This is a genomic window from Acinetobacter sp. UBA801 (assembly GCA_002296655.1).
GTDB lineage: Bacteria > Pseudomonadota > Gammaproteobacteria > Pseudomonadales > Moraxellaceae > Acinetobacter.
Genome location: DBIN01000060.1, coordinates 1 through 54494, shown reverse-complemented (window position 1 = coordinate 54494; position 54494 = coordinate 1). Strand labels below are relative to the sequence as shown.

The 54494-nt window shown below is 39.5% G+C and carries 58 protein-coding genes, 1 rRNA gene and 3 pseudogenes; 25 read left to right on the top strand and 37 right to left on the bottom strand.

What is annotated here, in order from left to right; translation table 11 throughout:
• Positions 1 to 44 precede the first annotated feature (44 nt).
• The 5 genes from B2W49_RS12130 to ftsY all read right to left on the bottom strand — a co-directional run bounded on the left by B2W49_RS12130 (position 45) and on the right by ftsY (position 5718).
• Positions 45 to 1581 (bottom strand): 16S ribosomal RNA (locus tag B2W49_RS12130).
• Positions 1582 to 2014: 433 nt separating this feature from the next.
• The gene (locus B2W49_RS12125) at positions 2015 to 2680 is read right to left on the bottom strand and encodes a DUF2057 domain-containing protein (protein WP_291341611.1); all 666 of its coding nucleotides are present in this window, start codon (positions 2678 to 2680) and stop codon (positions 2015 to 2017) included.
• A gap of 196 nt (positions 2681 to 2876) precedes the next feature.
• Positions 2877 to 3470: a nitroreductase family protein gene (locus tag B2W49_RS12120; protein WP_291341609.1), complete on the bottom strand. Its 594-nt coding sequence runs from the start codon at positions 3468 to 3470 to the stop codon at positions 2877 to 2879.
• A 261-nt stretch (positions 3471 to 3731) separates the two neighbouring features.
• The gene (locus tag B2W49_RS12115) at positions 3732 to 4418 is read right to left on the bottom strand and encodes a nitroreductase family protein (protein WP_291341607.1); all 687 of its coding nucleotides are present in this window, start codon (positions 4416 to 4418) and stop codon (positions 3732 to 3734) included.
• Positions 4419 to 4611: 193 nt separating this feature from the next.
• Positions 4612 to 5718, bottom strand: coding sequence for a signal recognition particle-docking protein FtsY (gene ftsY, locus B2W49_RS12110; protein ID WP_291341605.1), 1107 nt, complete (start codon positions 5716 to 5718; stop codon positions 4612 to 4614).
• Positions 5719 to 5889: 171 nt separating this feature from the next.
• On the opposite strand from ftsY, the gene B2W49_RS12105 reads away from it, so the two are divergent.
• The gene (locus tag B2W49_RS12105) at positions 5890 to 7239 is read left to right on the top strand and encodes a pitrilysin family protein (protein WP_349677186.1); all 1350 of its coding nucleotides are present in this window, start codon (positions 5890 to 5892) and stop codon (positions 7237 to 7239) included.
• A 12-nt stretch (positions 7240 to 7251) separates the two neighbouring features.
• Complete coding sequence (locus B2W49_RS12100; RefSeq protein WP_414630605.1) at positions 7252 to 8892, top strand: M16 family metallopeptidase; 1641 nt, start codon at positions 7252 to 7254, stop codon at positions 8890 to 8892.
• Here the strand turns inward: B2W49_RS12100 and B2W49_RS12095 are convergent.
• Together B2W49_RS12095 and B2W49_RS12090 are read right to left on the bottom strand one after the other, a co-directional pair.
• Entirely contained in the window at positions 8789 to 9106 is a 318-nt protein-coding gene (locus tag B2W49_RS12095; RefSeq protein WP_291341600.1) for a hypothetical protein, read from the bottom strand. The two genes, B2W49_RS12100 and B2W49_RS12095, sit on opposite strands and share 104 nt — an antisense overlap.
• Positions 9107 to 9233: 127 nt before the next feature.
• Complete coding sequence (locus B2W49_RS12090; RefSeq protein WP_291341598.1) at positions 9234 to 9593, bottom strand: hypothetical protein; 360 nt, start codon at positions 9591 to 9593, stop codon at positions 9234 to 9236.
• A 219-nt stretch (positions 9594 to 9812) separates the two neighbouring features.
• On the opposite strand from B2W49_RS12090, the gene B2W49_RS12085 reads away from it, so the two are divergent.
• The 3 genes from B2W49_RS12085 to B2W49_RS12075 all read left to right on the top strand — a co-directional run bounded on the left by B2W49_RS12085 (position 9813) and on the right by B2W49_RS12075 (position 11123).
• The gene (locus B2W49_RS12085) at positions 9813 to 10046 is read left to right on the top strand and encodes a hypothetical protein (protein WP_004976599.1); all 234 of its coding nucleotides are present in this window, start codon (positions 9813 to 9815) and stop codon (positions 10044 to 10046) included.
• 151 nt (positions 10047 to 10197) lie between these two features.
• Positions 10198 to 10572, top strand: a complete 375-nt coding sequence (locus tag B2W49_RS12080) for a DUF2750 domain-containing protein (RefSeq protein WP_070154476.1) — start codon at positions 10198 to 10200, stop codon at positions 10570 to 10572.
• A 116-nt stretch (positions 10573 to 10688) separates the two neighbouring features.
• On the top strand, positions 10689 to 11123 hold the full coding sequence (locus B2W49_RS12075; RefSeq protein ID WP_291341595.1) for a CBS domain-containing protein: 435 nt from the start codon (positions 10689 to 10691) through the stop codon (positions 11121 to 11123).
• A 92-nt stretch (positions 11124 to 11215) separates the two neighbouring features.
• Here B2W49_RS12075 and trpB read toward each other — a convergent pair whose 3' ends face one another.
• From trpB to B2W49_RS12030, 9 genes are all read right to left on the bottom strand, one after another.
• Positions 11216 to 12424, bottom strand: a complete 1209-nt coding sequence (gene trpB / locus B2W49_RS12070; RefSeq protein WP_291341592.1) for a tryptophan synthase subunit beta — start codon at positions 12422 to 12424, stop codon at positions 11216 to 11218.
• A 109-nt stretch (positions 12425 to 12533) separates the two neighbouring features.
• Positions 12534 to 13721 (bottom strand): vWA domain-containing protein, encoded by a 1188-nt coding sequence (locus tag B2W49_RS12065; protein WP_291341590.1) that lies wholly within the window; start codon positions 13719 to 13721, stop codon positions 12534 to 12536.
• Positions 13722 to 13735: 14 nt separating this feature from the next.
• Complete coding sequence (locus tag B2W49_RS12060) at positions 13736 to 14587, bottom strand: AAA family ATPase (protein WP_291341588.1); 852 nt, start codon at positions 14585 to 14587, stop codon at positions 13736 to 13738.
• A gap of 22 nt (positions 14588 to 14609) precedes the next feature.
• Positions 14610 to 14993: a hypothetical protein gene (locus tag B2W49_RS12055; protein ID WP_236162931.1), complete on the bottom strand. Its 384-nt coding sequence runs from the start codon at positions 14991 to 14993 to the stop codon at positions 14610 to 14612.
• Positions 14994 to 15014: 21 nt separating this feature from the next.
• Positions 15015 to 15323, bottom strand: a complete 309-nt coding sequence (locus tag B2W49_RS12050) for a YcgL domain-containing protein (RefSeq protein WP_291341585.1) — start codon at positions 15321 to 15323, stop codon at positions 15015 to 15017.
• 167 nt (positions 15324 to 15490) lie between these two features.
• Entirely contained in the window at positions 15491 to 16633 is a 1143-nt protein-coding gene (locus B2W49_RS12045) for a ribonuclease D (RefSeq protein ID WP_291341584.1), read from the bottom strand.
• 258 nt (positions 16634 to 16891) lie between these two features.
• A complete protein-coding gene (recR, locus tag B2W49_RS12040; RefSeq protein WP_291341582.1) occupies positions 16892 to 17488 on the bottom strand; it encodes a recombination mediator RecR in 597 nt (198 codons plus the stop codon).
• Between the two features lie 10 nt (positions 17489 to 17498).
• Positions 17499 to 17828: a YbaB/EbfC family nucleoid-associated protein gene (locus B2W49_RS12035; RefSeq protein ID WP_004976621.1), complete on the bottom strand. Its 330-nt coding sequence runs from the start codon at positions 17826 to 17828 to the stop codon at positions 17499 to 17501.
• Between the two features lie 31 nt (positions 17829 to 17859).
• Positions 17860 to 19047 carry an O-succinylhomoserine sulfhydrylase gene (locus B2W49_RS12030; RefSeq protein ID WP_291341579.1) on the bottom strand — a complete coding sequence of 396 codons (1188 nt, stop codon included), beginning with the start codon at positions 19045 to 19047 and terminating at the stop codon, positions 17860 to 17862.
• Positions 19048 to 19197: 150 nt separating this feature from the next.
• On the opposite strand from B2W49_RS12030, the gene B2W49_RS12025 reads away from it, so the two are divergent.
• From B2W49_RS12025 to B2W49_RS12005, 5 genes are all read left to right on the top strand, one after another.
• Positions 19198 to 20292: an alpha/beta fold hydrolase gene (locus B2W49_RS12025; protein ID WP_291341577.1), complete on the top strand. Its 1095-nt coding sequence runs from the start codon at positions 19198 to 19200 to the stop codon at positions 20290 to 20292.
• Between the two features lie 13 nt (positions 20293 to 20305).
• Positions 20306 to 21178 (top strand): NAD(P)-dependent oxidoreductase, encoded by an 873-nt coding sequence (locus tag B2W49_RS12020; RefSeq protein ID WP_291341575.1) that lies wholly within the window; start codon positions 20306 to 20308, stop codon positions 21176 to 21178.
• A gap of 85 nt (positions 21179 to 21263) precedes the next feature.
• Complete coding sequence (locus B2W49_RS12015) at positions 21264 to 21533, top strand: YARHG domain-containing protein (RefSeq protein WP_291341573.1); 270 nt, start codon at positions 21264 to 21266, stop codon at positions 21531 to 21533.
• A gap of 39 nt (positions 21534 to 21572) precedes the next feature.
• A complete protein-coding gene (locus tag B2W49_RS12010) occupies positions 21573 to 21986 on the top strand; it encodes an HIT family protein (protein WP_291341571.1) in 414 nt (137 codons plus the stop codon).
• A gap of 372 nt (positions 21987 to 22358) precedes the next feature.
• Positions 22359 to 23477, top strand: coding sequence for a porin (locus B2W49_RS12005; protein ID WP_291341569.1), 1119 nt, complete (start codon positions 22359 to 22361; stop codon positions 23475 to 23477).
• 62 nt (positions 23478 to 23539) lie between these two features.
• Here B2W49_RS12005 and B2W49_RS12000 read toward each other — a convergent pair whose 3' ends face one another.
• Positions 23540 to 24142 carry a YidB family protein gene (locus B2W49_RS12000; RefSeq protein ID WP_291341567.1) on the bottom strand — a complete coding sequence of 201 codons (603 nt, stop codon included), beginning with the start codon at positions 24140 to 24142 and terminating at the stop codon, positions 23540 to 23542.
• 139 nt (positions 24143 to 24281) lie between these two features.
• Positions 24282 to 24773 (bottom strand): DUF6231 family protein, encoded by a 492-nt coding sequence (locus tag B2W49_RS11995; protein ID WP_291341565.1) that lies wholly within the window; start codon positions 24771 to 24773, stop codon positions 24282 to 24284.
• 36 nt (positions 24774 to 24809) lie between these two features.
• On the opposite strand from B2W49_RS11995, the gene B2W49_RS11990 reads away from it, so the two are divergent.
• On the top strand, positions 24810 to 25682 hold the full coding sequence (locus B2W49_RS11990) for a DUF2797 domain-containing protein (protein WP_291341563.1): 873 nt from the start codon (positions 24810 to 24812) through the stop codon (positions 25680 to 25682).
• A gap of 83 nt (positions 25683 to 25765) precedes the next feature.
• Here the strand turns inward: B2W49_RS11990 and B2W49_RS11985 are convergent, their stop codons facing one another.
• The 3 genes from B2W49_RS11985 to B2W49_RS11975 all read right to left on the bottom strand — a co-directional run bounded on the left by B2W49_RS11985 (position 25766) and on the right by B2W49_RS11975 (position 28733).
• Complete coding sequence (locus tag B2W49_RS11985) at positions 25766 to 27637, bottom strand: SurA N-terminal domain-containing protein (RefSeq protein WP_291341561.1); 1872 nt, start codon at positions 27635 to 27637, stop codon at positions 25766 to 25768.
• A gap of 131 nt (positions 27638 to 27768) precedes the next feature.
• Positions 27769 to 28041, bottom strand: a complete 273-nt coding sequence (locus B2W49_RS11980) for an HU family DNA-binding protein (RefSeq protein WP_291341559.1) — start codon at positions 28039 to 28041, stop codon at positions 27769 to 27771.
• Between the two features lie 224 nt (positions 28042 to 28265).
• The gene (locus tag B2W49_RS11975) at positions 28266 to 28733 is read right to left on the bottom strand and encodes a phasin family protein (protein WP_414630604.1); all 468 of its coding nucleotides are present in this window, start codon (positions 28731 to 28733) and stop codon (positions 28266 to 28268) included.
• 194 nt (positions 28734 to 28927) lie between these two features.
• On the opposite strand from B2W49_RS11975, the gene B2W49_RS11970 reads away from it, so the two are divergent.
• The 8 genes from B2W49_RS11970 (at position 28928) to fdx (ending at position 35115) form a co-directional block, all read left to right on the top strand.
• Complete coding sequence (locus B2W49_RS11970) at positions 28928 to 29575, top strand: hypothetical protein (RefSeq protein WP_291341557.1); 648 nt, start codon at positions 28928 to 28930, stop codon at positions 29573 to 29575.
• A 124-nt stretch (positions 29576 to 29699) separates the two neighbouring features.
• A complete protein-coding gene (locus B2W49_RS11965) occupies positions 29700 to 30173 on the top strand; it encodes an Rrf2 family transcriptional regulator (protein ID WP_004976645.1) in 474 nt (157 codons plus the stop codon).
• 1 nt (position 30174) lies between these two features.
• A complete protein-coding gene (locus tag B2W49_RS11960; protein ID WP_291341555.1) occupies positions 30175 to 31392 on the top strand; it encodes an IscS subfamily cysteine desulfurase in 1218 nt (405 codons plus the stop codon).
• Positions 31393 to 31496: 104 nt separating this feature from the next.
• On the top strand, positions 31497 to 31883 hold the full coding sequence (iscU, locus tag B2W49_RS11955; RefSeq protein WP_004976649.1) for a Fe-S cluster assembly scaffold IscU: 387 nt from the start codon (positions 31497 to 31499) through the stop codon (positions 31881 to 31883).
• 36 nt (positions 31884 to 31919) lie between these two features.
• On the top strand, positions 31920 to 32240 hold the full coding sequence (gene iscA, locus B2W49_RS11950) for an iron-sulfur cluster assembly protein IscA (protein WP_004976650.1): 321 nt from the start codon (positions 31920 to 31922) through the stop codon (positions 32238 to 32240).
• Positions 32241 to 32340: 100 nt separating this feature from the next.
• Complete coding sequence (hscB, locus tag B2W49_RS11945; protein ID WP_291341552.1) at positions 32341 to 32856, top strand: Fe-S protein assembly co-chaperone HscB; 516 nt, start codon at positions 32341 to 32343, stop codon at positions 32854 to 32856.
• Between the two features lie 45 nt (positions 32857 to 32901).
• Positions 32902 to 34761, top strand: coding sequence for a Fe-S protein assembly chaperone HscA (gene hscA, locus B2W49_RS11940; RefSeq protein ID WP_291341550.1), 1860 nt, complete (start codon positions 32902 to 32904; stop codon positions 34759 to 34761).
• Positions 34762 to 34776: 15 nt separating this feature from the next.
• Positions 34777 to 35115, top strand: coding sequence for an ISC system 2Fe-2S type ferredoxin (gene fdx / locus B2W49_RS11935; protein ID WP_004976656.1), 339 nt, complete (start codon positions 34777 to 34779; stop codon positions 35113 to 35115).
• A 114-nt stretch (positions 35116 to 35229) separates the two neighbouring features.
• On the opposite strand, the gene B2W49_RS11930 is transcribed toward fdx, so the two are convergent.
• From B2W49_RS11930 to B2W49_RS11900, 7 genes and pseudogenes are all read right to left on the bottom strand, one after another.
• Positions 35230 to 36711, bottom strand: coding sequence for an adenylate/guanylate cyclase domain-containing protein (locus B2W49_RS11930; protein ID WP_291341548.1), 1482 nt, complete (start codon positions 36709 to 36711; stop codon positions 35230 to 35232).
• A gap of 66 nt (positions 36712 to 36777) precedes the next feature.
• The gene (locus B2W49_RS11925) at positions 36778 to 37212 is read right to left on the bottom strand and encodes an HIT domain-containing protein (protein ID WP_004680968.1); all 435 of its coding nucleotides are present in this window, start codon (positions 37210 to 37212) and stop codon (positions 36778 to 36780) included.
• A 207-nt stretch (positions 37213 to 37419) separates the two neighbouring features.
• Positions 37420 to 40881 (bottom strand): transcription-repair coupling factor, encoded by a 3462-nt coding sequence (gene mfd, locus B2W49_RS11920; RefSeq protein WP_291341546.1) that lies wholly within the window; start codon positions 40879 to 40881, stop codon positions 37420 to 37422.
• A 283-nt stretch (positions 40882 to 41164) separates the two neighbouring features.
• Positions 41165 to 41494, bottom strand: coding sequence for a hypothetical protein (locus B2W49_RS11915; protein WP_291341544.1), 330 nt, complete (start codon positions 41492 to 41494; stop codon positions 41165 to 41167).
• 143 nt (positions 41495 to 41637) lie between these two features.
• Positions 41638 to 41922, bottom strand: a pseudogene (locus B2W49_RS11910) (integrase core domain-containing protein); the annotation flags it as partial.
• Positions 41923 to 41988: 66 nt separating this feature from the next.
• Positions 41989 to 42119, bottom strand: a pseudogene (locus tag B2W49_RS11905) (IS3 family transposase); the annotation flags it as partial.
• 379 nt (positions 42120 to 42498) lie between these two features.
• On the bottom strand, positions 42499 to 42981 hold the full coding sequence (locus tag B2W49_RS11900) for a hypothetical protein (protein ID WP_291341542.1): 483 nt from the start codon (positions 42979 to 42981) through the stop codon (positions 42499 to 42501).
• A 230-nt stretch (positions 42982 to 43211) separates the two neighbouring features.
• On the opposite strand from B2W49_RS11900, the gene B2W49_RS11895 reads away from it, so the two are divergent.
• Together B2W49_RS11895 and B2W49_RS11890 are read left to right on the top strand one after the other, a co-directional pair.
• Positions 43212 to 44645, top strand: coding sequence for a GGDEF domain-containing protein (locus B2W49_RS11895; protein WP_291341540.1), 1434 nt, complete (start codon positions 43212 to 43214; stop codon positions 44643 to 44645).
• Between the two features lie 51 nt (positions 44646 to 44696).
• Positions 44697 to 46187: an amidase gene (locus B2W49_RS11890; RefSeq protein ID WP_291341538.1), complete on the top strand. Its 1491-nt coding sequence runs from the start codon at positions 44697 to 44699 to the stop codon at positions 46185 to 46187.
• Positions 46188 to 46299: 112 nt separating this feature from the next.
• On the opposite strand, the gene B2W49_RS11885 is transcribed toward B2W49_RS11890, so the two are convergent.
• Positions 46300 to 47454, bottom strand: a complete 1155-nt coding sequence (locus B2W49_RS11885) for an MFS transporter (RefSeq protein WP_291341536.1) — start codon at positions 47452 to 47454, stop codon at positions 46300 to 46302.
• Positions 47455 to 47681: 227 nt separating this feature from the next.
• Between B2W49_RS11885 and B2W49_RS11880 the strand changes: the two genes are divergently transcribed.
• A complete protein-coding gene (locus tag B2W49_RS11880; RefSeq protein WP_291341534.1) occupies positions 47682 to 47900 on the top strand; it encodes an excalibur calcium-binding domain-containing protein in 219 nt (72 codons plus the stop codon).
• 82 nt (positions 47901 to 47982) lie between these two features.
• Here the strand turns inward: B2W49_RS11880 and B2W49_RS11875 are convergent, their stop codons facing one another.
• The 3 genes from B2W49_RS11875 to B2W49_RS11865 form a co-directional block, all read right to left on the bottom strand.
• Positions 47983 to 48780 (bottom strand): hypothetical protein, encoded by a 798-nt coding sequence (locus tag B2W49_RS11875; RefSeq protein WP_291341532.1) that lies wholly within the window; start codon positions 48778 to 48780, stop codon positions 47983 to 47985.
• Positions 48780 to 49304, bottom strand: coding sequence for a Panacea domain-containing protein (locus B2W49_RS11870; protein WP_291341530.1), 525 nt, complete (start codon positions 49302 to 49304; stop codon positions 48780 to 48782). The genes B2W49_RS11875 and B2W49_RS11870 overlap by 1 nt, the downstream gene beginning before the upstream one ends.
• Before the next feature lie 307 nt (positions 49305 to 49611).
• On the bottom strand, positions 49612 to 49884 hold the full coding sequence (locus tag B2W49_RS11865; RefSeq protein ID WP_291341528.1) for a hypothetical protein: 273 nt from the start codon (positions 49882 to 49884) through the stop codon (positions 49612 to 49614).
• Positions 49885 to 50043: 159 nt separating this feature from the next.
• Here B2W49_RS11865 and B2W49_RS11860 point away from each other — a divergent pair, with 159 nt between their 5' ends.
• From B2W49_RS11860 to B2W49_RS11850, 3 genes are all read left to right on the top strand, one after another.
• Positions 50044 to 50658, top strand: coding sequence for a LexA family protein (locus tag B2W49_RS11860; protein WP_180158869.1), 615 nt, complete (start codon positions 50044 to 50046; stop codon positions 50656 to 50658).
• A 20-nt stretch (positions 50659 to 50678) separates the two neighbouring features.
• Positions 50679 to 51977, top strand: coding sequence for a Y-family DNA polymerase (locus B2W49_RS11855; RefSeq protein WP_291341524.1), 1299 nt, complete (start codon positions 50679 to 50681; stop codon positions 51975 to 51977).
• Between the two features lie 93 nt (positions 51978 to 52070).
• Complete coding sequence (locus B2W49_RS11850; protein ID WP_291341522.1) at positions 52071 to 52451, top strand: hypothetical protein; 381 nt, start codon at positions 52071 to 52073, stop codon at positions 52449 to 52451.
• Positions 52452 to 52474: 23 nt separating this feature from the next.
• Here the strand turns inward: B2W49_RS11850 and B2W49_RS11845 are convergent, their stop codons facing one another.
• The 5 genes and pseudogenes from B2W49_RS11845 to B2W49_RS11825 form a co-directional block, all read right to left on the bottom strand.
• Positions 52475 to 53056, bottom strand: a complete 582-nt coding sequence (locus tag B2W49_RS11845) for an N-acetylmuramidase family protein (protein ID WP_291341520.1) — start codon at positions 53054 to 53056, stop codon at positions 52475 to 52477.
• The gene (locus B2W49_RS11840; RefSeq protein ID WP_291341518.1) at positions 53037 to 53324 is read right to left on the bottom strand and encodes a hypothetical protein; all 288 of its coding nucleotides are present in this window, start codon (positions 53322 to 53324) and stop codon (positions 53037 to 53039) included. Before B2W49_RS11840 ends, B2W49_RS11845 begins: the two co-directional genes overlap by 20 nt.
• The gene (locus B2W49_RS11835) at positions 53321 to 53692 is read right to left on the bottom strand and encodes a hypothetical protein (protein WP_291341516.1); all 372 of its coding nucleotides are present in this window, start codon (positions 53690 to 53692) and stop codon (positions 53321 to 53323) included. The genes B2W49_RS11840 and B2W49_RS11835 overlap by 4 nt, the downstream gene beginning before the upstream one ends.
• Before the next feature lie 58 nt (positions 53693 to 53750).
• Positions 53751 to 53981 (bottom strand): hypothetical protein, encoded by a 231-nt coding sequence (locus B2W49_RS11830; protein WP_291341514.1) that lies wholly within the window; start codon positions 53979 to 53981, stop codon positions 53751 to 53753.
• Positions 53974 to 54494: pseudogene (locus B2W49_RS11825) on the bottom strand (hypothetical protein); the annotation flags it as partial. The gene B2W49_RS11830 and the pseudogene B2W49_RS11825, both read right to left, overlap by 8 nt.

Here is a 54494-nt window from a genome sequence, read left to right as displayed (position 1 = left end):
AAGAACAACTTGTTGTGGATTCTTACCAATCGTCAATCTTTCGTTAAGGAGGTGATCCAGCCGCAGGTTCCCCTACGGCTACCTTGTTACGACTTCACCCCAGTCATCGGCCACACCGTGGTAAGCGTCCTCCTTGCGGTTAGACTACCTACTTCTGGTGCAACAAACTCCCATGGTGTGACGGGCGGTGTGTACAAGGCCCGGGAACGTATTCACCGCGGCATTCTGATCCGCGATTACTAGCGATTCCGACTTCACGCAGTCGAGTTGCAGACTGCGATCCGGACTACGATCGGCTTTTTGAGATTAGCATCACATCGCTGTGTAGCAACCCTTTGTACCGACCATTGTAGCACGTGTGTAGCCCTGGCCGTAAGGGCCATGATGACTTGACGTCGTCCCCGCCTTCCTCCAGTTTGTCACTGGCAGTATCCTTAAAGTTCCCATCCGAAATGCTGGCAAGTAAGGAAAAGGGTTGCGCTCGTTGCGGGACTTAACCCAACATCTCACGACACGAGCTGACGACAGCCATGCAGCACCTGTATGTAGATTCCCGAAGGCACCAATCCATCTCTGGAAAGTCTCTACTATGTCAAGGCCAGGTAAGGTTCTTCGCGTTGCATCGAATTAAACCACATGCTCCACCGCTTGTGCGGGCCCCCGTCAATTCATTTGAGTTTTAGTCTTGCGACCGTACTCCCCAGGCGGTCTACTTATCGCGTTAGCTGCGCCACTAAAGGATCAAATCCCCCAACGGCTAGTAGACATCGTTTACGGCATGGACTACCAGGGTATCTAATCCTGTTTGCTCCCCATGCTTTCGCACCTCAGTGTCAGTATTAGGCCAGATGGCTGCCTTCGCCATCGGTATTCCTCCAGATCTCTACGCATTTCACCGCTACACCTGGAATTCTACCATCCTCTCCCATACTCTAGCTAACCAGTATCGAATGCAATTCCCAAGTTAAGCTCGGGGATTTCACATTTGACTTAATTAACCACCTACGCGCGCTTTACGCCCAGTAAATCCGATTAACGCTCGCACCCTCTGTATTACCGCGGCTGCTGGCACAGAGTTAGCCGGTGCTTATTCTGTGGGTAACGTCCACTCTTCTTAGGTATTAACCAAGAGAGCCTCCTCCCCACTTAAAGTGCTTTACAACCAAAAGGCCTTCTTCACACACGCGGCATGGCTGGATCAGGGTTCCCCCCATTGTCCAATATTCCCCACTGCTGCCTCCCGTAGGAGTCTGGGCCGTGTCTCAGTCCCAGTGTGGCGGATCATCCTCTCAGACCCGCTACAGATCGTCGCCTTGGTAGGCCTTTACCCCACCAACTAGCTAATCCGACTTAGGCTCATCTATTAGCGCAAGGCCCGAAGGTCCCCTGCTTTCTCCCGTAGGACGTATGCGGTATTAGCATCCCTTTCGAAATGTTGTCCCCCACTAATAGGCAGATTCCTAAGCTTTACTCACCCGTCCGCCGCTAGCTCAGTTACCGAAGCAACCTCGCCCGCTCGACTTGCATGTGTTAAGCCTGCCGCCAGCGTTCAATCTGAGCCATGATCAAACTCTTCAGTTAAAATCATTTTGTCACTTTATTCGAAGTGACCAAATCTGGCTCATCAATTTTCTGACTTAAATTTCGCTCAAATAAACTTCGAGTAATTTAAACCAATCAATTAATGAAAATAATTTCGATCAATCAACCAGTAAAAATCCACACAAGTTGTTCTTCATAATCTCTTAATGATTTTCTGTTATTTCATCAATAACAGCACCAACTCAATCAACACTGCGTTGGTGTGTTGGGTATTCTATACAGTTTTTGAATAGACGCAATATGTATTTTTAGTTTTTTTTCAAAAAAAGTATCATCCGCCTAAGTTTTAAGCGTATTTCATATTTTTCTTATAATTCGTCTTTTTTTACACTTTATCAGATTGGTTTTTTGAATAAATCCTTTTTAAACAAAAAAAAACAACCAGCTCAATTGAGCAGGTTGCAAATCTAGATTAGTTGACTTGTTCTGCAAGCCAAGACATAAATTTTTGTCGTTCTGCTTTACTGGCTTGTTGCCACAATTGAATCAATTGTTGCTCTTTGCCCTGTGTTTGCTTTTGAGTATGCAATGTTACTGAAGTAGTTTTCTCAGATGGCAACACTGCCGCCGCCGTATAAACTGCCGCTGGCTGATTTACTGTTGCACTGTTTTGAGTTGTATCTACTGTTTTATTGCGTAAGCTACCGATTAACCAACCAGTTGAACTTGCTTTGGCACCTGTTTGTTGTACTAGCAATTGATTCTTTTGATTATATAAGCCAATGCTAGGTTGATCTTTAAATTCTTTTGCAGCATCGAAATCTTTAGGTGGATTTACCAAAGCGAGTCGATAGTTTTCGCCATCTTGAAGAATCGGGGTTTTGAGTGTAATTACGCCCGATTTTAAAATATCGTGAGCACCATTATGATGTTCAAAATATTGTTGATAGCGCAAGTTAATGACATTTTCACCCGCATTAACTTTCACTTGCTGTGCAGAACTGAATAAACCAGAACGAATTTCTTGATCATTTACAGCGAGCAATTTAATTTCTTCTGGCACTGAAATGGTTACTGCTGAAAATGCTGAACTGCTAGCCATTAATGCAATAGCTGCTACGCCTAATTTAAATGCCATATTTCACTCTGTATCATTTATTAAAGTTTGATTGCACTATGCAATGTATAAATGACAGTTTTATGACAGTTTATAGGTTTAAGAATTTTCACATAAATAAGAAAGCCGTAAGACACATCATTACCCCCCTAACAACAAAAAAGTAGGATGAATCATCATCCTACTTTTTTGTCTGTACAGCATGTATTGCTGAAGCTTAGTTAAAGCTTTTGAAACGTTCTGCATCATCCATAAATGTTTTTTCACCAGCAGGTGCTTCAATTGAACCAAACACCAATTGCGCACGTAGTTTCCAGTTTGCTGGAATGTCATAAGTTTGAGCAACTTCTTCATCTACGATTGGGTTATAGTGCTGTAATGATGCTCCTACATTGATTTCAGATAACGCTGTCCACGCTGCGAATTGTGCAATCCCTGTTGAATGCTCTGACCATACTGGGAAGTTGTCTGCATAGAGCGGGAATTGTTCTTGTAAACCTTTTACAACATCCTGATCTTCAAAAAATAATGCTGTACCAAAACCTGCACTAAAGCTGTTAATTTTTGCTTCTGTGTTTGCGAATGCGTCTGCAGGAACCATTTTACGTAAAGTTTCTAAAACGATGTTCCAGAATTGTGTATGCGATGCACCGTATAAAGTCACAACACGCGAAGTTTGCGAGTTAAATGAAGATGGGCTTAAACGAACTGCTTGTTTGATCGTGCTTTCAATAGTTGCCTGATCTACAGGAACATTTTTACCAAGCGCATAGATTGAACGGCGTTTTTCTAATTGATTCAAAAATGACATTTTTTAATTCCTCTGCAGAATTTTTAGAAATCGATTTATACAGCGATTTTACGCCTTTTATTCAGCATAAACATTACAAAAAACACGACAGTGTGTTTTATGTATAGAACGATTATAGTTTCATAAGGTGACAAATGTATGTGACTGCATCTATATACTTTTATTCTACGGATAAAGTCTTTTGCAATACAAACATACCGCGATTCACTTTTTGTAGCGCGTAATTAGAAACCTGTTTGTCTAATCTTTTAACGCTTTTATTTAGCCATAAACTTTAAATTGATTTTGATAGTGTGTATGACTCCGTTCGGTTACTTCTTCTTCAATTGATCCAAAAACAAGTTGTGAGCGTAATAGCCATGTATCTGGAATATCAAAATGCTCCGCCACAGCACGATCTATGCTTGGATTATAATGTTGTAAAGATGCACCCACGCCTGAATCTGCCAATGCTGTCCACACCGCAAATTGCGCCATGCCTGAAGTTTGCTCCGACCAAATTGGAAATTCTGCAGCATTAAATGGAATTTTCTTTTGCAATTGACGAATCACTTGTTGATCTTCATAGAACAATACCGTGCCAAAAGCTGCTGCACATTGTTCAATTTTTATTTTCGTACCTGCAAAAACCTGATCTGGTACAAACTGGCGTTGTACTTCCAGTACTAAATTCCAAAATTTTTTATGTGGTTCAGAAAATAAAATAACCACGCGCGTACTTTCTGAATGATGTGCTGATGGACAGCTACGCACAGCTTCCTGAATAAGCTCTGTCTTATACGTTTGGCTAAAATGAGTGCGTTTTCCTAAAGCATAAACACTACGGCGCTTTTTTAATTGATCGATGAAAGTCAGTTCATTTGCATCATGGTTAGACTTTTTCTTAAGCTTAAAGTCTTTCGTGATATCTGCTGTAAGCATATGATTAATTTTATTTAAAATTGACATTTTGACTTGCCCTAAAAATCAATCGAAATCAATTTAATATTTTTCTTATTCTATATAAACAGATATGGTTTTATTCGCATTTGTATTTTTAGCTGTTGCTTTTTACAACACTCAAACCCACTAAAAACAACAAACTCCGCATTTTGCGGAGTTTGTGTGAAACTTACAGCATTTTATATTCTTAGTTAAAAAATCATTTTTCAGTTTCAAACAGTGCTGCAACAAAAGCCTTTGCCGAGAATGGACGTAAATCATCAATTTTTTCACCCACACCAATAAAGCGAATTGGCACGTGGGTACGACTTGCAATGTTAAATAAGACGCCACCTTTTGCAGTACCGTCTAATTTAGTGATAGTGATTCCTGTCAAACCAACAGCCTCATCAAACATTTCAACTTGGTTAATCGCATTTTGACCTGTGCCTGCATCCACCACTAACATCACTTCATGCGGTGCGGTTGCATCAATTTTTTGCATTACACGCTTAACTTTAGTCAACTCTTGCATTAGGTTGCTTTTGTTATGCAAACGTCCTGCTGTATCTGCAATTAGCACATCAATGCCTTTGGCACGCGCACTTTCAAACGCATCAAAAATAACAGAAGCACTGTCTGCACCGTGACCTTGTGCTACAACAGCAACATCGTTACGCTCGCCCCAGATTTGCAATTGTTCTGTCGCTGCAGCACGGAAAGTATCTCCTGCTGCCAGCATGACTTTTTTACCTTCACCCTGTAAGCGTTTTGCTAACTTGCCAATGGTTGTGGTTTTACCTACACCATTCACACCCACGACTAAAATCACATAAGGAGTTTTATTGGCATCAATATGTAAAGGTTTTACGCGTGGCACAAGCAAAGCCACTAATTCTTCTTGCAAAGCCTTATATAAAGAATGCGAATAAATTAAGTCACCACGCGCAGTACGCTCAGTCAAATTGGCAATAATAGTTTTCGTTGCATCTACACCAATATCTGCAACCAAAAGTTGTTCTTCGACTTCTTCTAATAATTCATCATCAATTTCTTTACCGCCAATCAGAATATTCACCATGCCATCGGCAAAGTTTTTACGGGTTTTGGTTAACCCTTCTTTCATGCGACTAAAGAAACCACCTTTCGCAGCTGCGTCTGTGTTTGATGATGTTTCAGCAGCAGGTTCAGACATTTCTGCTTGTTGTAAAGGTGTTGTTTCAACAATCGGAACATTTACCGCTGGTAAATTCGGTAATGTGACATCATCATCTCCGATATCAGCATCAATCAAAAATTTATTTTGCCCATTAGATTGCTGTTGCATGCCGAATCCTTGAAAAGCATTGCGTTAAAAAATCGGATTCTAACATAAACCAATTACTTTTACCTCGTCTTCCAACTACATAGCCGCATACAAAAAATACCCACAGCAATCCTTGCCTTTCCGTTTTAATTTCTAAAAGATAAGCCGATAACGATTGATATCCACTTGCTTATGTTCCAAATTTCAATGAATTCTGTTTATGCGTTGTGTTTAAGTTTAACGGCTTCGATTAGCTATGCAGAAGTTATAGCTATGAATAACACCTATGAAACCACGCTCAGCAATGGTTTAAAAGTCATTATTCGTGAAGACCATCGTTCTCCAATGGTGATGACACAAATTTGGTACAAAGTAGGCAGTAGCGATGAGTCGGGAAATACTCTTGGCATTTCACACGTACTTGAACACATGATGTTCAAAGGCACAGCCAAAGTGCCGAATGATGAGTTTACCCGTTTAAGTCGTATTTATGGTGGCAGTATCAATGCAGCGACCTTTACCAATTACACCAATTATTATCAGCTTTACCCCAAAACTTATTTGCCGCTGGCTTTAGAATTAGAAGCAGACAGAATGAGTAATTTGTTGCTTCGTCAACAAGACTTTGAGCCTGAAATTAAGGTGGTGATGGAAGAACGGCGGCAACGTACCGATGATAATCCGCGGGCTTTGGCTTTTGAACGCTTTAAATGGATTGCCTACCCAAGCAGCCATTATCGACAACCCATTATTGGGCACATGAAAAACCTGCAAAGTATTCAGCTGCAAGATGTACAGACATGGTACAAAAAATGGTATCGACCGAATAATGCTATTTTAGTGATTGTGGGTAATGTAGATCATCAAGGCGCATTGTTGCAAATCCAAAAGTATTTTGGAGATATTCCTAAAGCACCCACACCACCGCGTAATGATGTGTTGGAATTTGAACACTTAGGCTATCGGCACATGGAATTGTCTGCTGCTGTGCAAGTTCCTAATTTATATATGGCTTGGAATGTCGGTTCATTGGCAACAGCTAAAAATCCTCAAGATGCCTTTGCACTCACCATCATCAAACATCTGTTAGACAGTGGAATTACTTCACGTTTAGAACAACGTCTGGTCAGAAACAATAAGATTCTTAGCTCAGTCAGTGTCAGTTATGATCCCTATCAACGTGGGGACAGTTTGTTTAGTATTTCGGCATTGCCTGCAGCTGGTGTAGCATTAAGCGAAGCACAGGCCGCAATTCAAAACGAAGTGGATATGCTGAAACAGGATTTGATCAATGCAAGTGATATTGAACGCGTGGTGACTCAATTTGTTGCCAATTGGATTTATAGTCAGGATGATTTGGCAGAACAAGCCCGAACCATTGGCAATTTGGAAGTCAATGGATTCAGTCACCGTTTAATCGATGTTTTACCACAACACCTGCAAGCCATTACCTCCCAAGACCTTCAACGTGTTGCGCAAAGTTACTTTAACAAAGACAGACTTAGCACCTTGTATTTATTACCTCAAAGCACAACACCTTAAACTGTGATTTCCATGAAAAAACATCTATTCAGCACGCTTATTTTAAGCACGAGTTTTGGCCTATCTTCTCCTGGCTTCACAATGGAAACTGTCACCACAGCAGCCCATAATTTTGCTGAAACAGATGTAAGTACGCCTTTGCAATCTTTGAGCTTGCTACAAAGTTTAAATACTGTAAATGAATTGGTCGATGTTCGCGCTCCACAAGTGCATGAATTAAAAAACCATCAACACGTACGCACTTTATTTGTCGAAAATCCTGCTTTACCAATGGTTGATATTCAACTGACTTTTAATGCAGGTTCTGCCCGCGATGCAGAAATTGAAAAAGGTTTATTTGGCGTTGCTAATATGGCAGCTCAACTCATGGATGAAGGTACTAAACGTTATAAGGCTGAAGAAATTGCCGCAGCTTTTGAAACCACAGGCGCACGTTTTAGTGCCACTGCGTACCGCGATATGTTTGTGGTACGGCTAAGAACACTGTCTGAGCCGCAGAAAATGCAATCTGCAGTCAAAATGATGCTGGAAATATTGAAAAACTCGACTTTTGAGCGTTCCAATATCCAGCGTGTGCAAAGCAATACACAAATCGGACAAAAGCAGCTGCAAGAAAACCCAAGTCGCTTAATGAATATTCGCTTATATCGTGCAATTTACGGACAACATGTCTATGCGGAACCTATTACGGGAACCAATGCCAGCATCAAACGGATTCAACCAGCGCACTTACAACAATTTAGAGATCAGTTTTTGGTCGCGCAAAATATGAATATTGCCATTACAGGAAAATTGACCTTAAAAGAAGCAGAAAAACTTGCCAATACCATCAGCGCACATATTGCCCAAGGTGTTGCAGCAACAGCTTTGCAACAGCCTACACCTGCAACACATTTCAACATCCAGCATATTCCCTATCGCTCACACCAAGCGCATGTCAGTATTGCGCAACTTGCGACCACACGCGATGATCCTGATTATTTGGCTTTGGAAATTGCCAATAAAATGCTGGGTGGCAGCAGTTTCAATTCTATTTTGATGAAAGAATTACGAGTAAAACGTGGCTACACTTACGGTGTAAGCAGTTCGTTTCGTTTTACCCAAGCAGCGGGTTTATTTAGCTTAGGCTATTCTACGCGCCAAGATCAGTTACTCGATAGTATTCAGGTCGCTCACCAAAGCTTAATTCAATTTGTGCAACAGCCCATCAATTTGGAGCAATTAAAAGAAACCAAAGCAGGTTTAATTCGTGCTTTTCCGAATCAATACAGCAGCAATGCCAGTATTAATGCCCAGCTTGGACACATCGGTTTTTATCTGCTTCCTGCAAATTATTTAAGTGATTATGCAGAACGCGTGGAGAAAATTACCGCTAAGGATGTGCAACGTGCGATTCGCAAACATTTACACCCAGATCGTTTAACTTTGGTGATTGTGAGCGAACATTTAGATAAAGCGGCATTGGAAAAAATGCTACAGGACAATTTACTTGCGCCAATATCTTTAACTCCGACACCGCGCAATATGAAAACGACGCCAATAGATAAAATTATTCTTGCACCAAGGCAGGAAGTTGTTGAGCCCGATCTTGCTCCATCTGATGTGCCTGCATCAATTTTAAATAATGCACATAACGAATTGGACGTTGATTGAGTAAACGCACTGCCATGTCTTGGGTATTGGCATACATAGATTGTTGCGACAAACGCTCAACATTTTGAAATTGTTGCACCCCAACTGGGCGATAAAGCGCAACACTTGATAAAGTTAAAATAATAAAAATGATACTCAGCACAACAATATTATAAATTTGCTCGAGTTTCAGTTGAGAAATAAATTGAATCGTTTTTTGAATTGCGTTGTGCATGACCTACCTCTAATCGCCTTAGTGTAGGATGCCCGTGTGAGTTGTACAAGTTAAACAGCTCAATTTTTACTGTATCGTCACGGTAAAAATTGAGCCTTTTTCTACAAATTCTACAAAGCATTCAGCTTTAGCCAATGGTGCCACGAATGACAGCAAAGTATAAAACCAATGCAATGACTGCAAGCACCAAGAAAATAGCAAATATACTGACACCGCCCTCTGCTTCGGCAGGATGCAGTTCATCTTCATCTGCGATACGGAGTAATTCACCATCATAATTACGATAAAATTCTATACGATCGCTTCGCTCTAAAGTCTTTGCAAAATCAGCCACACGTTTACGTTGCGCCAAGCAGTATTCACCTAAATGAATATCACGACGGAAAATTGCCTCATCTAGTTTTTTTCGGTGATGATGTGCCAACTCAATAATTTGAGAAGTCAATGGAGGTACATCAAAAGCACATCCGTCTACGGATCTTGTCATGTTATTCTCCTTTTTTATCATGCTTAGAGCTTTAGTTTAATCAAAATTAAACTTGTTCAATGTTTAATCATGTAAACTTGAAATATGCTAATCAACCCCGATAATTATTTGACAATTCAATCAAATTGTAATATTAGTTTAACAATAAAGCGTTAAATTGATATGAAGCCTAAAAGGTAGGCTTAAATTAGTAATCATAATTACAATAAGGAGTTTAATATGATTCAAACGATCTCTCACCATGACTTAGAGCATGTTTATGCAAATGCGGTAAACACAATTCATTCACAAATGAACTTCCAAGATGCGGTAAAACAACTCGAAGAAGCTGCACGTGCAGGACATGGTAAAGCAGCAATGTTCTTGGCAGAACTGTATTATCAAGGTTTCCGTGTTGAACGTGATTCATTGAAAGCGCAATACTGGCAAAACATGGCCACCATGCAAGCATAATAAAACGTCACTTAGGTGGCGTTTTTTTTGACCCTTAATTTAGATATTTAAACCATAAATACATATTTACTTACGATTTTAAGCAAAGCTTAAACGGTATATTCATCTATTCTTTTTACAATATAGCCAAATTTTACAACCTTGCTTGATTATGAATCAGATTAACCAACTCCACCCTTTACCAAGGGATTTCCTGCTTAAAGTTACACTATTAAAATCAATGATGTACTGCGGTGTACTTTGGGGTTTATATCATCAAGGGTGGGCAATGAGTTCAGATCACGATGATTATATTTTCCCTTTTTGGTTAAATGCTGTACAAGCGCATAAATATGCGGCAAAACACTGGCCACAATACAGTCCTCGTAAAATTTCCGCGCAGGATTTCGAGACTTCTTTATTACCAACGCTCACTCGTTTAAATGTCATACCAACCTTGTATGGTTCGTCAAGTCAAAAAATTAAACTGACCACTTCACAAATGAAGCATTTCTTTTTTAATGAACCTGCGTTAAATATTGCATAAATAGAACCGGAATAGAATTGACGTAAAAATACAATCGTGACGCTAAAGTATTTGCAATTTTTACAATTCACGTTACTTTAAAAGTCAAACAATAAACAACAATCAGGACACAGAATATGACCAAGGTAATTCATGTTTTACAAGATAAAGCACATCACGAAATTTACACAATTCGCCCAGAAGCAACGGTTTTAGAAGCTATTAGTTTAATGGCTGACAAAGGCATTGGTGCGTTGGTGGTTACCGATCAAAACAATCATGTGGTTGGTATTCTGTCTGAGCGTGACTACACCCGTAAAGTTATTTTGATGGAACGAACCTCTAAAAGCACGACAGTCAGTGAAATTATGACTGCTAAAGTACTGACCGTGACCAAAAACACCAGTGTTAAAGAATGCTTGAACTTAATTACTGACCATCATTTACGTCACTTGCCTGTACTTGAAGATGAACAGTTGGTAGGTTTGGTGTCGATTGGTGACTTAGTGAAAGCGACTATGGATGATCAACGCAAACTGATCGAACAATTACAACAATATATTGCAAGCTAAGTAACTGTATTTTCAACCTGAAAAATATAAATAAAGATAAATAAAAACCGCCTAAACTTACACATTTAGGCGTTTTTTCATATTCAGTAAAATTAGTTCAAACCTAATTTTTCTGCTACATAGTCTGAGTCTTTATCACCACGACCTGAAAGATTAACTACAATTTTCACGTCTCTTGCCATTTTTGGTGCTTCACGCAAGGCCCACGCTACCGCATGTGAACTTTCCAAAGCAGGTACAATCCCCTCTACACGTGACAAGGTCATAAAGGCATCTAAACATTCTTGGTCTGTTGCTGTTGAATATTCCACGCGACCAATATCTTTTAAAAAGCTATGTTGTGGCCCTACACCAGGATAATCCAAACCCGAAGCAATTGAATGGACTGGCAATGGCTCACCCTGTTCATCTTCAAGCACATAACACGCCATGCCGTGTAACTGACCAGGTTTACCCAAAGTTAAGGTTGCTGAATGCTGATCTGTATCTAAACCATGCCCTGCAGGTTCTACACCCACAAGCTTAACTTCAGGATCATTTAAGAAAGCAGTAAATGCACCCACTGCGTTTGAACCACCGCCCACACATGCCACGATGTAATCTGGACTTACCCCAAAACGTTCTTGGCTTTGCATTTTAATTTCATCACCAATAATTGCCTGGAAATCACGTACCATTTTTGGAAATGGATGTGGGCCAACCACTGAACCAATTGCATAAATATAGTTTTTCGGGTCTTTTAAGTATTCTTCAAAAGCACTGTCTACAGCATCTTTTAAAGTCGCTGTACCACGTGTGACTGATATCAGGTTGGCACCTAAAATTTTCATTTTCACGACGTTTGGATGTTCTTTTTCAATATCGACCTGTCCCATGTTAATTTCACACGGAATACCCACAAGGGCACATGCTGTTGCCAATGCTACACCATGTTGTCCCGCACCTGTTTCTGCAATAACTTTGGTTTTACCCATATATTTGGCTAGCAATGCTTCACCTAAACAGTGATTGATTTTATGTGCACCCGTATGATTTAAATCTTCACGTTTTAAATAAATTTGCGCACCACCCAACTGCTCAGATAAACGCTTTGCATGAAACAAAGGACTTGGGCGACCTACATAATTGGCAAATAAATCTTTTAATTCATTTTGAAATTCTGCCGTTTTACGAATTTCCTCATAAGCAAGCTTAATTTCATCCATGGCTACTTTTAAATGCGGTGGAATAAACTGCCCGCCATATTGCCCGAAAAAAACTTCTTCGTTCGGTAATGCGATGCCATTGATTTGATGTTCCATCTCAATCCCCCTTAAATTGAAATTCACGTTGCTTATCGTATTGGTATTTCATCAATACACACGCAATATTTTGACTGAAATTGATAATAGTTAATGAAAAAATTGGCGCTTATCGCGCCAAATATTTCGTCATATCTTCAATGCCTTTTAAAGTCATTGGGTACATATGATTTTCAAAAATTTGTCGAATTAAACCGATGGTATGTGTGTAATGCCAATAACCTTCCTGTTCAGGATTCAGCCATGCGGTTTTTTCAAAATGCTGACGCAGACGTTGTAGCCACACTTGTCCTGCTTCATCATTCATATATTCCACCGAACCCCCAATCGAATTCAGCTCATAAGGAGCCATACTCGCATCACCGACCACAATTACCCGATAGTCGCGTCCATAGGTATTAAATAAATCCCATGTATTCATACGGGTACTGCTACGGCGTACATTGTCTTTCCAAACATAGTCGTATAAACAGTTGTGGAAATAAAAATATTCGAGGGTTTTAAATTCAGTTTTAGCCGCACTAAACAGTTTTTCACATTGGGCGATGTGCGCATCCATCGAGCCCCCCACATCAAACAACATCAACACTTTGACGCGATTACGACGTTCTGGCATCAATTGCACATCTAAAATGCCCTGTTTGGCAGTTTCGCGGATAGTGCCATCAACATCTAGTTCTTCAGCTGCGCCTTGACGGGCAAATTTACGCAAACGGCGCAGTGCCAATTGCATTTGTCGCGTACCTAAAATCTGTTCATCGTCTAAATTTCGATACTGACGCTGCTCCCAGACTTTAACAGCAGAACGCTTACGTCCAGGCCCACCAATGCGTACCCCTTCGGGATGATCTCCAAAAGCACCAAAGGGTGATGTGCCACCCGTACCTATCATACGGTTGCCGCCCTGATGTTTTTTATGCTGTTCGCGTAAACGCTCTTCCAGCATTTTCATCAATTCTTCTAAAGAACCTGCTTTTTTCAGCTCTTCGCGTTGTTCTGGCGTTAGATTTTTTTCTAGCAGTTCTAAGTCAAACCAATCTTTGGGCAATTGATGAACTTGCTGGAGTAAATCATCTAAATCGAAATTGGAAATGCCATCAAAATAGTCTTTCATGGCACGGTCAAACTTGTCAAAAAAACGCTCATCTTTAACCATGACAGTTTTAACAAGTTGATAGAATTCATCTTGGTCTGCAAAAACCAAACCCGATGCCACTGCCTGATTTAAGTCGATCAATTCACGTGTGGTGACAGGTACACCGTAGCGTCGCAAGGTATAAAACAAGCGCACAAACATGGCGTTGTCCTCCCTTAACGGCGCGACATAAAGGCTAAACGCTCAAGCAATTGCACATCTTGTTCATTTTTGATTAATGCGCCGTATAAAGGCGGAATGGCTTTGCTTTTATCACTATGACGCAAAATATCTTCAGGCATGTCATCTGCCATCAATAGGCTTAACCAATCAATGAGTTCAGACGTAGATGGTGGTTTTTTTAAGCCGGGAACTTGGCGTAATTTAAAGAAAACTTGTAAAGCTTCTGAAACCAAGCTGCTTGAAATATTAGGGAAATGCACATCGATAATATCGCGCATGGTCGCTTCATCTGGGAAATCAATATAATGGAAGAAACAGCGACGTAAAAAAGCGTCTGGCAGTTCTTTTTCATTATTAGAAGTGATGATCACGATTGGACGTTGTGTTGCGGTAATGGTTTCGCCTGTTTCATAAACATAAAACGACATTTTATCAAGTTCATGCAGCAGGTCATTTGGGAATTCAATATCTGCCTTGTCAATCTCATCAATCAACAACACACAGCGCTCTGAGCTAGTAAATGCTTCCCACAATTTTCCAGGTTTAATATAGTTTTTAATGTCATATACACGGTCATCGCCCAATTGGCTGTCACGCAAACGCGACACTGCATCATATTCGTATAAACCTTGCTGCGCTTTAGTGGTCGATTTAATGTGCCATGTAATCAGTTTCAAACCTAAACTTTGAGCCACCTGCTCAGCCAATAAGGTTTTACCTGTACCCGGCTCACCTTTCACCAAAAGTGGTTTTTGCAAAGCACGTGCGGCTTTAACAGCAAGTTTTAAACTATCAGTCGCAATGTACTGATCTGTACCTGAAAATTGTTGCGTATCAACAGACATGATTTTACCTTAATTGTTTTAGTTACAGTGGTGAGGTGTTTTTGTTGGCTGTATAAGTCGTTTGTTTAAGACGGTATCTTGACCAGAAATAGCCGACCAACAAACCAAGACCGATCACAAATAAAATGGCAGATAAATTAGACCAAACCAATGGCATTTCTTTGGTTAAAACACCAAAAAGAAGTCCAAAGATGGCTGGGGCAAGTGCTGCATTGCTGCCTTCAGATACTGTGGGGGTAAGTAAAATTGCAAACAGCACAATCCAAGTGATACCACCTAATGGGTTTGGCAAGCGTTTGGCAATTTCATACCAACACCACAAAATAATGGCACTTCCCAATAAGTAAATAGAAACAGCAATTGCAGTTTCAGGAATTGAATCCAATCCAGTCATCACGCTATTCATTTCTCAACTCCTGAACAAAGGTTATGCACCGCGTAAGCCTTCTGGTTCCACAGCGTTTGGATTAATTAAACCTTCTGGCGGTACTTGAATAAAGAAACCACGTGTTTGAATAGAATCCATAACGTGCAAAACATTCACACGTGCCAACTTGCGGCTTTCAGATAATTCCAAATCCATTACAAATGTCGCACGACCAAATGCAACTCGCATTGGCTCAGGTAATACTTCAAGCGGGTCAAACGCTTCTGCTTGATCTTCAGTTTGCTCAGGACGGGCGATGTATAAATACATCTCATCTTTTTTGCTCGACTTATAAATTGAACAGTGCATAAACAACAAAACTCTAAAAACTCAGGCAAAGGATACAACAAAAAAAACCGAGATACATTAACCATTATTAACGCATTGGTCTATGTTTATTCTCAAACAAAGAATGACGTGAAAATTCATCCATTTTGATGTAAAAACTGCTGTATTTAAACGAAGATCAGTCTGGGTTATTCAGCAACTCTCATCTGACCTGACAAATAAGACTGATCAGCATGCAAAACTTCAATTAAAGGACGGGTTAATAATTCATAACGCCAACCTAACAAATAGTTGGGTAAATCTTGCTCATCGTTATGAAAAACCACATGTTGATAAAGTGCATTCAGCCATTTTTTTCGCAATAAAACTTCTTTTGGAATTTGAGTTTCCTGTACTGCGCGCTGAATGACCTGTTCTACATTTTCACCCACTTCTTTTGAAGAATGGCGAATTGGGCGCGCCATACGCAATGGCCATTGTGATTGATCAGGCAGATATTTAATTAAATCTAAAATGGTTTTGCCATGTTCACGCACAATATGCGGGCGTAAATCTTTAATGTTGCTGAGCTGGAACTGATTTTTAGGATTTTTTTCGACTAAATCCAACATGGTAGAGTTGCGCAAAATAAAACTGCGTGGTTGGTTTAAGGCTTTCACCATTTGCTCACGCCAAACAGCTAACTGTTGTAATTGCATGAGTTGACGGCGTGAATGACGATAATTGCCCACATCCTGATACAACAACTCTAACGGTGTTTCTTCACCAATTTCCTGAGTTAAATTGCGGCAATCTTCATGTGCAAAATCCAGTAAATAATGTTGTTTTAAGTCTGTTTGTACCTTATCTGCCAATTGCATTAAATACAGCACGTCATTGGCAGCATAATTTAACTGTTCATCGGACAACGGACGTGCAAGCCAGTCTGAGCGGGTTTGCCCTTTATCAATATCGACATTGAGCATGGTTTTTAAAGCATTTTGATAGCTGACTTGTAAACCATGCCCTAAAAATGACATCCCTACTTGGGTATCAAACACGTTATTCAAGTTTTTTTTCTGCGCATAATGATAAATTAAATCAATATCTTCGCCGCAGGCATGAAAAATATTTTGCTGCGCTTTAAACAATTTTTCCCAAAATGCACTTAAATTTAACGAAGTCCCATCTAACAAATAAATCTGATCATTGACATTAATCTGGAATACGCCCAATTTTGGCCATAAAGTATCAACTTTAATAAATTCGGTGTCTAAACCATAAGTGCTGTTTTGGCTCATTAATGCCAAGACATTTTCAAAGTCTTTTTGTTGATGAATAAATTGGAACATAGCGAGCAGGTAAAACAGGATTCTCTAGGGCTTCATTTTAAACATTAAATAGTATTTAGCTATAAAAATATGTCCAGTATTTTCAATGTTTATCTAATTTCCAAGTCAATACCGTGAAATATTAAATTTTTTATCGTTTTTTATCTTAATTTGATTTTTTATTGCCTTTGAATGCAAGTAATCCTTTTAGTGAATGATTGATCAGATGACCATTCAAATAAAGCTCACATAAATCATATGAAATAAGCATCTAAATGCTTATTTCATTCGCATCCGATTATGCACCGCCTGACTTAACGTATGACTATCGACATATTCAAGCTCGCCACCTTGCGGCACACCTTGCGCAATACGAGTCATCTGCACAGGCAAATGTTTAGTCGCTTCGACTAAATAGTGTGCTGTCGCCTGACCTTCTACAGTTGCATTGGTCGCCAAAATGACTTCGCTAATGTTGCCATTGCTTAAACGCTGAACCAAGTACGGAATACCAATTTCGTCAGGCCCAATTCCATCTAAAGGTGATAAGTGCCCACCTAAAACATGGTATTTGCCACGGAAACTTCCACTTTGCTCAATCGCCATGACATCGGCTGGAGATTCCACCACGCAAAGTAAGTGTGCGTCACGATCATGTGAGGCGCAAATATCGCAGACCTCATCTTCCGTTAATGAGTGACAAATTGAACATTCATGAATATAGCTTGTGGCTTCGTTCAAAGCATGAGCCAAACCGACTGCACCTTCTCTATTTTTCATAATCAGGTGCAATGCCATGCGTTGAGCCGACTTTGGCCCAACACTTGGCAAAATGCGTAGCGCTTGTACCAGTTGATCAAAACGATCACTAAACATACGCCGTTCCTTAGAATAAACCTGCCAAACCTGGTGGCAAACCCATGCCTGAATTTGCAGACTTCATTTTTTCTTCAGAAATTGCTTCGGCTTGACGGGCTGCATCATTCATTGCAGCGGCAATCAAATCTTCAATCATGTCTGCATCGTCTTGCAATAATTCAGGATTAATTTCAATGCGTTTTACCACATTACGGCAAGTCATGGTCACTTTCACTAAACCACCACCCGCTTCTGCATGCACTTCAGTTTGTGCAAGTTCTTCTTTGGCTTTTTTAATGTTGTTTTCCACTTCTTTTTGCATGCGCTGCGCTTGCTGCATCAACATATTAATGTTCATAAAAATCTCCGAACAAATGATCTATTTAGTTTTAAATGAGGTCTAAACCGCGCTCGATGTCGCGAATAATATCATCAATATCTTCCAAGCCAACAGAAACACGAATTAAACCTTCGCTGATACCTGCTGCTTGTTTGGCTTCTGCGGTCATTCTGCCATGCGATGTTGTTGCAGGATGGGTAATGGTTGATTTTACATCGCCCAAATTACTGGTGATAGATAGGAAGCGTGTGTTGTCAATCACAGTCCACGCGCCTTCACGCTCGCCTTTCACCACAAAAGATACAACACCACCAAAGCCAGACTGTTGTTTTTTCGCCAACTCATGCCCCGCATGATGCGGCAGACCTGCATAATACACTTTTTCAACTTTTGGATGTGCATCTAGCCACTCGGCAAGTTTTTGTGCACTGGCGCAATGTGCTTTCATCCGCAGGCTTAAAGTTTCTAAACCTTTTAAGAAAATCCATGCGTTAAATGGACTTAATGAGTTACCCAAAGTACGAATCACACCGTTGATTTCTTCAACCAGTTTATCTTTGCCCACCACAGCGCCGCCTAAAGCACGTCCCTGCCCATCAATATATTTGGTCGATGAGTAGATAATTAGGTCAGCACCAAATTTAATTGGTTGTTGTAAAACTGGGGTACAGAAGGTGTTATCAACTGCAAATAAAGCATTATTTGCATGTGCAATATCGGCAATGGCTTGTAAATCGCCTACTTGTGCCAATGGATTCGATGGCGTTTCAATAAATAAAAGACGCGTATTTGGACGAATAGCTTGTTTCCAGCTGTCTAAATCTTCTAAATCAACAAAAGTGACATCAATACCAAACTTCATCACGTATTTTTCAAACAGTGAAATGATCGAGCCAAATACCGCACGTGAACAGACCACATGATCACCCGCTTTAAGATAAGCCAAAGTAATCGCATGAACAGCCGCCATACCCGAACTGGTCGCAACCGCACGTTCCGCACCATCTAATACTGCCAAGCGTTTTTCAAAAGCCTGTACGGTTGGGTTGGTATAACGTGAGTAGGTGTTGCCTTCAATTTCACCTGAGAATTTTGCAGCTGCATCGGCAGCATTTTCACAAACAAATGATGAAGTCAGAAAAATCGGCTCACTGTGTTCGCCTTCAATTGTACGGTTGTGTCCGGTACGAATTGCCAAAGTATCTAATTGATATTCAATGTCGTCGTGTTGACTCATCTTTACTGCTCAGCCCTAAACTTAGTCCTAAGACCTGTTTGTTAATAATTGCCAACATTTTGAGCGCCAAGCGCATTTAAGGTCAAGGTAAAATATATAAATATCGTTTAGACTTCATTCAAATCGGCGCCGTGTGTGATAGAACACTTTATGAATCAGCTACAACGCAAATTTAATCCATACAGAAAAAAGCTAAAAAACCTGAGTATTCGTCTGTTTAAAAGTCGTGATTTGGTGCTCTCACAAACCACGCCATACGACATCGTGGGACGTTATAAATTTGCGCAGATTCGCTATTACGCTTCGCCAGATAAGCAATATAAAGAACCGCTGGTTTTTGTTGCACCTTTAGCAATTACTATGTCGATTTATGACCTATATCCCTATCGCTCTTTGGTGAAACATTTTCAGCATAGCGGTTTTGATGTGTATTTGGTTGATTGGGGACAATTGACCTATCAACATTGTCATTTAAATTTTATGGCTTTTATTCAAGATGCAATCCCCAATTGCATTCAGCTCATTTTACAACACGCCAAAGTCGAACAAATTTCACTGCATGGTTGGAGTATGGCGGGGGTATTTGCCATGTTGTATGTGGCAGATCAACAACCCGCACATATTAAAAACCTTATGGTTTTAGGCAGCCCTGTAGATAGTTATGCTTCGGGGCGACTTGGTAAACTCTTTCAACTGACCAATCAGCTGATTTCTAAATACCCTAAATTACAACATGCCTTTTATTCAGGAAAAATTCCCAAGCATTTAATTCATACACCAGGTTTAATCAATGCGATTGGTTTTAAAATTTTAGATCCTAGAGCATGGCTAGAAAGCAATAAACAGATGCTATCGAATCTGCACGACTTACAAACCTTGCATGAAAACGCGACCTTAGCCAATTTTTTAAATAATATGATTGATTATCCAGGTGGGATTAATCAGGACATGGTATTGAATGTATGGCTGCAAAACCCACTCAAACAAGGCGCTATTCAACTGAATCAACATACCATTGAACTTAAAAATATTGATTGTTCACTTTTGGTCGGTGCGGGTGATAGCGATCAAATTGTCACAGCCGAAGCTGCTCACCCTTTATGTGAATTGACAAGTAGTAGCGATGTCACGTTTACTCTTATTCCAGGTGGACATTTAGGTTTAATGTCCAGTCAAAAAAGTGCCAATGCGTTTTGGCCTAAACTGACCACATGGTTAGAACAACGATCCAGCAAAATCGGATAAAGAGAGCAAGAACATGATTCAATCTGTTGCATTTATTGGCTTAGGCGCAATGGGCTACCGCATGGCAGCACATTTACCTAAACATTTTGACACGGTCTATGTTTGGAATCGTAACTTTGCCAAAGCCGAGCAACATGCTGCTGAATATGGCACACAAGCGGTTGAATTGGCTCAAGCGGTTCAAGCAGATATTATTTTTTCTTGCTTACCCACCAGTACTGAAGTTGAAAACCTAATTGCACAAATTCAGCTGAAAGCAGGCTCAGTATGGGTCGATTGCACCAGTGGCGTACCTGAGAGTGCTAAAAAATTAGTACAACGACTTGAAGTACATCAGGTCGACTTTTTAGATGCACCTGTAAGTGGGCAAACGATTGGTGCAGAAAATGCGACATTAACAGTCATGATTGGTGGTAAAGCTGCTGCTTTTGAAAAAGCCCTACCTGCAATTCAGGCTTTTGGTAAAGTAATTCAACATGTAGGTGAACCTGGCGCAGGCTTTGCAGTAAAAGCAGTCAATAATATGCTAATGGCTGTGAGTTTATGTGCAGCAGCTGAAGGTTTTACCGCCTTAAAAGCACATGGCGTAAACTTAAATCAGGCCTTGCAATGTATTAATGCTTCGAGCGGTAAAAGTGCAGTAACGGAAATAATTTTGCCGCAGCGAGTACTGAACCGTGCTTTTCCAAATACTTTTGCTTTACCTTTACTGGCTAAAGATACAGGCATCGCATTAGATTTAGTCCGTGAAGCAGCGTTGCCTGCACCTGTACTAGCTTTAACCCAAAGCCTGATTCAAGCAGCAAATTTAAGTGCAGAAAAAAACAGTGATTTTTCCACTGCAGTGAAAATGTATGAATTATGGAGTAATATTACCCTAGAGTAAGAACTCGCCATTGAATATACATCTATAAACCCAATAATGTGTATTAAGTGGCTAGTCACACCATCATTAAATAGAGGAAACTCTTATGAACAAGTTTAGCATTGCGATATTTGCAAGCCTTGCAACTTTAATCGGGGCAAGTTCAACTGCTTTTGCATCTGAACAAGAATGTCAAAAACTTAAAAATGACCACGATGTGATTTATGCATCAAAAGGCTTCTGCTTTAAAGATCCTGAAGCTAAAGCACGTTTTGGCAATGACAACTGTTATACAACCAAGCCAAAGTTCTCTGAAAAAGAACAACAACGTCTTGACGCAATCAAAGCACGTCAAAAAGAACTGAACTGTAAATAACCGTTCTAAAATAGCATAGGCTGAATTTAAGGAATCATAATGGCTTACGATGATCAAAATATTTTTGCAAGAATTCTACGTGACGAGCTTCCTGCAATTAAAGTGTATGAAGATGACCAAGTTCTTGCGTTTATGGACATCATGCCACAAGCCGATGGTCACACTCTCGTGATTCCTAAGACACCTGCAGTAACCTTATTGGATTTACCTGCAGATGCAGCAGCTTATACTATTCAAATTGTTCAAAAAATTGCGAAAGCTATGCAGCAAGCTTTGGGTGTAGATGGTATTGTATTAATGCAATTGTCAGGTACAAGTGCAGGTCAAACTGTCCCCCACGTACATTTTCACTTAATTCCAACCTCGGTTCATCAACTTGGAAAACATGCTGCACAAATGGGCAATCAAGAAAAAATTAAAGCCCAAGCAGAAAAAATTAAAGCAGCGCTTTAAAAATTTCAAAAGTGTCATACAAAATGAATGGAGCAGCTGCTCCATTTTTTATTTAAATACAATTCAAATACTTAAAAATAAGTCACAATTATTAGACCTCTCGCGAAAGTATGGTTTTATCTAATTTTTTGAATTGGCTAAAAGCTCATAAAATATAGCTTTCGGGTGATTAAAATGTCACTAACGCAAGAAGTCTATTTATTACATTTTATTACCCGTCATCAAATTGTAATTTTTTCTTCACTTCAATGTCACAAAGTTTACAGATACTGCTTAGCAAGTTGATGAGCTTGTGTAACTTTTTGTACACAAGCTAACTAAATAAGAAAGCAAGGCGAATGCCATTTTTAAAAGTGTTTTGGAGAAATCTTGATGAAAAAATTGCTTCTAGCAGCTACTGTTGCAGCAATGGGTGTAAGCGCAGCACAAGCAGCACCAACTTTGTACGGCAAACTGAATGTATCTTTAGATCAAGTAGATAACCATGACTTTAAAGGTAATGATGTTACCGAGTTAAGCTCTCATTCTTCACGCATTGGCGTTAAAGGCGAAGAAAAATTAACTGACAACTTATCTGCGGTGTATCAAGTTGAATGGGCTGTTTCTACAGATGGTGCTGGTTCAGATACGGACTGGAGCCTACGTAACCGCTTCTTAGGTCTTAAATGGGCTGGTATTGGTACTTTGAAAGCTGGTCAATATGACTCTTACTTCAAAACTTCTGCAGGTAATGCACAAGACATTTTCAACGACCATACTCGTCTTGACATGACTAAAGTATTGCACGGTGAAGAACGTCCTAAAAACGTGATTGGTTTTGAAACTGACAAGAAATTACTTGGTGGTGTTCAATTCAGCATTATGGCACAACAAGGTGAAAACACTGCTTCTCAATATACAACAGAAGTGCGTGATGGATTTGGTGATGCAGTTTCAACTTCTTTAAGCTATGACAATAAAGACCTTGGTCTTGCTCTAGCAGTTGCAGCTAACATGGGTGTACAAGGTGATTATGCTGCTTACGGCCTAAAAGATGTAGAATCAGATGCGGTGCGTGTAACTGGTTCTTATAACTTTAAAGCAGCTGGTCTATCAGGTTTAACTTTAGGTGCTTTATGGCAACAAGCTGAACTTTCTGACTCTCCGTCAGCTACAGTTCTAGCAGCTACAGTAGAAAAAGGCTCAAATCCAACTAAGAACTTAAAACGTGAAGCAGCTTCTCTAGAAGAACAAGCAATGGGTATTACTGCAGCTTACAAATTTGCAGACACTCCATGGACTGTTAAAGCTGAATATATCACTGCTGAAACAACAGCGACTGGTGTAAAAGACCGTACAATCGACCAGTATGGTCTTGGTGTAGACTATCACTTCAACAAACAAGCGCGTATGTATGGCGTAGTAGCATCACAAGAACGTGACTGGGAAACAGGCGTTGGTAAAGATGACACAATGACTGTATTCGGTCTTGGTATGGAATATAACTTCTAATCTTAAGATTAAAGTGAATTCTACAAATAAAAGGGCTTATGCCCTTTTATTTTTTCTTAAATTTAACGCTTTAAAAACCCTGACACTAAATTCATCACTTGCTGAATATCATCATTGGCTTCTTGTTTACTGGTTTGCTCACCTTGTGGTGTCAATGAATCAATAATTTGTGGTAAGACTGTAGAAATCGCACTATAAATATCTTGCTTCGGCACTTGAGTTTGCTGCGCAACCTGCTCTACATCAGCATCATCAAATAAACTTTGTACTTGTTCAGCACCTACATGTGCATTTTCACCTGGCCCTGTAGACACCCAATCATCCACCTGACTGGTTAAGCCCTGTCCTTTAAGTTTATCTAAAGCACCTTGCAAGCCCCCCTGTTTTTGGATCCATGCCAACACCAAAGGCAAAACTGCAATCAATAAACTTTGTGTACCTGAAGCACCCGCAGCAGTACGCTGTTGTTGCCCACCCAACTGACCAAGTACCGAACTAAGAATTCCGCCCAAACCGCCTTGTGCAGATTGTTGGTTATTGCCACCAAGTTGCCCTAAAACTGAACCTAAAATACCGCCCAAACCACCTTGAGATTGATTAGATTGCTGATTGGCACCCAATGCTTGCTTTGCCAATATTTCAACAATATTGCTTAAATTGGTCATTTTATTTGCCTCCTCATGCCCTAAGACAGCATACGAAGTTTTGACTGAATTACGCGATTGAAATTGTTAAATTTTGCAATATTCTAAATTTTTGTTAAGTATTCATCATGATTAGGTTTTTGTTAGTTTAATGCAGCACTTACCAACGGAATTTATCCCAATTTTCAGGGTTTGCCCAAAACTTAGAATTAAACCAATCTGGCACGTGCTTATAAGTCAAAATATTAAATTGCCATAAGCATAAATGATGCTGCTCAAAGCGATGTTCAATCAATTGTGTAAAACCAAGCGCTCTAAGTAATTGCTCATCTTCACGCGCAGCAATCACCACAATACGCTTTGCCAATAAATCACGTAGCTTCACCAAAATTTGTGAGGTGTGTTGTTGCGTCTGTGAGGCAAAATCAGCAGCATCTAAAAATACAACAGCTAAATCAAAACGTTGGGTAAAAGGCAGATTTAAAAATGCCAATGCGCTAAAATACTGCCATTGGATGCTGGGCTGATCAGGCGCTTGATTGTTATGCTTCGGACTTGCTTCAATATTTTGCCCTATACACAATGCAGTAGAAATTGGCTGTTGTAGAGATAAGTCATCAATTAATGCTTGAATTAAACGCATTTCAGCCATCACTGCATTCCTTCATTTTTGAGAGAGTATTTTCTTATGGAACTACAAGGCATTTGCCATAAAATGCACGCAGGTCTTAAGGACCATAGTGTAACTGATGAACAGGTACACAAGGCAAATGTTGAATATAAATTTATTCTAGACCGTTCAGAAATTGATCTACCTTTTCAGCTTGGGCAAGAGCTTGAAATGGAGTGGGCGGGCAATATTTATTGTGTTTCTTGTGGCGTAAAAACCCCAAAATCCTATTCGCAAGGACATTGCTTTAAGTGTTTTAAAACCAAAGCATCTTGTGATATGTGCATTATGAAGCCTGAAACTTGTCACTATCATTTAGGTACCTGTCGTGAAGATAGTTTTGCTCAAGAAGTTTGCTTTCAACCGCACATCGTATATTTAGCCAATTCAAGTGCCTTAAAAGTGGGAATCACCCGTTTAGGTCAAATGCCAACACGTTGGTTAGATCAGGGTGCAACTCAAGCCTTGCCAATTATGAAAGTTGGCTCACGCCGTTTATCTGGGCAATTAGAAGTCATGTTTGGTTCACAAGTGGCAGATAAAACGGACTGGCGTAAACTACTCAAAGGCAAAGCAGAACATCTAAACCTGATTGAAGTTCGGGAGCAGCTAATTGAAGAGTTTGCACCTAAAATTCAGACCATTCGCGATGAATTTAGTCAAAACTTAGAATTCAATGAATCCGTTGAATTGTTAGATAAAGAGCCACCACGTGAGTTTGTTTACCCTGTAGAGCGGTATCCTGAGAAAATTAAATCACATAATTTAGATAAAACCCCAATTATTCGCGGTAAGTTACAAGGTATTAAAGGACAATATCTCATATTGGATACAGGCGTGATTAACATCCGCAAATACACAGGTTATGAGCTAAAAATTCGCGCAGAATAAATCTTAAATCTTCTTGCCTAATCTTTTATATGCACCAAAAAAAACCAGCAAATTTGCTGGTTTTTTTGTAGATACACAATCAATTATTTGATTTTCGCTTTGGATTTCAAATATTGCGTATAGTCATCCAACTCTTGTTGAGCACGCAATTGTTGATACAACTGCGCCAACTCTTTCAGTTGCTCAGGCGTTAAAGCATTCGATGTAGTATCGTTTACATTTGAGACAGCCACAACAACCAATTCATTTGGTAAAGATGCTGTTGTCACTGACCACATGCCTTGCTTAGGTGCAGGTACACTAAATGCAGCACGTTCAATTTCACGCTTTAACAAACCATCTGCACGGGTGAATGTGCCTGCATTTTCAAAACGAATTTGGTTTTTCGCCAAAACGGTCGCTGCAGGTTGAGTTTTAAATGCATCCAATGCGGCTTGTATATCTTTTTTCGCTGCATCAAAGGCTTTTTTCTCAATCAGTTTAGCTTTTACGCGTGGTGTTGCTTCTTCTAAAGTTTGCACACCTGCAGCATGGTAATTACGCACTTTAACCCATACCACATCGCCATTGGCTAAAGTAATGTTACTCGATGCGTTGCGATCGCCATTTTTCACATCATCATTAAACAATTTAACTTTGACAGGAGGCTGGCTTAAAACAGGATGCTGCGCCGCTAAAGTTAAACCATTAACAGATTCAACTTTGGCCGTTTTCACTTCTTCTGCCACCACATCTAAAGTATCACTGCTCACCACCAATTCATTTAAGCTGTTGATAGTATCGGTATAGGCATTTTCAATTTTGGCTTTTTGCAATTCTGCCGTTAAACGTGCTTTTTGAGTTTCAAACGTAGGAATTTGAACCGTAGCACCTTCTGTTTGAATCACATGATAACCATATTGAGTTTTAATAGGCTGTGATACTTCACCAGATTTTAAGCTACCCACGGCTTTGTCAAAAGTATCGCCAAATACGCCTGCTTCATAACCTGCAACCTCACCGCCTTTGGCTTTAGACTCAGGATCATCCGAATACTTTTGCGCAACTGCAGCAAAACTTTTACCTTGCTTAATTTCAGCAGCGGCTTGCTCTGCAAGTTTTTTAGCTGCGGCATCATCACGCGCATCGGTAGTGATTAAAATATGTTTCACTGTCGGTACAGCAGCACCTTTTTGAGTTTCGACAAACTTTTGATACGCTTGTTGTAACTCTGCTTCAGTGACAGCCGTATTTGCAGGTGCAATATTGGCTGGAGTTACCACAATGTAATCAACATCAACGCTGGCAACCCGTTTAAAGGCATTAGCGTGCTGTTCATAATACGCCGCAATTTCTTGCGCATTTGTGGTGATATTTTTCTTGTAATCATCTAACTTAATACTAGATAAATGCAAAGTACGTTGCTGGGTTTGCAAGTTGGCAATTTGCTGAATATCAGATGGACTAACTAAAGCATAATCGGTAAAGATAGCACTCAACATTTTTAATGCATGGTCTTGACGTAAGTTTGCTACAAGCGCCTGATTGGTCATGCCTACAGATTGCAAATAGTTTGCATACAAGCTTTCAGAAAACTTGCCATCCTGTTGGAAGTTTGGTTGCTGCGCAATCATTTGTTCGATTTGTGCATCGCTCAAAGAAATCCCTAATTTCTCAGCTTGTTGTAATAACAAGGTGCGTGCAACCAAAGTATCTTTGGCTTTGTTTTGAATATAATTTTGATTCAATAGTGTTTCATCACCATTGGTATAGGCCAAGTATTGTTCTTTCAAGGAATTGGTCAGATTATCTAGTTCTCGTTTTGAAATTTGCTGACCATTGACCGTTTGTACAGTGTCCTCAGACTGACCTCCACTAAAATATCCTTCAATACCTACAAGTGCTAAAGGGGTCAAAAACAAGACGAGCAAAACTTTGCCCAACCAACCCTTAATAACTTTACGAAAAGATTCCATAAGTATTCCAATATTTTATTTGTGCGAGATTTTAACTGAAAACCCTCAACGAATGAATGCGTTGAAGCCGTTTATTGACATTATTAATAAAAAACGCGCCAATTGGCGCGCTTTCTTGGCATTTTAAAAGATTATGCTACTGAATCTTTTAAACCTTTACCCGCTTTAAAGCTTGGTACTTTGCTTGCTTTAATTTCAAGCGCAGCACCTGTTTGTGGATTACGACCCGTGCGAGCAGCGCGCTCTTTCACATTAAATGTACCAAAACCAACGAGGGTTACAGTATCACCCGCTTTAAGCGCTTCAGTAATAGAAGCAATTGTAGCGTCTAAAGCCTTACCAGCATCAGTCTTAGACAATCCCCCTTTCTCTGCAATTGCATCGATTAATTCTGATTTATTCATGAAAATTACGTCCTCTTAATATCGTTTAATTAGGGTCCAGAGATTTAATTTAAATTACCGTAACGCCTTTATAGCAATGCTTTGAGGGTAAAAGCAATACTCCATACATGCTTTTATGCAAAATAAATGGTAAAAACGATGGAACCATTAGAAAGTGTTGCGTTTTGCCCTAAAATACCTGATGTATAATAAAGCAGCATCTTTTAAGTACGCTTTGTGGGGAATTAATTTTTCGCAACAGCTTCTTTTAATTGTTTATTTTCTTCAATCAAAGCATCAACTTTGGCATGCAATTGGAGTACCAATTGCTCCAAATGTTGCAGGTCTTTTGCTGTCACTAAGCCAATTCTATTTAAAGAATGATTCACGCTATGGTCAATTAAACGCTCAACTTTATCTTTAGTGTCAATAACCGACTCTTTGGCTTTTTCAGACACCTTTTCAACTGTTTGATCGGCAATTTCTGTGGTTTTAAATTCTAATTCCTCTCCCACCTTGACCAGAGAGTCAAACAATTTATTGCCTTCTTCTTCTGCACGTGAAAATGCACCTAAACCCGCCAACCAAATTTGCTTGGTATATTTACGAAAGTCGAGTGATGATTTACGTCCTGAACGTAATTTATCTTTATTTTTCAATGTGGTTTCTTGCTCAACCAAATGCTCTTCTACGCTATCCGTCATTTTTTCCATGAACCTCTCCTGCATATTTTATGCGCACATAAATGTAATAAACCTACAAAATGCTTTCATAATAGCAAATTAAATACTTGATCGTTTTGCTAAACTGTTCTACAAAGCATGATTATTCGCTGTGCTTCTATAAGACTTATTCGCTATGAAGTGCAAAACAAGGAATTCAACTTTAGATTTAGGGACTTGATTTTATGAGTGATTCGCAACAAAGACAAAGTAATCCGCATTTGTTGCTGACCATGCTCATGATTGTGTTAGAAACAATTTTTAGCTTTATTCTGAAACATGATCGTGTGGTCGCTTTGCAGGCTAAAAAATTTGTTAACCAGAAAGTCACTATTAAAATTAATAGCTATATTCCTTATTTCGATATTTACGTGGAATTCAATCCAAATGGCATCCTCTTTGACACCAAAGCACCCGAACAAGCTGTCGATTTAGATGTACGTACCAGCCTCATAGATTTATTCAAAATCTTTATTTTAGGTAATCGCCGCAGTATTAAACACATGCGTATAGATGGTGACATTACCCTGAAAGATGAATTTCGTGATCTGATTTTGCATTTTAGTGCCCCCAAAGTTTTAGCCGACTGGAAAGAATGGCTGAAAGAAGCACCTCAAGAACAAGAAGTGATCGCTTCTAAAAAGCGCATTGCCCCACTTTTAGACAAAATTGATGAACAACGCTCTAAAATCAACACCTTACAAGTTGAGCTGAAACAACATAAAAACCGCATACGTCGGATTGAACGCCGTCAAAAGCGCATTAACATCGCCTTTGGTGTAATAACGATATTATTAATTACGTTATTAGTGTATAATTTATGGGTCATTTAAACGCATTGAAATATCAAATAAAAACAGCGTAAATCCTCGCGCACAATATCACAATAAAATACTTGACTATTTTAGTCGGGATTCATAGAATACCCATATCTAGTCTAATCATGTGTATCGAATCATGCGCTTAACAACTCGCGGTCGCTACGCAGTGACTGCTCTACTTGATTTAGCTTTGCAGCCAACTGAACAAACGATCACGCTTGCTGAAATTGCAGCCCGTCAAACTATTTCTGTTGCTTATCTTGAGCAGTTATTCGCAAAACTTAAGCGCCACGGCTTAGTGTCTAGTGTTCGCGGTGCTAACGGTGGCTACCATTTAGCACGTAGTGCAAATGAAATCACTGTGCTAGAAATCATTGAAGCCGTAAACGAAACTGTTGATGCAACGCGTTGCGACCATAAAGGCAACTGTCAAAATGGTGCAATGTGCTTGACTCACGACTTATGGCAGGAACTCTCCCATCATATTGCCGACTATCTCGCTAAAATCTCACTTGCTGACTTAGTTGCGCGTGACAACGTACAAACTGTTGCCATCCGTCAGAACACAGCACCGTTTGATTCAGCTCTTTTATCGGTTACAGGTATTTGACATGAAACGTCCAATTTATCTTGACTACGCAGCAACCACTCCTGTAGATCCTCAAGTTGCAGAACGCATGATGGAGTGCCTGACTTTTGATGGGACTTTCGGTAATGCCGCTTCTCGTTCGCACGCTTATGGCTGGCAAGCAGAAGAAAAAGTTGAATATGCTCGTGAGCAAGTTGCAAACTTAATCAAAGCAGACCCACGTGAAATCGTATGGACTTCTGGTGCAACAGAATCGGATAACCTTGCACTGAAAGGCGTAGCACAATTCTATGCGTCTAAAGGTAAACACATTATCACCTCTAAAATTGAGCACAAAGCCATTTTAGATACGTGCCGTGAGCTTGAATCTGAAGGTTTTGAAATCACCTACTTAGACCCACAACCACAAACAGGTTTAATTACACCTGAAATGGTCGAAGCGGCAATTCGTCCAGACACCATTTTAGTGTCGTTGATGATGGTAAATAACGAAATTGGTACGATTACCGATGTTGCTGCAATTGGTGAAATCACCCGTGCTAAAAAAATCTTCTTCCATGTCGATGCTGCCCAAGCTGCTGGTAAAGTAGAAATTGATTTATCCACCTTAAAAGTAGATTTAATGAGCTTCTCTGCACACAAAATCTACGGTCCTAAAGGTATTGGTGCACTATTTGTACGTCGTAGTCCACGTGTACGTTTAAAAGCGCAAATGCATGGTGGTGGTCATGAGCGTGGCATGCGTTCAGGCACACTAGCAACCCACCAAATTGTAGGTATGGGTGAAGCATTTGAACTTGCAGGCAAAAACTTGGCTTCTGAGCAAGCCCGTTTACGTGTATTACGTGACAAACTTTGGAATGGCTTGAACAGCATGGAACAAGTATTCCTGAATGGTCATCCAACGCTAAACGTTGCTAACTACTTAAATGTCAGCTTCAACTTTGTTGAAGGTGAATCCTTAATGATGTCTCTTAAAGATGCTGCGGTATCTTCAGGTTCTGCATGTACTTCAGCAACCTTAGAGCCATCTTATGTATTACGTGCATTAGGGCTTTCAGACGAACTTGCACACAGCTCAATTCGTTTTAGTTTTGGTAAATACACCACTGAAGAAGATATTGATCATGTCCTAACTGTGACTAAAGCCGCAGTTGAAAAGTTACGTGAACTTTCACCGCTTTGGGATATGTATAAAGAAGGGATTGACCTTTCTAAAGTCGAATGGACTGAACACTAATTCATCCCAAATCTAATGGCTTTGACAGGAAGCCATTAGATTGATAAAGGTAATTTCACCCCCATATTTATATTAAGGCTGACCCCGAGGTTTGGAGAAGCGACATGGCTTATAGCGATAAAGTAATTGATCATTACGAAAACCCTCGTAATGTTGGCGTTTTAGACAAAAATGCTGAAAACGTTGGTACAGGTATGGTGGGCGCACCTGCATGTGGAGATGTAATGCGTCTGCAAATTCAAGTCAATGACGAAGGCGTGATTGAAGAAGCACGTTTCAAAACTTATGGTTGTGGTTCGGCCATTGCCTCAAGTTCTTTGGTTACTGAATGGCTTAAAGGTAAAACTTTAGATGAAGCACAAGCCATCAAAAACATTGATATTGCAACCGAACTTGCACTTCCACCTGTGAAAGTACACTGTTCTGTATTGGCAGAAGATGCTATTAAAGCTGCTGTAGAAGACTATCGCAGCAAAAAGACCAAAGCTTAATTTACTAAGTTTTGTGGAAAAATAAACGGAGTTTTCATGATCAATTTAACTGAAAATGCTGCAACTCATATCAGCAATTACTTAAAGAATCGCGGTAAGGGTCAAGGTATTCGCGTTGGTGTGAAAACTTCAGGCTGTTCTGGTTTGGCTTATGTACTCGAATTTGTAGATGAAGTCGATACGCATGATCAAATGTTTGAACAGTTTGGTGTTAAAGTTTTCGTTGATCCGAAAAGCCTGGTTTACCTTGATGGCATGGAAATGGACTATGTCAAAAATGGTTTAAACGAAGGTTTCGAGTTTAACAACCCCAATAAAAAAGGTGAATGTGGCTGCGGTGAATCGTTCACGGTATAACAGCCGCTTCCCTCTTTTTAGTTTAAAACAGTGTACAATACACTGTTTTAATTGTATTTATTCAGCCAATTTTGCACACTAATCGCGGATTCCATCTCCCATGAATCATTTTGAGTTGTTTAATCTTCCTGTTGAACTCGATATTGATTTTGCTACTTTAAAAGCTGAATTTTTAAAGCTACAGCAGCAATATCACCCCGACAAAGCCGAAGACAAAGATCAGGCATTGATTAAATCTAGTCAAATTAATCAGGCATTTAAACAACTTTCTGCGGTAGATAGTCGTGCTGCATATTTACTCTCATTGAAAAAGCAAGATTATCATCTCGATCAATCCATTCATGATTTTGAATTTTTACAAGACGCCTTGGAAATTCGTGAGCAATTGGATGATGCCAGTTGTGCCGATGACTTACAGTCTTTGAAAGTTGAAGTACAACAATGGGTTGATGGTTTAGTCCGTGAATTTAAAATTGACTATGCCGAAGAAGATTGGGCAGAAGCACGTGACACTGTGCGTAAATTGCGCTTTTTCACAAAAATCATGGCTGACATAGACAAAGCTGAAGATCGTTTCCTAGATGATGACAGTTTTGATTTAGACGATGATTTTTAATTTTAGTTTGTATTTTAATATTTAACGGGCAAAGGATTTTACATAATGGCGCTCTTGCAAATTGCAGAACCAGGTCAATCAAGTGCACCGCATGAACATCGCATTGCGATTGGCATCGACTTAGGCACCACGCATTCATTGGTTGCCACAGTTCTTTCTGGTAAAGCCAAAGTCTTGCATGATGAGCAAGGTCGCGTGCTACTGCCGTCTATCGTCCATTATGCAGCGCAAAATACACATTATGGCAATGCAGCTGCGCCATTTATCACTACAGACCCTAAAAACACGATTGTTTCAGTCAAGCGTTTTATGGGTCGCTCTAAAGCGGACATCAAGTTTCAACATCCATACACTTTGGTGGGTGAAGACAATCAAATGCCTGCGTTTGAGACAGCTCAAGGTCGCAAAACACCTGTTGAAATTTCTGCAGAATTACTTAAACAACTTAAAGACCGCGCTGAAGCCAGCCTACAAAACCCTGTAAATGGTGCAGTGATTACTGTACCTGCATATTTTGATGAGGCGCAACGTCAAGCTACACGTGATGCTGCCGAGCTTGCAGGTTTAAACGTATTGCGTTTATTAAACGAACCGACTGCGGCAGCTGTAGCTTACGGTTTAGATCAAGACACCAACTTAGCACAAGACCGTAACTATGTGATTTACGACTTGGGCGGTGGTACTTTTGACGTTTCTATTTTACGTTTCTCTCAAGGTGTTTTTGAAGTTTTAGCTACAGGCGGTCACACTGCTTTAGGTGGTGATGACTTAGATCGCCTGATTGTAAAATGGGCAAAAAAACAGCTGAATATTAAAAGCTTGGATGATGCAGAATATGCACACTTTATCGTGTCTGCACGTAAAGCCAAAGAAGCGCTCAGCAATGCAGAAAGTGTTGAATTAAAACTTTTAGAACATACGCTGCATTTAGACCGCACAAATTTTGAAAGTATTATTCAGGTTGCATTAGATAAAACTATTAGTGTGTGCAAACGTGTATTACGTGATGCCAAACTTGACCTAGATGATATCCAAAATGTGGTTTTAGTCGGTGGTTCAACACGCTCTTATGCTGTACAAAAAGCTGTCCGTGAAGTATTTCATCAAGAACCATTATGCACAATTAACCCAGACGAAGTGGTTGCAATTGGTGCGTCAATTACCGCTAATCAACTGATTGGTAATAGTAAAGATGGCTCATTGCTCTTAGATGTTACCCCACTGTCTTTAGGTTTAGAAACCATGGGCGGTTTGGTGGAACGTTTAATTTCACGCAATACTGCAATTCCTGTGGCACGTCGCCAAGAATTTACCACTTATCAAGATGGTCAAACTGCCATGCTCATTCATGTGGTACAAGGTGAACGTGATTTGGTAGAACATTGCCGTAGCCTAGGTCGTTTTGTACTGTATGGTATTCCACCAATGACTGCGGGTCAGGCGCGTATCGAAGTAACCTTCCAAGTCGATGCCGATGGCCTACTTAGTGTTTCAGCCAAAGAAACCACTTCTGGTGTGACTGCAAATATCGACATCAAACCATCTTATGGTTTATCTGAAGCAGATACCGAGCGTTTGCTGCTAGATGGTTTTAAATATGCAGAAGAAGACAAGCAATTGCGTCATTTGCATGAAACAAAAGTTGAAGCGCAACGTGAACTTGAAGCTTTACAACAAGCTTTAAAGGTAGATGCTCAACTTTTAAGCTCAGAACAGTTGCAAGCTTTGAATACTGCCAAAGCGCAGTTAGAAGCCGAATTGACTGGGCAAGACATTAAAGCCATTGAACAGGCTGTTGAACAGCTTAAAATACACAGTGATGCTTTTGCTGCGCTTCGTATGAATCAACATATTGATGCAGCACTTAAAGGCACTAAACTCGATGACTGGTCGAACTCAAACTAATTTAAGGTAAAGATTATGCCACGTATTAAAGTACTTCCACATGCGCAATTCTGCCCAGAAGGTGCTGAGTTTGAAGTCGAACAAAATGCCAACTTATGCGAAAGCTTACTTGAAAATGGCATTAAAATTGAACATGCTTGCGATATGTCTTGTGCATGTACGACCTGTCACGTTGTGGTTCGTAAAGGCTTTGACAGCCTAGAAGAAATGGATGACGTGGAAGCCGACTTATTAGACCGTGCTTGGGGCTTAGAGCCCGATTCACGCTTATCTTGTCAGGTTAAAGTGGTCAATGAAGACTTAGAAGTTGAAATTCCAAAGTACACCATTAACCATGCTTCAGAAAATCATTAATCAGAAAATGATACTAAATCTAAAATACTGCGCTACGGCGCAGTTTTTTCATAACTTCGGATTTAAAAAACTTGAGGATTTAAAGGTTAAACGAGAACCGTGTGATAAGAAAGTTTAGTGACTTTCAGGAATATGAGTTTTGGCAATTTCTTCAACAGGTGGATGTTCAATCACTTCATCTTCAAGATTGAGTTTTACAATACCCTGTGAGTTGGTCAGTTTTTGCTGTGTTTGAATTCTTTTAATCATTTTTTCTAATACGGCAATCAGTTCAGGGTATTCAAAATTCTGCACTTCATCCAAATTCAGCAACAAATGGAAGCCCTTGTATTCGTAGTCAAACCAACGCTGATAATCCGACTTGCTAGCCGCATATTTTTCCATCACTTGCCAAGTTTTTACAGGGCCTTGAATCCCCTTTAAAAAGATCGGTGCTTTTGGTGCACACAAATAATCATTTTTAATCAGTTTATACGTTTCATCTGAAAGTAAAATTTCATCGACTTCTGCGGCACTTTGCAAACGCGCGGCCAAGTTAGCATCACGTCCAACAATGGTATATGCCATACGGTGTGCTGCACCGTAGTTTCCAACGTGGCAGTATCCTGTACTGATACCCATACGAATATGTAAAGGTGGATAACCCATTTTGACCCAACGCTCGCGCAACAATTTCATTTGCTGACGCATTGCGATTGCCATGTCTACACAAGTTTTAGCATCTTGCTCAACGCCTTGTGTATTTGGATCGCCAAAGAAAATTAAAATCGCATCCCCCATGAACTTATCTACCGTTGCTTCATATTGCTTGGCAATTTCGGTCATGTGACTTAAATAATCATTGAGTAAGAATGCTAAATCATCTGGAATCAGTGTTTCAGAAAGTTCGGTAAAGCCTTGAATATCTGAAAAGAAAATTGTCATTTTTTTACGTTTATATTCGATTTTCGCTTCCGACTCACCTTTCATAATAGATTGCCACAACTGCAAAGGTGCATAGCGACTCAGCTGATTGGCAAATTCCATATATCGATTCATTTGCATATAGTAATGATCTTTTTTTGCCATGGTATAGCGAATACGACGCGCTTGATACGCACTGCCCATCCCAAAATAAAAGATCATACATAAAAAAGCTAAAATCGTAAGTTCGGTACTGCTTTGTTCAAAATACTCGTTAAAACCAAAAATAAAAATATTACAAATATAAAAAACTGTGACCGCCAATAAGGATGCCAATGCAACTAAAAAAAAAGAAACTTTAATATAAATCGCGGTATATAGCAGCGCAAATAAAGCGGCAAAAGTAAGTACCAAATTCAGATGTACCGCAGACAAACATGCTGCTACTACAATAATATCAATAATAAACAGGATATTACGCTTAGCTTGATGACTATATTTATATTGCAGCCAGCGTGAAAATTTAGGAATAATCAGTAATAAAAAAGTGAGAAAAAATGGAAGATAAATTTGATAATTGGTATCGGCATAGGTGTAGTGATAGACCACCATAATCAGGGATAAACTTGCATACCCGACTAATCGATGCAGAAATTCGAATTGTTGAGGATCTCTTTCCATCCAATTGTACATGAAAACCGCGGCCTACTCCAATCTAGGATTAAAAAGCCACGCTTGCTGCGTGGCAATTCATTTCAATTAATCCATTCGCCAGTCAAATGGCATATCGCCTTGACCACGCAGAGCAAGCATCAAGGTTTGACGCATGTGAGACAAAACTTCATTACTGTATGGTACAGCTGGCGTACCCCAAACAGGTTTAGGCCAAGCTACATCATTTTGATAACGCACGACGTGATGAAAATGCAATTGTGGAACCATATTACCTAAAGCCGCCACATTCATTTTATCGGCACGGAATACACGTGCTAATTGGCTAGATAACCAACTAGATTCACGTAAAAATTGTTCTTGGTCTGCCTGACTTAATTCGTATAGTTCTGTAACCCCTGGCACACGTGGAATTAGAATTAACCAAGGAAATTGCATATCATTCATTAAACGACATGTTGACAGAGGAAAGTCGCCTACAAAAAAAGTATCTTGAGCAAGTTGTGGATGCAAACTAAACATATCTTTATAAATGACGCAAATTGTAATGATGAGTAATACTATCACATCCCCAGTACACTGAGTATCATTCCCATCATGTTTCGATGTAAATAAAGTGCAATTTTAACCAAATTCATCATAAATAATTTTCACCATAGAATCAGAGGTTTCTTAGAAAATATTCATAAATTTACCGATGTGATATTTAGGTCAATTTGCATTTTAATCTCAGCTGTGCAAAGTTTTTAGCAGGCTGTTTAATAGTTCGGCAATAAATTGAATCCGCTTTTCAGCATCTTGCAACATCACCATAACTTTCAAACGCTGCCCACCATCCATACGAAAATAGGTCGGATGTTTTTGCATCATTTGAATGATGCTCATGGCTTGCACAGGCGTATCTGGAGAAAATTCGATATGACCGCCATTTGTACCAATATCAATTTTAGTGATGCCCAACTGCTCTGCTTTTAATCGCAATTGATGCACAGCAAACAGTTGTTTCACCGCTTGTGGCGGAATACCAAAGCGGTCAATCAATTCCATGCGGATATGATCAAGCTTTTCTTGAGTATCGGTATTACTGATGCGTTTGTAGAACAATAAACGCTGATGCACATCTCCTAAATAATCATCTGGAATTAAAGCAGGCATGTGTAGGTTGATTTCTGCAGTTAAAGACAACGGTGCATCAAAGTTAGGGGTTTTACCCTTTTGTATGGCTTTGGTGGCTTTTTCTAGCATTTCCATATACAAGCTATAACCAATGGCTTGCATAGACCCACTTTGTTGCTCACCCAGTAATTCTCCCGCACCACGAATTTCCAAGTCTTCGGTTGCTAGCATAAAACCTGCGCCTAAAGTTGAGGCACGCTGAATGGCATCTAGGCGTTTTTCAGCATCACCTTTTAAGCCTTTAATAGATGGTACAAGTAAATACGCATAAGCTTGGTGATGCGAGCGTCCGACACGACCACGTAGTTGGTGCAACTGCGCCAATCCGAGTTTATCTGCACGTTCAATTAAAATGGTATTGGCATTAGGTACATCAATCCCTGTTTCAATAATGGTCGAGCAAACCAAGACATTGTATTCCTTATGATAAAACTGCTGCATAACTTGCTCTAATTCGCGCTCTCGCATTTGCCCATGTGCGACTGCAACACGTGCTTCTGGCACCAATTCACGAATGGTTTCAGCACTGCGCTCAATGGTTTCCACTTCATTGTGCAGGAAATACACCTGACCACCACGTAACAATTCACGTAAAATGGCTTCTTTTACAGTATCACCGGTATGTTCCTGCACAAAGGTTTTCACCGCTAAACGGCGTGCAGGCGGTGTGGCAATAATGGATAAATCACGCATACCGCTAAATGCCATATTTAAGGTACGTGGAATTGGTGTTGCGGTTAAAGTCAGCATATCAACATCGGCACGTAACGCTTTAATACGTTCTTTGTCACGTACGCCAAAACGATGTTCTTCATCGACAATCATCAAGCCTAATTGCTTGAACTGAATATTTTCTTGTAGAATTTTGTGCGTTCCAATCACAATATCGACTTTGCCTTCTGCTAAATCTTCAATGGTTTTCTGATGAGATTTGCTTGAACCAAAACGCGACAAGACTTCAATACGCACAGGCCAATCGGCAAAACGGTCTTTAAAAGATTCATAATGCTGTTGTGCCAACAATGTTGTCGGAACCAATACCGCGACTTGTTTATTGTTCTGTACCGCGACAAATGCCGCCCGCATGGCGACTTCAGTTTTACCAAAACCGACATCACCACAGACCAAACGATCCATTGGTTTTGCCAATTGCATGTCATGTAAGGTCGCTTCAATTGCATTGGCTTGGTCTAAGGTTTCTTCATAAGCAAAGCCACTGGCAAATTGCATATAAAGGCTATGATCCAATTCAAAAGCAAAACCTGGTTTAGATTGACGGCGTGCTTGAATATGCAGTAATTCTGCTGCGACATCGTGAATTTGTTCCAAAGCTTTGCGTTTGGCTTTATTCCACGCATCTGTGCCTAATTTATGCAAAGGCGCAAGGTCTGGGTCACCACCGCTATAACGGCTAATTAAATGCAAATTGGTAACAGGCACAAACACTTTTGCAGCATCGGCGTAATCGAGTTGTAAAAACTCATGTTCTTGCTCATCAATGTTTAAAGTAATTAAACCTGCATAACGACCTACACCATAATCAATATGTACCACAGGTGCGCCAATGCTTAACTCGGTCAAACTACGAATTAAAAACTCTTCTGAAACTTCCTGCTGACGTTTACGACGGCGCTGCACCACGCGATGTTCATACAGCTGATTTTCTGAGATCACACTCAATTGATGCTGAATGACCAAGCCGCGGTCTAAAGGCGCATTGGTAATCGCAATGGCTTGTAAAGACTGCTGAAAGGCCTCAAAACTCTCAACTTGTGGAATTTCACCTAAAACTGCACGTAACGCATCTTTTAACGTTTCACGGCGGCCTGCACTTTCTGCCACCAATAAAACAGGATGATTGGCGGCATCAATATATTGCTTAACGGCATGAAAGGGTTGTTCTTGTTTTGGATCAACCGCTAAACGTGGTGGAGCTAAGGTGCTTAAATTCACCACACCTGCTTTTTGATCAAAAGCTTCAGTCGATGCAATCATCCGTCCAAATTGATTGAGTTGTTCTAATAATTGATTCGGTTGTAGGAATAATTGTTCAGGCGGTAAAATTGGTTGGTCGATATTATGACGTCGGTCTTCATAACGATATAGTACATCTTTCCAAAATAGTGTTAAATCGTCATCGACCGCCTTATCTGTAATGACAATGCAATGCTTAGGTAAGTATGAAAGTAGTGTATTTTGGCCTTCAAGCTGTGCTTGAGTGAAAAATAACGGAAAATAAAACTCTAAACCTGGCGATGCAATGCCATCTAGCACATCCTGATACACAGGGTTCTTCTTCGGATTTGCTGTTGGGAAACTTTCTGCATAGCGGTCACGGAAAATCACACGACCTTCTTTTAATGGAAATTCTTTGGCAGGTAGAACCGTAAAATTCTGCAAGCTTTCGGTAGTGCGCTGCGTTTCTGGATCAAAAAACTTTAAGGTTTCAACTTCATCATCAAATAAATCAATACGGATGGGTGCTTCTTGTCCCGAAGCATAAATATCCATAATACTGCCACGCACAGCGAACTCACCATGATCATAGACTGTATCGACCAGATGATAGCCTGCTTGTACCAAACGCTGTTTTTGTTGTTCCAAATCAAACTTTTGCCCAACACGAATATCGAAATGTTCACCTAACACCCATGAGGTTGGTGCAACACGTTGTGCCAAAGTGGTTGCCGAAACCAGCAACACGCCTTGCTGCGGCATATTGGATAAAATCGCCAGACGCTCCGACACAATATCTTGATGTGGTGATAAGCGGTCATAAGGCAAAATTTCCCAATCGGGGAAAATGGTCGGTTTTAACCCGTAAAACTCTAATTCACTTTCCAACTGAGCCAAATGTTGTTGATTGCGCGCAACAATCACAAATAAATGCGGATTCTGCTGACCAATTTCTTTAAATAATAATGCTGCGGCAGAACCTTGTAGATTACCAATCCAGCGCTTTTCGCCAGCTTTCAGTTGAGCTAAATTGAGTTGGGAAATTTCGTGTTGGAACATGTATATAGCTTTAGGGTCTAAACAACATGGGGCTTATACTAGCACGATGAATTGACGGTTTTGCGTAATTTTTTTCATCCTGCATCACAGCGTTTTAATTACAAAATTATATAAAACAGCGTGCTTTAAAGTTTCATACACGCTCCTCTTTACTTTTGATCACGTAAAAACTGTCGATAATAATAGACTTCTTGCGTTAGTCAAATTTTAAGCAGTCAAAAGCTATATTTATAAGGTTTTAGCCAATTCAAAAATTAGATAAAACTATACTTTCGCAAGAGGTCTAATCATTCAATTTTTTCACAATCGATTTAAATTCCAGTAGGTTATCTTCGGTATTGCCAAGCATTGTGTTAAAACGCTGTTGCGCAATTTCCAGATCAATTTTTTCATTGATAATCATGGCAATAGAATACAATTGCGCTAAATCATCAAACTGCTGCATACGGCGATTGGATAAATAATTTAAACGCTCTGCCAAAACATTGTTAAGAACAATACCATCGACAATATAGCCTTGTTCTGCATCCCATTGAATTTTATGTGCTTCTAAATAGGCAATTTCTTCGAGATTGGCTTTATTTTTAAATAGCCCTGTGAGTTTGCTAAACATTCTGAACCTATGTATTGGCGTAAAAACGTGAATGCTGCAGAGTTTAAAGGCTTCACTAAAACGGATGCAACCGATTAGGGTAATTTATGCTCAATTGATGTTATATGAACCGTACCGGGTTTGTCGGAGACTTTTTATTTAAGTTAGGCCACCTGATCTAACGGGTTAATCTTATCATAGTACATTGCTTCAAAATCAAAAGGTGGCACATAACCTAGTGCACTATGTACACGCTCTTTATTGAACCAATCTACCCAATTTAATGTCGCAAGTTGTACATCCGCTAAACCTTGCCAATCTGCTTTTAAATATTCAATCACCTCTGTTTTGTATAAGCCATTCACCGTTTCAGCCAGAGCATTATCGTATGAATCACCAGTCATACCGACTGATGCTCGTAAATTTGCTGCTTCTAAACGATTGGTATATTAATATTAACCAAGGGGGGCAGTTTTTAAATGCCATTAGGGGTCATTTTTACATTGCCGCTAACAGTTTTGATGAACATCAAACTCAGAACTCAATTCAGCAAGTGTTTTTCTGCTTTGATCGCAGCAAGTGCTCCCTTAGCCTTAAAGTCGCTTGAATGATTTCTTCTTGGTCTACGCGCCATAAAATACTCCATATATTGATGTTTATAACATCATTGGGGGAGCAAAATATCACTTATAGGAGTTGTTCAAATTTCCTGGTCCACCTCTATACATAGAGATTGTTTCAATTTAGCGATCTCTATGAATCATACAATTTGAGTTCTTTGTTATCAGTCTACTTTAAAAACTCTTGATTTAAAAGAGTTTTTTATTTTTTTATAAAAAGTGAGTTTATTTAGCATAACAATAAACTTCTTTCATAAGTCAAAAAATAATCATAAGTAATAAGTCAAATTAATATTGGAATTCCCTTCTCTTTCGCTATATCGTTCAGGATGAACAATACATCCCGCTAGAGGGTGAGGGGTGCGAATTTATAAAAAAGAGCTGATACACGACATAGTGAAAAGTTTAAGGCAATACACGGTACAACGTCGCAAAACATTGTTCTGCTTTTTCATTACTACAGAAATTAATAGTATGCGCATTTTTCCATTTTACAAAATATTGTGAAATATCGCCTGTTTGGTCTTCCTGATAACCAGAACAATCCACTTCATTGTTGTCATATTTAACTTGCAAAATCAAAGCAGGTAAGGAATTTACAGGGTCTTGCGAAGGTTGATAATCATACGCACCCGCAGACCATTCTTGACCACTTTTAATCACTACATCGCTATTGCTTTTAAAGTTATAATATTCGATACATTTACGATTATTTGGGATTTGCATGACCCACAGTCCCACAATTTCTGGGCGGGTGGTCACACGAAATTTATTGATGGTTTCTGATGCTACTGGCGCTAACTTGGCTGAATCTATTATTTTATTTTCATTTGCAATCGCGGACACAGAACATAAGCTTAAAACTGTGGTTAGATATATTTTTTTCATACATTTATTTAAAGATATAAACCGTTTAGACAACTTAGCATATTTTTAATCCAAATCTGCAAGCAAAAACATAACACAACAATTTTATTTAACAAAAGTGTGACTCAGTTTACATTTAATCGACTTTGTAGGTAATGGTTATTTGATATGATCGCGTTTCTGTTGTGAGTGTCACACTCATTCAAGTTTTTTTCTTAATTATCAACCCATTGCAAAAGTGAGTTTAGTACTTGCAAAACTTAAGCATACCGCAAACTATATCTTCGACTCAAAAGCAAATATTTGCCTTTGGGCTGCTTGCCGTTGTGGTATTTTTTGCTTGTTTATTGGGTATTTTTACTCGCCCGCTTAGCTACTTTTCGTTTTTTTGGCCAACCAACGCCCTCTTGTTAGGTCTACTCATTCGCTTTCCATCTTTAAAAAGTTTTGGTGGAATTTTGGGTGCGTTTATCGGTTATATGGGCGCCGATTTAGTCACAAACAACACTTTGCTAATAACGCTGGGTTTAACCCTTTCAAACTTTGTTGCTGTTTTTAGTGGGTTGTTTTTCTTTAATTATACCCGCGCTAAACTTCCAGCGAGCAATAATAATGTGTCAGAGCTGTATCCACATATTATTGCTGTGACTTTAGGCTGCTTCTTCGGCGCTTTATTTGCCATTCTTCTGCTGCCGAATTTACCACATAGCTTTATGTTGGCAGAAAATCGCTGGATTGATTTTTTTACTTGGTGGTCTGGTGAAATTTTAAATGCGGTGATTGTCTTACCTTTGATTTTGGCTGCCCCACGTTGGTCTGAAGTCAAAGAACTTATAAACAATCAATATGTTAAAGAAATTCAAATTCGGGATGCCTTACCTTTTTTTGCATTGTTGATCTCAATCGCCTGCACCCATATTTTCTATGGGCCAGGCGCACTATTATATCCATTGGCTGCGTTAATTTGGGCAGCTGCCAGCTATCAACTTTTCAATTTGGCACTGATTAATAGCTTGGTCTGTTTAACTCTGTATCACAGCGTCACAGGCTTGTTTATAGATCAAGTCAATTCGAGTTATTTAACCACCATTATTTCTATTCGTGTGGGTTTAATTATTTTAGGTCTTGCCACGTTAATTTTATGTGTGATTAGCCAAAACCGTAATAAGTTGTATAGAGAAGTATTGTATCTGGCAAATCATGACAGTTTAACCGAAACACTGAACCGTCGTAGTTTTACCCAGTTCAGTGAAAAAGCTTTAAATCATAAAAACAATCATTCACTATCTTTAATTATGTTAGATATCGATGATTTTAAAAAATTGAATGATCAATATGGGCATTATGTGGGTGATCGTGCTTTGCAACATCTCTCTAATATAGTTAAAAGCAATTTACGTAATCATGATTTATTTTGTCGCAATGGCGGTGAGGAATTCATTATTTTACTAAACAATAATAACTTAAATGAAACTCAACGCATTGCGGAACGTATTCGCTTGTGTATTGAACATCAGCCTTTACATTTAGAAAACTGTGAACCTATTGGATTTACAGTAAGCATAGGTGTGTTACATATTCACTTGCCAACCACTCTCCCTTTACAAGATTTAATTATTCAGGCAGATCAGGCGCTATATCAGGCAAAAATGCAAGGCCGTAATCGAGTCATTCTTGCTTCTTAAACAAAAATAGCATACAACATCAATTTGACAATAAAGATTTTCAGGATTGAAATGAAACTTGCAGAATACCTTCAATATGATGCTTTAGGCTTGGCAGAGCTGGTTGCCAAAAAGGATGTTCAGGCTTCAGAATTATTAGATATTGCATTACAACGTGCCAAACAAACGAATCCACAATTAAATGCCATTATTATTCCGATGCATGAACATGCACGGCAGCGCACACAAACAGTATTAACAGGTCCATTTGCAGGTGTGCCCTTTTTAGTCAAAGATTTATTTCAACAATATGCAGGCTATCCGACTTCATTTGGCTGTCTGGGTTTAAAACGTGCGCATCATTTGGCAGAACAAAATGCAGAAATTGTAAATCGTTGGGAAAATAGCGGAATTGTTACTTTTGGGCGTACCAATACGCCTGAATTTGGGATTAAAGGGATTACCGAACCTGATGCTTGGGGCGCCTGTAAAAACCCTTGGAATCTGAAACATAATAGCGGTGGTTCTTCAGGTGGTTCTGCGTCTGCAGTTGCAGCAGGTATTGTGCCTATTGCAGGAGCAAGTGATGGCGGTGGTTCAATTCGGATTCCTGCATCTTACTGTGGTTTGTTTGGTTTAAAACCAAGTCGTGGACGCACCCCGTGGGGGCCACAACTCAGTGAAGCCATGCATGGTGCAGCGATGCAACATATCTTAAGTAAAAGTGTACGTGACAGCGCAGCAATGCTAGATGCAACGCATGGCGCGGATGGTCATTCACTGTTTAAAATTCAAGCTCCTGAACGCAGTTATTTAGATGCAATTCAGCAAGCGCCAAAAAAATTAAGAATCGCGTATTCTACCCAATCTCCGATTGGTACAGCTGTTTCACAAGATGCTATCAACGCCATTCAAAAAACAGTACAGCTTTTAGAGTCTTTAGGGCATGAAGTTGTTGAAGACCGACCTTCTATTGATGGCATGCAATTGGCCAAAGATTTTATTACCACATGGTTTAGCCAATTTGCTTATTTAATTAATGAAATTCAAACTCGCCTACCAAATCATTCCGATAATTTTGAGCTAGATTCTTTGGCTTTGGCTGCCTTTGGGGGAAAAACCACGTCAGTAGAGTACATTCGCAATTTGAATAATTGGGGGGTATACGTCGCGCAAATGAATCAATTCTTTGAGCGTTATGATTTATACCTCATCCCTGCAACCGCTTCAGTTGCACCGAAAAATGGCGAAGTGAAAACTCCTGCATGGCAAAAACCAATTTTAAAAACACTAATACATGCGGGTAAAGCACATTGGTTAGCGCAAGGTAAATTGGTCGATCGCATTGTTAGAGAAAACCTAAAATGGGTGCCATTTACTCAACTTGCCAATATTACAGGGCTGCCTGCAATGTCTGTTCCGTTATATTGGAATAAAGATAATTTACCATTGGGTTCACAGTTTGTCGCGCCTTTTGCACGTGAAGATCTACTTTTACAACTGGCTGCACAACTAGAAGCGGCTCAACCGTGGTGGAATCAATACGCTAAAATCCGTATTTGATTTGACAATATGCATGATGCAAGCAAACTATACCGATCCAACATTGCTTGCTTCTATTTCTGAATAAAAGAACGGTATCAACTAACTAAGGTTTGGTATCGTTCGACATTGACTACGACTCTAACTGTTTTGGCAATCCCCAAATAAAACACAGACCAATGAGTGTAGATAATCCTGCAAAAATAAAAATCCATTCACCTGAAACAATATCCCAATAATAGCCTGCCAAAATACTCCCTGCTGCGACACCTAAACCCCACATGGTACTGTAAAGTGCTTGCCCGCGACCTTGTTGCCCTGCTGAAAAGTTTTGAAAAATCACCCGCATGGCAATCATATGAAATAAGCCAAAGCTAAAGGCATGAATGCTTTGTGCAAAAAATTGAGCAAAAAATACTGAGGGAAATAAACCGACAATCACCCAACGTAAACCTGTTAAAATTAAACATACGGTAACCAGTGAACGCCAAGACCAACGCTTTAAAAACAAACTTGCGTAGGCAAACATTATAATTTCAGCAATCACCCCGACAGACCACAATAAGCCAATCTGGCTTGTGCTAAAGCCTGCCTGACTTATAAAATTACTATAGAAACTATAAAATGGTGCATGCGAAAACAGTAAAATCAATTCAATAATAAAAAATGAATAGACCACTGGGCGCTTTAAAATAGGCAATAAAGGTTCAAGTTGTTTTTGTGCAATGGGTGCCGCGCTTGGTTCTTGAATACTGAACGACCATAGAAATGCCAGTAAAGAAATGCTGAGGAGCAACATCGGTAACATGGAAATTGGTATAATTTCCAAAATAGCACCAATACCAAAAACCCCGACAATGAAGCCAATAGAACCCCATTTACGCACTTTGCCATAAAGTTCTGCACGCTGCTCGCCCAACCAAAACAAAGTCACGCCTTCAAATTGTGCCAAAATTGCGTTTTGGAAAAAGCTAAAAATCAGCATGAGTAATGCAACAGACTGAAAGCTATTCGGAATAATAAAAATCAGCAACCAAATGCTAGCTTCCATCCAAGTTGCGATACGCACCAAAAGCATCCGTTTGCCTGATTTATCAGCAATCCACCCCCAAATAAAGGGAGCAAAAAAGCGCGTTAAAATAGCAATAGAAGATAAAACACCAATTTCTTGATAATTAAAGCCTTGATCTTCTAAATACAGACTCCAAAAAGGCAAAAATGTCCCAACAATTGCATAGTAGAAAAAGTAGAATCCACTTAGTTTGTGTCGAATTGGAATAGGTTGCATTAGCTTGCATATCCTTGCATTTTCAATAACTTAAAATATTCTAAGGTTGCATAGCATTGCATTAGTTTGTCCTTAATTGCAGTTCAACTGTCTACAAATCAGTCTACAAACTTTAAAAAAATAATTTTCCTAATTTTTTGTAGACCGCAGCATAAGACACAGATGTTCTTAATTTTATGATTAAATGTAATGAAAAGCACGCCTTGCTAAATTAAGAACACTACCTAATGAAATTTATACTACTTATCGCCTTTTCTCTTATTTCAATTCAATCCTATGCAAAGAAATGCGCAAACTTCAGTACACAAAAAGAAGCTCAAGCTTGGTATGAGCAGCGTAAAAATTCAGGACAAACAGGTTGGAAAAGCTTGGATCGTGACAAGGATGGGCGAGCATGTGATTGCTTGCCAGGTGGCAATGGAAAGAACTGCCCTAAGAGAAAATAATGCGAGATTGGCGTGGCATGGTGGACCGCTGGTGAGTTATCCCGATTTAATTAAAACCTTTATCGGCAGTCCTATGATAAGGTTACTTTTCTTCTTTCTCTGATATCAGCACTTGGCTATTCCCCTCAGAAAAACCATTATTTATATAAATATACGTTCCAGATAACGCAAGTACAGAAGCAAGAAAGATTATTGCATAACTTAAAGCGGGTACGTCTTTTTCATTATGCCTAATACTATTTACCCATGATAGTAAAACGCCAAGAATAATAACAATCAATAATGCTAATAATGTTAATACCATTACCAGTGTTGGCAATTTAATAGATGTTTGTAATAGTTTGCTTGTCGCACTAATAATTTGCATGCCTCCAAAAATTGTAATAATGATGGAAGCAAATATGCCTAAGATAGTAATGTAGTTTACCATCATATCTTTTTGCATTTCTTTTGCGTGTTCAGCAGCACTAATTGCTTCGTCTGCAGCTTCTTTCGATCTCTTTGTCACTTCCACAATATAATGTTTTTGGACTTGTGCTAATGATATGTGTTGAGTGAATTTATTATAGCATTCCTCTAAATACTCAGAATAAGGTGATTCATCATACTCAGGTTGTTTTTGCATTTCTTCAAAAACTGTTGATATAAAACTAGAATAAGTTTCTGACTTAAATTCAAAATCATTAGCAAATAAATATATAAAAATATCTTTATAAGGCAATAAATAAAATGTTTCGTGTGAAGCTCTTTTAATAAAACCATCACTTAAAAACAGAAACAAGGAGGCTGCTTTTTTAACAACCTCCTCGTCATTAAACCCTTTTGGATCAATATGGCCTTTTATTAGCTCTTCTAAAATAGCTTTAGATTTATCAGTCATTAAATACCACAAACATCTTTAGCATTTAACAAGTCTTCTTTGGAATATTTTAATTCCTTAGTGCCTTTTTGAATTAATGGTTCATATTTTTTCCAAGCATATTCATCATGTGTCATTTCCACAAGATCAAACGCCCTAAAATTAATAAGAGTCTCTATTACTTTATTAGCTACTTCTTTAAATTCCTGGTCTTCATCAAAAATACTTTGTTTAAAAGGAATCTTTTTAAAACCTAAAAATGATTCATCATCTTCAATTATTTTTGGTGCAGTATCCTTTAAATGGCTTATGCCATGGTTTTTGAAGCAGTGATATACATCCGTTACAACAGGACCATATTGCCATTTTTCAAAACTGTCATTGATAATTAATTTTTCAGTCTTTTTTAAATAGCTAGTTGTCACATAATATAGAATTTTTTGAAGCTTTAACGGGGTAAGAGAGCCTAGAGGCTTTGATTCTTTATTATTGACGTACCAAATAATATAGTTAGCAACATCCATTGCTGTATATTTATTACCCATATTCACCTCCAAAATTAACACTTAAATCAACAAGACCCAGATCGAAAAATCTAAGGATTAACATTGTCGGAATTCAGTGAAGGTGTTCATAATATTTCCAAAATCAATATTTTATAGTCAAAAAAAGACAGATCGGAACTTATTGTTCACTATACTGCCCTTCACTCTATTTAATAACATATACCGCAAATATGCAATACTGTGGAACATACATATTGTTTCACAGACCACATTATGGTCAAACTTAACACTACATTATTTTTATTCGGACACCCCTTGGAATGTTTGGGTTTGCACCATGTGTCTACTACCTGACAGCCAAAAGCCTATCAAAAAAACTTAAACAGCCTTTGTGGAACTCTTCGTTAAAATTTATTTCAGGGTCGTCTTTTTCATCGTCGCACCTATCTGCTGAGGGTAAGTCGTTGTACTTGGCATACAGATACCCGTTGCATAGCTCGGTGCGGTATTCATGCCCGCATTCAGGGTCTATTCTTCGGGTCTCTTCTGCTTTAAGTGTGAGTAAAGTGCCAGCGATAAGCAAAGCAAGAATGGCTAAAACCAAGTGACTGAGACTCATTGTAATTTTCCGATTTTATTATTATTGCTTTCAAGAATTTATCACTTAACTTTCATTTGCTCAAAATAATTCAGACAAACACCACTTGAAAGCCTGATCTATTTATAGCTATTCTATGTGTGCAAACTTCAAACACGCCATGTAGCGTAGGAGCACATAATGTCAAAAAAACTGCCGATTTATTTCTCGGATGACGCCTGGTCATCACTTCAACAAATTATGGGTCCTGAGGGCAAACCTAGCCCTACAATCAATGCAATTCTTGAACAAATCACGCTGCTCGATCGCCATGGTTTTACGCAAGTGTCACCACGTACACACGTAAGCATTCCCATTGCTTCTGAATCCATTCCTGCAGGTTTCCCATCCCCCGCCCAAGACTACATTGATAAAAGCATCGACCTAAACGAGCACCTTATTTCAAATGCCAATGCTACGTTTTTAAATACGATACGTACGACATCAATGGTCAATGCTGGGCTTGAATATGGCGATGTAGTCATTGTTGACCGTAGCAAAGAAGCCAAACACCGCAGCATTGTGGTTGCATTAATCGACCAAAAAGACCTGACCATTAAACGCTTAATGATTACAGACAAAATGTCTAAAAGTGAATTGGTAGAGCATTTTGGTGAAGACTACGACCCTGCAACCTTACCCGAAGCTTGGCTTAAGGCAGAAAGCCCTGACTATGACAGTATTTATTTAAAAGATGGTCAAACATTTGAAGTTGTCGCTGTTGTGACTTGGAACTTAAAAAACCTGTCTGTCTAAAACAATAAGAAGAATAAATCATGAGAAACGCAAATCGTGTATTTGCGCTCATTGACGTGAATAACTGTTACGTCAGCTGTGAGCGTGTATTCGATCCATCACTAAACAACAAGCCTGTTATTGTTCTATCAAACAATGATGGTTGCGCGGTGGCACGTAGTCAAGAAGCCAAAGACTTAGGCATCAAAATGGGTGTGCCTGTGTTTGAGATCAAAGACATTATTCACCACAATAATGTCCAAGTATTGTCTAGCAACTATGCTTTATATGCTGAAATGTCCCGTCGCTTTCATTCGATACTGTCTGAATTTGTGGGGCCGGGTGAACAAGAAATATATTCTATAGATGAAAGCTTTCTTGAGTTGACTGCATACACTAATAAGTTTGACCTAAGTGACTATGCGCAGCAGATGCGTGAGCGCATTTGGAAATGGCTAGGATTGCCTGTCTGCGTTGGTATTGGCAGAACAAAGACCGAAGCCAAAATTGCAAACCATATTGCCAAAAAAAATGCCCAATTCAGAGGTGTATGCGATTTGGTGAGCATGGATCCAATAAATAAGGAGCAGCTTTTTGGCACAATCGATGTGTCAGAAGTTTGGGGTGTTGGGCGTAAACACGCGAAAAGACTGAATGATATGAGTATCAATACAGTGTATGACCTTGCGTCCACTGACCCGCGCAACATTAAAAAACTATTTTCAATTGTTATGGCTAGAACAGTGGCAGAGCTGCAAGGCATATCATGCATTGAAATTGAGCATACCCCACCGAGTAAGAAACAGATAGTGGCCAGCCGCTCATTCGGCACAAAAGTCACAGACATAAATGACTTAAGAGAAGCCATGTCAATGTATGCGCAAGATGCATGCTCACGGCTGAGAAGTGAAAACTTGTTGTGTGGCTCTATTACCGCTTTCGCACACTCAAATCCGTTTGATCCAAATGTACCGTTCTACAATAAATCGCTCACTTCAACCTTTGCACAGCCGACCGACTGTGTGCTTGATCTAGTTGATAGAGCCGTACAGATGATGAATCTGTTATACAGAAAAGATGTGAAGTTTAAAAAATGCGGGGTTATTTTGACGTGTCTTGAGCCAAAGTCATCACATATTTATGACTTGCTCACTGACATGGAAGAAGTGCAGAAAAAAGAAAGTTTGATGCAGGCGCTTGAAGGTGTTCAGAAGAAATTCGGCAAAAAGAAAATAGCTGCAGGTAGCTGCTTTCTACCAGATCGGAACTGGTCAATGAGCCGTGATAAATTGAGCAGGAATCCTTTTAAATGGGATGAGCTGCTTGAGATTAAACTCTAAATGTCATTTGCTTGGGGGTGCCGTATTCCATTTATTCATCAACAATGATTTAACTTTGTGTTTTAAAAATATTAATTTTAAAGGTAATAAATAATGATTCAGAATTTTAATGCAAACACTCAATATAAAGATTATGTGGGTAGTGTGGCTGCTGATGATGCAGACACATCTACGCTACGCTCGTCGTTAAAAAAATATTTTGATATCGATAAAGATGAAGTGATTATTGGTATAAAAACAACTGCTAATTATCATGGACGTTCTAATGATATTGAGAACTTTACCGTAACGATTCATGTGCTCAGCGACATGAATCAATTGGAAAAGTTAAAGAGTGGCGAGGCAGTAAGCGTTAACGAATACCAGAAGAATATATCTATCCAAGAATATTTTAAATTTTTTAAGCGTTTGGAGTTTACACTTTCAATTAAAGGTGAATTTGAAAATGCTAAATATGAAGTGATAAATAGCTAATACCTTTAGAGAATAGCCCGCATTTAGCGGGCTTTTTTATACGCATTACCTAGCTTCACATCATAAGAGTTCTTTGCATACGCAGGGCCATTATAGCCACGTGCAAATGCTCGCCAATCCTTATTTTTGAGTGCATTAATCAGCTTGTTTGTCACAATATAGCGGCACATTGCTTCAAGCTGTGATGCTTCATCACGGTACATGGCATTGATGAAATTTTGCAGAGTCGAATAGCCTAGTGATTTCCAGTGATAACCCATTACTTGACCAATTCCCCAACTTGCCGACTCTAAAGCCGATTCACGATGATATTGAGCGGCCGCATTCAATCGTCCGTGCTGTGCTGAATATAAACCATAGTTGCCCATGGTTTTATTACACAGATCAGGACGCTCACGCATAGCTTTGTCCGCTATTGCTGCTTTACCGTTAGCAATCAGTCTTTGCCGAAATACATGACGCTCAAATAGAATCACCGGTGTACCGTCAGCATTAAACCCACTGCCCTTGCACTCAACTTCGATCACAGCTTTTAATGCAGCGGCTTCGATGCCGAGTTTTGAGGCTTGTGTATGAATCTGTGCTTCAGTTAGTTTTTTGCTCATCATTATCTCCATGCAATTCAGGCTGATATTTCAAGCGGGAAAATACACTTAGCACATTGTTTAAGAAGCCAAGCCATAGCACCCATGAATGTGGCAATAGCTCTTTAACTTCCTGTGGTACTGCTGCCCAAAATTGTGGAAAGTTAGAGCCAAATAGCCACAACAATTCAAAAGCCGCGTACATCAAGACGTAAAAAAACGCCCATAAGGCGCCAACTTGTACTGACTTGAGTTTCCAAGCTTGTTTCCAGTCATTAATTAATTTCACTTGTTGCCACCCCCGATAATAGCAACGAAAGCAGCTTTCACTTCCGCAATGACTTCTGCAATTGATTTACCCTGCATCAGTGCAATTGATTGATAGACGATACCAATCGTAAGTAATCCAAATACAGCGAAAATCAACATCACAAAGCCTTGCGCCATGTGTGAATATTGGTTTAATTCGTAGTATTCAATGAATGCAGCACCGCCATATAAGCTGACTGACACACTGAATAGGAACTTGCCAATCACGCCTAACGTGACTTGTATTTTCCCTTCTTTATCAATATCCCCGCTTAGCACTAAAGCAAGGATTGCCCCCACAACTGCTGGAACTAATTTAATAAACCACGGTAATGCGTTTTCTTGCATTGTCTTTTCTCCAGACATAAAAAAACGCCCTTTCGGACGCTTGCTTTAATTTAAAAATTCACACTTCGATTTGCACTACATCACCGCTTGCCGCCAAGCGTTTTATCTCCCCATCTGATATAAAAACCGTTGCGCCGACGTTGTAGCGAGTCGTGCTGGTACACATCACTAGCCCAGACCCATCTACAACTAAAACTTTATAATTCGGATGATTTTCATGCGTGATTTCGCCCACGAATTCAGGCGCTTTGGGCATTAAATCAATCAATCTTTGCAGTGCATTACTCACGATTCACACGCTCCACTTTGACAGTTTGATTCACTTTGGCATGGCTGAATGACACGCTGACACTTTCAACAATGCCCCACCACTCTGCGTTAAATGCAAAGACTTCGCCTGGTGCACATTCGCCAACTTCTGTAGAAATTGGCATGGTCAATGTGTGTGTTTCCACCATGCCTGCTTTGGCTAGTTTGGCTTTACCGAATGCGCCCATGCTGACCACATCAAACAAAGGATTATTTTCAGGTGGTAATAGCACGTCTGCTGCCGTGCCTGTGCGTTTGACTTGCCCTTGCTTGCCTGTTCTGTCATTTGTTAGCGTGATGCCGTTGTAATCAGGATAAAGCTCATAATCTGTGGACTGACTGGTGACCAATGAATCAGGTATCAAGCGGTCATAATCATCTACTGTGAACGCATCCCAAAAGGTCTTTTTATAAAGAGGCTTGATTGAAAGTGTATTGCTACCCTTTTCGCTATACACAAAGCCACCACCACTTTCTGCAATCAGTTTAATGG

Excerpts from the sequence above, each read along its gene's own strand:
- B2W49_RS12125 (WP_291341611.1), bottom strand. The coding sequence starts at position 2,680 with ATGGCATTTAAATTAGGCGTAGCAGCTATTGCATTAATGGCTAGCAGT.
- B2W49_RS12120 (WP_291341609.1), bottom strand. The coding sequence starts at position 3,470 with ATGTCATTTTTGAATCAATTAGAAAAACGCCGTTCAATCTATGCGCTT.
- B2W49_RS12115 (WP_291341607.1), bottom strand. The coding sequence starts at position 4,418 with ATGTCAATTTTAAATAAAATTAATCATATGCTTACAGCAGATATCACG.
- ftsY (WP_291341605.1), bottom strand. The coding sequence starts at position 5,718 with ATGCAACAGCAATCTAATGGGCAAAATAAATTTTTGATTGATGCTGAT.
- B2W49_RS12105 (WP_349677186.1), top strand. The coding sequence starts at position 5,890 with ATGTTCCAAATTTCAATGAATTCTGTTTATGCGTTGTGTTTAAGTTTA.
- B2W49_RS12100 (WP_414630605.1), top strand. The coding sequence starts at position 7,252 with ATGAAAAAACATCTATTCAGCACGCTTATTTTAAGCACGAGTTTTGGC.
- B2W49_RS12095 (WP_291341600.1), bottom strand. The coding sequence starts at position 9,106 with ATGCACAACGCAATTCAAAAAACGATTCAATTTATTTCTCAACTGAAA.
- B2W49_RS12090 (WP_291341598.1), bottom strand. The coding sequence starts at position 9,593 with ATGACAAGATCCGTAGACGGATGTGCTTTTGATGTACCTCCATTGACT.
- B2W49_RS12085 (WP_004976599.1), top strand. The coding sequence starts at position 9,813 with ATGATTCAAACGATCTCTCACCATGACTTAGAGCATGTTTATGCAAAT.
- B2W49_RS12080 (WP_070154476.1), top strand. The coding sequence starts at position 10,198 with ATGAATCAGATTAACCAACTCCACCCTTTACCAAGGGATTTCCTGCTT.
- B2W49_RS12075 (WP_291341595.1), top strand. The coding sequence starts at position 10,689 with ATGACCAAGGTAATTCATGTTTTACAAGATAAAGCACATCACGAAATT.
- trpB (WP_291341592.1), bottom strand. The coding sequence starts at position 12,424 with ATGGAACATCAAATCAATGGCATCGCATTACCGAACGAAGAAGTTTTT.
- B2W49_RS12065 (WP_291341590.1), bottom strand. The coding sequence starts at position 13,721 with ATGTTTGTGCGCTTGTTTTATACCTTGCGACGCTACGGTGTACCTGTC.
- B2W49_RS12060 (WP_291341588.1), bottom strand. The coding sequence starts at position 14,587 with ATGTCTGTTGATACGCAACAATTTTCAGGTACAGATCAGTACATTGCG.
- B2W49_RS12055 (WP_236162931.1), bottom strand. The coding sequence starts at position 14,993 with ATGAATAGCGTGATGACTGGATTGGATTCAATTCCTGAAACTGCAATT.
- B2W49_RS12050 (WP_291341585.1), bottom strand. The coding sequence starts at position 15,323 with ATGCACTGTTCAATTTATAAGTCGAGCAAAAAAGATGAGATGTATTTA.
- B2W49_RS12045 (WP_291341584.1), bottom strand. The coding sequence starts at position 16,633 with ATGTTCCAATTTATTCATCAACAAAAAGACTTTGAAAATGTCTTGGCA.
- recR (WP_291341582.1), bottom strand. The coding sequence starts at position 17,488 with ATGTTTAGTGATCGTTTTGATCAACTGGTACAAGCGCTACGCATTTTG.
- B2W49_RS12035 (WP_004976621.1), bottom strand. The coding sequence starts at position 17,828 with ATGAACATTAATATGTTGATGCAGCAAGCGCAGCGCATGCAAAAAGAA.
- B2W49_RS12030 (WP_291341579.1), bottom strand. The coding sequence starts at position 19,047 with ATGAGTCAACACGACGACATTGAATATCAATTAGATACTTTGGCAATT.
- B2W49_RS12025 (WP_291341577.1), top strand. The coding sequence starts at position 19,198 with ATGAATCAGCTACAACGCAAATTTAATCCATACAGAAAAAAGCTAAAA.
- B2W49_RS12020 (WP_291341575.1), top strand. The coding sequence starts at position 20,306 with ATGATTCAATCTGTTGCATTTATTGGCTTAGGCGCAATGGGCTACCGC.
- B2W49_RS12015 (WP_291341573.1), top strand. The coding sequence starts at position 21,264 with ATGAACAAGTTTAGCATTGCGATATTTGCAAGCCTTGCAACTTTAATC.
- B2W49_RS12010 (WP_291341571.1), top strand. The coding sequence starts at position 21,573 with ATGGCTTACGATGATCAAAATATTTTTGCAAGAATTCTACGTGACGAG.
- B2W49_RS12005 (WP_291341569.1), top strand. The coding sequence starts at position 22,359 with ATGAAAAAATTGCTTCTAGCAGCTACTGTTGCAGCAATGGGTGTAAGC.
- B2W49_RS12000 (WP_291341567.1), bottom strand. The coding sequence starts at position 24,142 with ATGACCAATTTAAGCAATATTGTTGAAATATTGGCAAAGCAAGCATTG.
- B2W49_RS11995 (WP_291341565.1), bottom strand. The coding sequence starts at position 24,773 with ATGGCTGAAATGCGTTTAATTCAAGCATTAATTGATGACTTATCTCTA.
- B2W49_RS11990 (WP_291341563.1), top strand. The coding sequence starts at position 24,810 with ATGGAACTACAAGGCATTTGCCATAAAATGCACGCAGGTCTTAAGGAC.
- B2W49_RS11985 (WP_291341561.1), bottom strand. The coding sequence starts at position 27,637 with ATGGAATCTTTTCGTAAAGTTATTAAGGGTTGGTTGGGCAAAGTTTTG.
- B2W49_RS11980 (WP_291341559.1), bottom strand. The coding sequence starts at position 28,041 with ATGAATAAATCAGAATTAATCGATGCAATTGCAGAGAAAGGGGGATTG.
- B2W49_RS11975 (WP_414630604.1), bottom strand. The coding sequence starts at position 28,733 with ATGGAAAAAATGACGGATAGCGTAGAAGAGCATTTGGTTGAGCAAGAA.
- B2W49_RS11970 (WP_291341557.1), top strand. The coding sequence starts at position 28,928 with ATGAGTGATTCGCAACAAAGACAAAGTAATCCGCATTTGTTGCTGACC.
- B2W49_RS11965 (WP_004976645.1), top strand. The coding sequence starts at position 29,700 with ATGCGCTTAACAACTCGCGGTCGCTACGCAGTGACTGCTCTACTTGAT.
- B2W49_RS11960 (WP_291341555.1), top strand. The coding sequence starts at position 30,175 with ATGAAACGTCCAATTTATCTTGACTACGCAGCAACCACTCCTGTAGAT.
- iscU (WP_004976649.1), top strand. The coding sequence starts at position 31,497 with ATGGCTTATAGCGATAAAGTAATTGATCATTACGAAAACCCTCGTAAT.
- iscA (WP_004976650.1), top strand. The coding sequence starts at position 31,920 with ATGATCAATTTAACTGAAAATGCTGCAACTCATATCAGCAATTACTTA.
- hscB (WP_291341552.1), top strand. The coding sequence starts at position 32,341 with ATGAATCATTTTGAGTTGTTTAATCTTCCTGTTGAACTCGATATTGAT.
- hscA (WP_291341550.1), top strand. The coding sequence starts at position 32,902 with ATGGCGCTCTTGCAAATTGCAGAACCAGGTCAATCAAGTGCACCGCAT.
- fdx (WP_004976656.1), top strand. The coding sequence starts at position 34,777 with ATGCCACGTATTAAAGTACTTCCACATGCGCAATTCTGCCCAGAAGGT.
- B2W49_RS11930 (WP_291341548.1), bottom strand. The coding sequence starts at position 36,711 with ATGTACAATTGGATGGAAAGAGATCCTCAACAATTCGAATTTCTGCAT.
- B2W49_RS11925 (WP_004680968.1), bottom strand. The coding sequence starts at position 37,212 with ATGTTTAGTTTGCATCCACAACTTGCTCAAGATACTTTTTTTGTAGGC.
- mfd (WP_291341546.1), bottom strand. The coding sequence starts at position 40,881 with ATGTTCCAACACGAAATTTCCCAACTCAATTTAGCTCAACTGAAAGCT.
- B2W49_RS11915 (WP_291341544.1), bottom strand. The coding sequence starts at position 41,494 with ATGTTTAGCAAACTCACAGGGCTATTTAAAAATAAAGCCAATCTCGAA.
- B2W49_RS11900 (WP_291341542.1), bottom strand. The coding sequence starts at position 42,981 with ATGAAAAAAATATATCTAACCACAGTTTTAAGCTTATGTTCTGTGTCC.
- B2W49_RS11890 (WP_291341538.1), top strand. The coding sequence starts at position 44,697 with ATGAAACTTGCAGAATACCTTCAATATGATGCTTTAGGCTTGGCAGAG.
- B2W49_RS11885 (WP_291341536.1), bottom strand. The coding sequence starts at position 47,454 with ATGCAACCTATTCCAATTCGACACAAACTAAGTGGATTCTACTTTTTC.
- B2W49_RS11880 (WP_291341534.1), top strand. The coding sequence starts at position 47,682 with ATGAAATTTATACTACTTATCGCCTTTTCTCTTATTTCAATTCAATCC.
- B2W49_RS11875 (WP_291341532.1), bottom strand. The coding sequence starts at position 48,780 with ATGACTGATAAATCTAAAGCTATTTTAGAAGAGCTAATAAAAGGCCAT.
- B2W49_RS11870 (WP_291341530.1), bottom strand. The coding sequence starts at position 49,304 with ATGGGTAATAAATATACAGCAATGGATGTTGCTAACTATATTATTTGG.
- B2W49_RS11865 (WP_291341528.1), bottom strand. The coding sequence starts at position 49,884 with ATGAGTCTCAGTCACTTGGTTTTAGCCATTCTTGCTTTGCTTATCGCT.
- B2W49_RS11860 (WP_180158869.1), top strand. The coding sequence starts at position 50,044 with ATGTCAAAAAAACTGCCGATTTATTTCTCGGATGACGCCTGGTCATCA.
- B2W49_RS11855 (WP_291341524.1), top strand. The coding sequence starts at position 50,679 with ATGAGAAACGCAAATCGTGTATTTGCGCTCATTGACGTGAATAACTGT.
- B2W49_RS11850 (WP_291341522.1), top strand. The coding sequence starts at position 52,071 with ATGATTCAGAATTTTAATGCAAACACTCAATATAAAGATTATGTGGGT.
- B2W49_RS11845 (WP_291341520.1), bottom strand. The coding sequence starts at position 53,056 with ATGAGCAAAAAACTAACTGAAGCACAGATTCATACACAAGCCTCAAAA.
- B2W49_RS11835 (WP_291341516.1), bottom strand. The coding sequence starts at position 53,692 with ATGCAAGAAAACGCATTACCGTGGTTTATTAAATTAGTTCCAGCAGTT.